This window comes from Mycobacterium sp. GA-2829 (assembly GCF_001499965.1).
Taxonomy (GTDB): Bacteria; Actinomycetota; Actinomycetes; order Mycobacteriales; family Mycobacteriaceae; genus Mycobacterium.
On record NZ_LQIT01000067.1, the window covers coordinates 57,672 to 113,582 of the forward strand.

Genomic DNA, 55,911 nt, shown 5'->3' on the forward strand with positions numbered 1-55,911 from the left:
GCTTCGTCGGGACCCCACGATCCGCGCCCGTACGGGCGCGGCTGCGGCGGCGCGTCGAGCACCGGCTGGCACACCTGCCACAGCCGGTCCACCTCGTCGGCGCGGGTGAACAGCGTCTGGTCGCCGCGCATCACGTCGAGCAGGAGCCGTTCGTACGCCTCGAGCGGAGTGTCGTCGGAACTCTGTTCGGCCAGTCCGAGATTCAGCTCGAGCGGCATCAGAGCCAGGTCGGGGCCGGGGCGTTTGGCCTGTAGCTCCACCTCGAATTCGGGGGAGTCGGTGAGTTCGAGGACCAGCTGGTTGGGGCGGTGCTCCTCACCGAAGAGTGCGGTCGGCGGGGTGCGAAACGTCAGCGTGACGGTGCGGCGGGTGGCTGCGAGCGCTTTACCGGTGCGCAGGTAGAACGGCACGCCCTGCCAGCGCTCGGTGTCGACGAACGCCTCGAGCGCGACGAACGTCTCGACGGCCGAATCGTCGTCGACCCCGTCTTCGTCCCGGTAGCCGTCGTACTGCCCGAACACCACCCGGTCGGGGTCCAGAGGCCGCATGGCCTCGAACACCTTGGCCTTCTCGTTGCGCAGCGACACCGCGTCGAGGTGGACGGGCGGCTCCATCGCGACGAAGCCCAGCACCTGGCACAGGTGGGTGGAGATCATGTCGCGGAAGCAGCCCGTCGACTCGTAGAAGCCGCCGCGGCCCTCGATGGTGAGTTCCTCGGGCACGTCGATCTGCACGGAGGTGACGTGGCTGCGGTGCCACGCGGGTTCGATGAGGCCGTTCGCGAACCGCACCGCGAGGATGTTCTGCACCGCCTCTTTGCCGAGGAAGTGGTCGATGCGGTACACCTGATCCTCGCTGACCACCTCTTTGAGCGCCGCGTCGAGGTCGCGCGCCGATTGCAGGTCGGTGCCGAAGGGTTTCTCGACGACCAGTCGGGCGCCGTCGGTGAGTCCCTCGCGGCCGAGCATCGTGATCATCGGCTGCATCGCCTTCGGCGGGACGGACAGGTAGATCATGGTGCGGGCGTCGTCGCCGAGCTCCTTCTGCGCGGTGCGCACGGCGTCGGCTAGTTCGGCGCCGTCGTCGCTGTCGGAGGTCTGAAAAGACAAGCGCGACAACAGTGTTGACAGCACGTCGTCGTCGATGTCGGCCACCGAGTCGCGCAGTCCACCGCCGATGCGGTCGCGGAATTCGTCGTCGCTGCCGGGGGAGTGCCGTCCGGATCCGATGATCGCGTACTCCTCGGGCAGCCGGCCCGCGGCGGCAAGCCGGTACAGCCCGGGGAAGAGTTTGCGTTTCGCGAGGTCGCCGGTCGCGCCGAAGAGGACGAAGACGTGGGGCGCGGGGCGCGGTTCGCTCATGGGGCCAAGGTGCCCGGCGGGCGGCGGGTCTCAAACGGGCTATGACGGGAAAGTCAGAAAGTCTGGACGCCTTCGACGGCGACGACCATGCCGTGGCGGGTGCGGTCGTTGGTGATGCGGGTGCCGTCGGCGCTCGCGTCGATGGTCCAGCCGACCGCGGCGTAGCGGCGGTAGTCCAGCGTGACGGCCGGGATGTCGCCGAGGTTGCCGACGACCCATTCGGTCTGTCCGTCGGGCGTCAGGCGCACGCCGTTGGCCGGCAGCCCGTCGACCTCGGGGGCGTTTGTGAACTGCGCTTCGCAGCCGACCTCCGTCGCGGACAGCTGGCAGCGCGTCTTGCCGGACTTGGTCTCGATGAACACGTAGCCGTTCTGCGGGCTGAGCACCTCGGCGGCTTGTGGCGGCGCGGACGTGCCGGAGGGAGCGGGGGTGACGGTGCGCGGCGGTGCCGCCGTCGGGCTGGGGGTGCGCGACGGGCGCGGGGTCGCGATGGTCGGTTCGGTCGGCGAATCGGGGCTGCGCACGGCGGTCCCGGTGGTGTCGGACTGGCAGCCGGCCAGCAGCGCCGCGACGGCGAGCGCACATCCGGCCAGGCGCAGCTTCACCCGGTAAACCCTACGGCGTATGGGGTGCGAGTGACTGAAGTGACGCGCGCATCATCTCGGTGTAGCCGTCGGCGAGGCCCCGCAACTGCTCCCCGTGAGCAGGAACTGACGTAGGTCGACAGCCGGAACATCCCGGGGGCGATCTCGTCGACGGTGGTGTCCATGCGTCAATCGTCCGCCTGCCGGGGTCCGCGGTGGTCGTTGTCGGCGAATCGCCTCGGCCGGGAACAAATCGTGGCCGGCCGACCGTTGGAGGTATCGACAAGTTGAGCGAATCACACTCAAGTCTGGGTTGACAGTCGGGCGTCCGGCGGAGCAGTCTTGAGCCCGGTCCGCTCAGACCCACAAACGTAGTAGTCGGTAACAAGGAGGACAAACCATGGCTCGTGCGGTCGGAATCGACCTCGGGACCACCAACTCCGTCGTCGCGGTTCTGGAGGGTGGCGACCCCGTCGTCGTCGCCAACTCCGAGGGCTCGCGCACGACGCCGTCGGTCGTCGCATTCGCGCGCAACGGCGAAGTGCTGGTCGGCCAGCCCGCCAAGAACCAGGCGGTGACCAACGTCGACCGGACCATCCGGTCCGTCAAGCGCCACATGGGCACGGACTGGACCGTCGAGATCGACGGTAAGCAGTACACCGCGCAGGAGATCAGCGCGCGCACGCTCATGAAGCTGAAGCGCGACGCGGAGAGCTACCTCGGCGAGGACATCACCGACGCGGTGATCACCGTTCCCGCGTACTTCAACGACGCCCAGCGTCAGGCCACCAAGGAAGCCGGCCAGATCGCCGGCCTCAACGTGCTGCGCATCGTCAACGAGCCGACCGCGGCGGCCCTGGCCTACGGCCTCGACAAGGGTGAGAAGGAACAGACCATCCTGGTCTTCGACCTCGGTGGTGGCACCTTCGACGTGTCGCTGCTCGAGATCGGTGAGGGTGTCGTCGAGGTGCGCGCCACCTCCGGTGACAACCACCTCGGTGGCGACGACTGGGATCAGCGCGTCGTCGACTGGCTGGTCGAGAAGTTCAAGGGCACCAGCGGCATCGACCTGACCAAGGACAAGATGGCGATGCAGCGGCTGCGTGAGGCCGCGGAGAAGGCCAAGATCGAACTCTCGAGCTCGCAGAGCACCTCGATCAACCTGCCCTACATCACCGTCGACGCGGACAAGAACCCGCTGTTCCTCGACGAGCAGCTCACCCGCGCCGAGTTCCAGCGCATCACCCAGGATCTGCTCGACCGCACCCGCAAGCCGTTCCAGCAGGTCATCAAGGACGCGAACATCTCGGTCGCCGACATCGACCACGTGGTGCTCGTCGGCGGTTCGACCCGTATGCCCGCGGTGTCCGACCTGGTCAAGGAGATGACCGGCGGTAAGGAGCCCAACAAGGGTGTGAACCCGGACGAGGTCGTCGCCGTCGGCGCCGCCCTGCAGGCCGGTGTGCTCAAGGGTGAGGTCAAGGACGTCCTGCTGCTCGACGTCACCCCGCTGTCGCTGGGCATCGAGACCAAGGGCGGCGTGATGACCAAGCTCATCGAGCGCAACACCACGATCCCGACCAAGCGGTCGGAGACGTTCACCACCGCCGACGACAATCAGCCGTCGGTGCAGATCCAGGTGTTCCAGGGTGAGCGGGAGATCGCCTCGCACAACAAGCTGCTCGGCAGCTTCGAGCTGACCGGTATCCCGCCGGCTCCGCGTGGTGTGCCCCAGATCGAGGTGACCTTCGACATCGACGCCAACGGCATCGTGCACGTCACCGCGAAGGACAAGGGCACCGGCAAGGAGAACACGATCCGCATCCAGGAGGGCTCCGGCCTGTCCAAGGAAGAGATCGACCGGATGATCAAGGACGCCGAGGCGCACGCCGACGAGGACCGCAAGCGTCGCGAGGAAGCCGACGTCCGCAACCAGGCCGAGACGCTGGTCTACCAGACGGAGAAGTTCGTCAAGGAGCAGCGTGAGGCCGAAGGTGGCAGCAAGGTCCCCGAGGACGTGCTGACCAAGGTCGACGGCGCGATCTCCGAGGCCAAGACGGCGCTCGCCGGCACCGACATCGGCGCGATCAAGGCGGCGATGGAAAAGCTCGGCACCGAGAGCCAGGCGCTCGGCCAGGCGATCTACGAGGCCACCCAGGCCGAACAGGCCGCGGGCGGCCCCGCCGACGGTGCGGGCAGTGGTACCAGCAGCGATGACGACGTCGTGGATGCCGAGGTCGTCGACGATGACCGGGAGAACAAGTGAGCGCAAGCGATCCGCAGGAGCCGGTGACCGTCACCGACAAGCGGCGCATCGATCCCGTGACCGGTGAGGTCCGCGATCCGGCGAAGGCGTCGGCCCCCACGGGGCCGGCGCCGGAGCAGGCGCCGGCCGCAGACCAGTCCTCAGCGCAGGCGAGCGACACCGACGAGGTGGCCGAGCTCAAGAGCACCCTGCAGCGCGTGAAGGCCGAGTACGACAACTACCGCAAGCGCACGCTGCGCGATCAGCAGTTGATCGCCGATCGCGCCAAGGTATCGGTCGTCAGTCAATTGCTCGGTGTGCTCGACGATCTCGACCGTGCCCGCAGTCACGGTGACCTGGAGTCCGGTCCGCTCAAGGCGGTGGCCGACAAGCTCTCCGGCGCACTCGAACAGCTCGGGCTGACCGCGTTCGGCGACGAGGGCGACGAGTTCGACCCCGCGCTGCACGAGGCCGTCCAGCACGAGGGCGACGGCACCCATCCCGTGGTGGGGACCGTCATGCGCCGCGGCTACAAGGTCGGCGAGCAGGTGGTCCGGCACGCGATGGTCGGCGTCGTCGACACCGTTCCCGCGGACGGCGATACGCCCGACACGGCCGAGAACGCCGACGGCGCAGCCCAACAGGCAGCAGAATCAGACAACTAGACAACGAGAGAAAGGTGAGGAGGTGACGCGGCATGGCCCAACGCGAGTGGGTGGAGAAGGACTTCTACAAAGAACTCGGCGTCTCCTCTGACGCCAGCGCGGACGAGATCAAGAAGGCCTATCGGAAACTGGCCCGCGATCTGCACCCCGACACCAACCCGGACCCCAGTGCCGCCGAGCGGTTCAAGGCGGTGTCCGAGGCGCACAGTGTGCTGTCGGACCCCGCCAAGCGCAAGGAGTACGACGAGACCCGCCGGCTGTTCGCCGGCGGTGGTTTCGGGCGCGGCCGCTTCAACGGCGGCACTGGGGGATTCGGGGGTTTCGGCGGCGGCGACGGTGGGGTCGAGTTCAACCTCAACGATCTGTTCGACGCCGCCGGGCAGACCGGGGGCGCCAACATCGGCGACCTGTTCGGTGGTCTGTTCGGGCGGGGCGCCTCACCGCGGCCCAGCCGGCCGCGGCGCGGCAACGACCTCGAGACCGAGACCGAACTCTCGTTCCTGGAGGCCACCAAGGGCGTGGCGATGCCGTTGCGGCTGACCAGCCCGGCGCCGTGTACGAACTGCCACGGCAGCGGTGCCCGGCCGGGAACCAGCCCGAAGGTGTGTCCGAACTGCAACGGCGCGGGTGTGGTCAACCGCAACCAGGGCGCGTTCGGGTTCTCCGAACCGTGCACCGAGTGCAAGGGCAGCGGCTCGATCATCGAGCACCCCTGCGGGGAGTGCAAAGGCACCGGTGTCACCACCAGGACGCGCACCATCAACGTGCGCATCCCACCGGGTGTCGAGGACGGGCAACGGATCCGGCTGGCCGGTCAGGGCGAGGCCGGTCTGCGCGGGGCGCCCTCGGGCGACCTGTACGTGACCGTGCACGTACGCCCCGACAAGGTCTTCGGCCGCGACGGGGACGACCTCACCGTCGCGGTCCCCGTCAGCTTCCACGAACTGGCGCTCGGCACAACGCTTTCCGTGCCCACTCTGGAGGGGAAGGTCGGCGTGCGGGTGCCCAAGGGCACCTCCGACGGGCGGATCCTGCGGGTGCGCGGGCGCGGTGTGCCCAAACGCGGTGGCGGACATGGTGATCTGCTGGTCACCGTCAAGGTCGCGGTGCCGCCGAACCTCGAAGGTGAGGCCGCCGAGGCGCTCGAGGCCTACGCGAAGGCTGAGCGCGCAAGCGGATTCGATCCGCGGGCCGGCTGGGCGGGGGCGTGACGATGGCGGCCAAACGTAACGAGGAAGCACGCACCTTCCTGATCTCGGTGGCCGCGGAGCTGGCCGGTATGCATGCGCAGACCCTGCGCACGTACGACCGGCTCGGCCTGGTCAGCCCGCAGCGCACCTCCGGCGGCGGCAGGCGCTACTCCGAACGCGACGTCGACCTGCTCCGCGAGGTGCAGCGGCTGTCGCAGGACGAGGGCGTCAACCTCGCCGGAATCAAACGGATCATCGAACTGACCAACCAGGTCGAGGCGCTGCAGGCCCGCGTCAAGGAACTGGTCCGCGAAGTCGAGGACCTGCGCGCCAACCAGCGCCGCGACCTCGCGGTGCCCACCAAGAGCACCGCGCTGGTGGTGTGGCAGCCGCGGCGCGGCCGCGACCGCTAGACGACGCTGATCGAGAACCGGCTCGTCGCGGGTGCGCCGGGTTCGGCGACCCGGTAGGTCTCGCGGCGCAGCGCATCGGTCGGCGCGGCCATCGGCTCGACGGCCACCAGGTCGTCGGCGCCCGGGGCGAACAGCTGCGCGGCCGGATAGCCGGTGTGGAATCGCATCTCGATGCGGCGGTCACCGCCGGACAGCGTGAACACCGCACCGTCGGCGACCTCGTCGAACCCGTCGTCGAGTTCGGTGTCGCCCAGCATCTGGCCGCCGCCCGCCCATGGCGCTGTGGCTCCGGTCGGGATGCCCCAGTCGTCCACCGGCAGGTGGCGCATCGGCGGCGTCTGCAACTCCCACTGTGCCCGCGGCACATCCTGCAACTGCAGATACGGGTGGAACCCGTAGCAGAGTGGGACCGCCGTGGTGGCCGTCGCCGTCACCGTGGTGTCCACGGTCAGCGTGCGGTCGGCCAGCGTCACCGACAGCCGCAGGACGTGCGGGAACGGGAACGTCGCGAGCAGCCGCGGTCTGTCGGCCCAGTTCACCTCGGCGACAAGGGTGTTGGCGGTCTTCTCGACCACCACCCAGCCCGGGTAGGCGCCGAGCACGCCGTGGATCGGCACCCCGTGCTCGTCGGTGCGTACCCCCGCGACCCCCGGCGTGAGCGTCACGATGCCGCCCTCGATCGGGTACTTGTTCGTGCTCAGCCGGTTGGCCCACGGGTAGAGGATCGGGATCCCCATCGTCTTGCCGCTGGTGATGTAGGCCTGCACCCCGCGGCGCTGGCCGAGGAACTCGATCTCGCCGTCGGCCAGCGAGGTGCAGATCATCCCGGCGCTCGGCACGTACGTCGCGGTCACCGAGGACGAGGGGTCGTGCAGGGTGACTGGGAGGTGTTCGGCCACGCCGCCAGTGTGGCACGGCTCAGGTGGTGAGCGGGTCGTGCTGTATGCGCTCCGGCGGCGCCCCGCGGGCGATCAGCGCCGCCTTGGTGGCCTCGGTCATCGCCGCGCTGCCGCAGATCAGGATCTGCCGGTCACCCCAGTTGCCGTACCGCGTGACCACCTCCGGGAGCCGCCCGGTCTGCCGGACGTGCAGGCCACGGGGTGGTGTGGGGTCGGGGTAGTCGGCGGCCCACGGCGGGTCGGTGGCGTACTCCGACACCGGCGTCACCGACAGCCAGGGGTTGGTCGAGGCGATCTGCCACAGCGTCACGAGGTCGTACAGATCGCACGGGAACCGCCCACCGAAGAACAGGTGCACCCGCGGGTTCACCCCGAACCGCGTCATGTCCATGATCAGCGTCCGCAGCGGCGCGAGCCCGGTGCTGCCCGCGACCATCAGCACGTCGCCGCAGTCGCGGTCGACTTCCAGGCTGCCGTGCGGATTGGACATGCGCCACCGGTCCCCGACGCGGGTCTCGTTGACGATCGCGGTGCTGACCATGCCGCCGGGCACCGAGCGGATGTGGAATTCGATACCGCCGCCGGGTTCGGTGGGGATGGCCGGGCTCAGGTATCGCCAGCGCCGCGGCCACTGCGGCACCTGCACGGTGACGTACTGGCCCGGGTGATAGGCCAGCGGCCGGTCCAGTTGCAGTCGCACCACCGAGACGTCCCGGGTGGCGCGGATGTGCTCGACGACGGTGCCGTCGCAGTACGGCGGGCCGTCCTCGGCCTCGGCCGCCCCGCGCATCACCCCGGTGGCCAGCGCGACGGCGTCGCGAGCCACCTCGTCGAGCCGCTGCGACCACTGCTCGTCGAGCCCGTTGCGCAGCGCTGCGTACAGCGCCTCACCCATGGAGTCGTAATGACGTTGGGCGACACCGTATTTGCGGTGGTCCCGACCGAGCTGGGCGAGGAACGCCACCGGCTCCTCGGCGCGCTGGGCGATCAGCTCCCCGAACAGCCAGGTCATCGCCTCGGCGAACACGGTGCGCTGGCGCGCCATGTCCGGCGGGAAGAGGTCGCGCACGGACAGGTCGGCGGCGAACCAGCGGGTGTAGAAGTCGGCGATCAGACGGTCGGAGCCCCGACGGGGATCGACCGCGTCGCGCAGTACGGCCAGCGCGTCACGGTCGTCGAGTCCCACGTCGTGCGAGTGTAAGTCAGCCGGCTGTGCGCGCCCGTTCCCGCAGCGCAGCCACCGCGACGAGCGCCGCACCCGCCACCGCCCAACAGACCGCGACCACGATCGCCGAGGTCGCCCCGGCCCCGCCGAAGTACGCCGTCGACCGCAGCAGCGTGGCCGTCGCACCCTGGGGCAGCCACTGCCCGACCTCGCCCCAGCCGCTCGGCAGCATCTCCGGCGCGCTGTTCAGCCCCGACAACGGATTGCCCAGCAGTAGCGCCAGCGCCGCGCCGCACGCCAGGCCGACGCGGCCGAACAGTGAACCCAGCCCGAGGATGGGCAACCCGCAGGCGAGCAGCCCGAGTGTCAGACCCGCCGTCACACCCCAGAAGTTCTGGTCGAACGAGCCGAGGACGTAGTACAGGAGCGCGGTGATCGTCCACGCAGCGACAACGCTGAAGACGACGGCCGTGGCCAGCCGGGTCCAGACCTCGCGGCGCAGCGCGAACACCAGCGCGACGGCCGGCAGGATGCCGGCCAGGGTGATCGGCAGCGCCGAGGCGGCCAGTCCGGTGCCGCGCGGGTCGGCCGCGGGCAGCGGTGCGACGTCCTCGACGGCGGGTGCCCGACCCGTCTGCGCGGCCATCCCCGTGCCGAGCTGGGTCAGCGCCTGCGCAACGGCCGGACTGCCACCCGAGGCGATGAGCAGGCGTGGTCCGTCGGGGCCGAGGGAGAGGCCGCCGTAGACGTGGCGGTCAGCGATGGCCTCGCGCAGCTGCTGTTCGCCCGGGTAGTAGGTGACCGCGAACGCGCCCGGCGCCCGCTCGTCGAGCATCGCCGCGACCTGCCCGTTGGCGGCCTGCGGTCCGGCGACGCCGATCGGGACGTCGTGCGGCCCGGATTTGGCCGCGGGCAGCGCGAACGCGAGCGCGACGATCGCGATCACCGCGCACAGTGCGACGACGATGCCTGCGGCACGGGCGGCCGGCGGCGGTTCGTGGCGGGTGGCCGCGTGAGGGGATGACGTCGTTGTCATGGCCCGCTCCTTTTCACTCGGTGTTGAAATCTTCCGGCACGAGCGTATGCCTGCCGCGGGTTTTATTCAATAGCAGTTGAAAATGATACTGTCGTCGTATGCCCTCACCTGCGAAGACGACCCGCCGCCGTGGCCGCCGCCAGGGGGAGCCGGTGTCCCGGGAGGCCGTGCTCGCTGCCGCCAAGAAACGGTTCGCGGTCGACGGCTATGAACGCACCACGCTGCGCGCCATCGCCGACGACGCGCACGTCGACCCGTCGATGGTGCTGTACCTGTTCGGTTCGAAGCTCGACCTGTTCCGCGAGTCGCTGCGGCTGATCCTCGACCCGGAGCGGCTCGTCGAGGCGTTGTCGGCGGCGGGCGACGACGTGGGCACCCGGATGGTGCGGGTGTATCTGCAGATCTGGGAGTCGCCGGAGACCGGACCGAGCATGGTCGTGATGCTGCAGTCGGCCACCTCCAACAGCGAGGCGCACGAGGCGTTCCGCAGTTTCATGCAGACCTACGTGCTCACCGCGGTCTCCGGGGTGCTCGGCGGCGACGACACCGCGCGACTGCGCGCGATGCTGGCCGCCACCACCCTCGTCGGCACCGCGATGCTGCGTTACGTGATGAAGATCCCGCCGCTGGCCACGCTGCCCGGCGACCAGCTGGTCACGCTGCTCGCCCCGACCATCACGCGCTACCTGACCGCCGACGCCGAGGAACTCGGGCTGCCCGGCTAGAGGGCGTGAATCCCCTTGTACAGCACCAGGAGTCCGATCACGACGAGGATCACGGCCATCAGCGTGGCGTGATTGCGCTCCATCCAGTCCTTGAGCCGCGCGAGGGGTTCGTCGAGGCGCCCACCGGACACCACGTAGGCCAGGATCGGCAGCGCCACAGTCGAACCCGCGACCACCGCGAAGTACACCACCGCCAGCCATACCGCATCACCGAGGCCGGCCGACCCGATCGCCAAACCCGCTGCCACGCAGAGGAACAACACCTTCGGGTTGGCGACGGTCAGCACGGCGGCGGTGCCCGCGGCCTTGACGGGCGTCAGCGTCGTCATGCTGCGCAACCACTTCGGCTGGTGTGCGGAGGCATGCCTGCGCACGAACCGCACGATGCCGAAGACGACGAGTGCGGCGCCGATCACGATGCGCAGCCACGACGCCCAACTCGGCGGCTTCTCGAACCCGCCGATCGCGCCGGACACCGTCACGAAGATCGCCGTCAGCGCAGCAAGACCGATCAGCCACCCCGCCACGAACGCCAACCCGGTCGGTCGCGGCCGCGGCGTCTGCAGCATCAGCACCGCCGGAATGATCGACAACGGCGACAGCGCGATCACCAGGGCCAGCGGAATCAACTCGGCCAGCACCGAACCCCAACTACCCGTCATGGGCGGAAAGGTAGCGCGTCAGGAGCCGTCGAAGTGGTTGCAGCCCAGCGTGTCGACGAAGGTGGGGCCCAGCAGGGCCAGTTCGTTGCGGTAGTCCTCGGCCCATCCGCTGAACGGGTGGAACGCCAGGTGCTCATTGCGGAACCGGTCGTCCTCGGACACCTCGGTGGTGCAGAACGACGGGATCACCAGATCGACGACGGGGGAGTTGCGTTCGACCTCGGCGAGCACCAGGGGTGCGTTGGCGGCGAGGAACCGGTCGATCACCCAGCCGTCCTCGCCCAACCACACCGAGGACCGGACCTTGAGCACCACGTGCTCGGCGCGCGAGACGATCTGCCCGGCGACGAGGGGATCGAGGTCGCGTTCGGCCTCGTAGCGGGTCCCGCCTGCGGCAGGGCCCTTGGCGGTCATGGTGCCGATCGCCTCGTCGCCCAGCGCGGCGACGAGTTCGGCGGGGGAGGCGTCCAGTTCGGCCGGCGCCGGGCCCTGCAGGCGGACCCGGACCGCGTAGCCGTCGGCGGCGAACAGGTAGGCCTGGGCGATCAGGACCGGGCTCGGGTCGGAGGCGGCCACCGCGGGCATATCGCCGACGAGGAACTTCCGTTCGTACTCGAAGTCGCCGAACTCGGACATACTGCACGCTAACCCGATTGCGTTCGTTCCGGGGGCGACGGCGCGTTCGTGTCGGCCGGCGAGTTCCGCGCTTGCTTCGCAGACGATCCACGCGCGTGGATCAGCGGTAGCGAGCGGCCAACTCGGCCGCGGAAGCGCCCGCTTCGTCGGGCGTCGGCAACCGCAGTCGGTGCCGCAGCAGATCGTCGACCGACGCCCGGTCCTGACCCTGGGCGCGGAACATCGTGGAGAACAGTTCGTAGGCCCCGGCGCCCGCGCGCTGTGCCGCCACTTGTGCAACGGCCACGATCTCTGCGGCGAGTTCGGTCTTGGTCAGTGCACGCACCGCGGGCGTCAGGTCGATGCGTTGGCATTCGCCGCCCAGCAGGGCGGTGACCGTGATGGTTCCGGACGGATTGGCCGCGACGAACGCCAGATCCTGCGCGGGGTCGTCGCTGTCGTCCGTGCCGGTCGGGTTGAAGGCGTCCAGGGCGTCGAGTTCGTGGCCCGCGTCCTCGTCGAAGTGCGGGGTGAACGCGTCGAGGGCGGCAAGTTCGTCGTCGTCGAATTCTCGCTCGTCCGTCATGGTGCAGGTCGCATTCCGCCGTCGAGTTCGTCACTGGATTCGGAATCGGTCGTGGCGTACTGCGCGATGGCGGTGTGCAGGCTCGATTGCAGCGATGTCGACACGAACTCCATTGCCGCGCACGCATCCGCACGCGCCTTCTCGGCCTTGGCGGCCGCGCCGGAAGCGGGTGCGCATATGTTGCCGTGGCTGGTCGCCACAGAGGCCGCCACCCCTTGAGTCACCGGAGCGGCCGAAGCGATCTGACTCGCTGCGCCGCCCTGCTTGTCCGCAAGGTCCTGGAGATGCATTGGGTCGAGACGCAATTCGTCGAACGGCGAACTCATCGAAGTCGTCCCCTCACATGTTGACCGGGTAGCAGCCCCGGCTCACGGCCTCGTAGATGCTTGTTGCGTCATCGATGGTCTTGGCGGCCCGTTCCGAGGCTGCGCGCATCTCCTTCATGTACCAGAAGCACGTGGGCAGGGAGACTCCGACGACCGACATCTCGATCTCGAGGGATATCACCTTGCCCACTCGCGGAATGGCTTTGGCTGCGATCGCGGGGATGATCGCGTTGCCCATCATCGTCGCCGCGTTGTTGAGGATGCGTCGAGTGTTCTCCACCGTTCCGGCCTCGGCCGACAGCGCATTACTCACGTCGATGTCTGCGTCAACCATCATCCGAGCGCGCGCCAGTTGTTCGGCATTCGCCTCCGCATAAGCGTCCGAGGCTGCGCCCTGCCAGCGGGCGTCGGGTGACGCTGTCTTGAGGGTTTCGATCGCTTCGTTGAAGAGCTGGTAACCCTTGTCATAGCCCTCGCCCCGGTCCGGTGGTGTCGTCCATCCACACAGCACCTGCATGCCCAGCACCGTCTTCAGGCCCGCGGCGATGATCGGCGTCTGCTTGGCCTTTGGAAGGAAGAACTCCGCGACGCTGGCAACTTCGGCGGCGTCGGCGGCGAGATTCCAGAGCGCGTCCGGACCGGAAGACTCCACGGCCTCGGCAACGGTCACGATGTTGGTCAACATCTCACCGGCCTCACCGATAGGGCCGAAGGGGTCGAATTTCCGCATCGTGCCGCCGACCTTCTCCAGCACGTCGCCGAAGTCGTCGAAGATCCCCACAGCCCTCCGTTCTGATTTGCCGAAATCAACGTACCAGCGCGGTCAGCATCGACAATGCGCCAATTTGATGCTTGCTCGGACCTCGGCGATCGATAGGATCAACTCTTCGCCGAAACGGCGTCAAAGGTGGAACGGAGGTTGGCCATCGAGAACGAATCGGTACCTAGCCCGGGTCCGGGATGGTTCACCGATCCGTGGGATCCCCGGCAGCTGAGGTACTTCGACGGACACCAGTGGACGGATGGCGTCGCGCCCACAACTCCGACGGCGGGGTTTCCGATCGGAGAGCCGGTTCTGGTGTTGCGCGCCATCCCGTGCGGCCGCGACGTCGACGTCTCGTGCGCGCTGGAAACGGCAACCGGCCATCAGGTGGGCCTGATCCGTCCGCGCGGGAACCGGTTATCCGGCATCGACCGCGAGATCGCCGATCTCGGGTACGAAGTCGTCGGCGCGACGGGCGCAGGAGTCCTGTTCTTCACGCGGTTGGGCGGTTTGGCCCGCAAGCACAGCATCGTGGTCAGCGACCCGGCAGGTCGAACCCTCGGTCGCATCCGCCAGACGAGCTCGGTCTGGCGGCAGATTCGCACACCGCGTCTCGCCGTCACGCTCGAGGCCGGTGATCGGGAACTGGCCACGACAGAGATCTGTATCGATCCTCGCGATCGCTTCGCAGCGGTCTGCCAGCCCATCCACTCGACTGCCGGCCCGGCGATCGCCACCGTGGAACGGCGCTGGCGATATGCCGGGACGAGTAACGACTTCTTCGATTACACCCTCACGTGCACGCAGCCCACCGGCCACCCATTGCCCGAACTGCTGCTGGCCACGGCCTTCGCACACTGTTTGTACGACCGCCTCGCCGTCGGTGGGCCACTGGAGACCTACCAGAGTTTCGGCCGGGGTGGTACGTGGCACGACGCTCGCTGAACGGTTCTTCGCCGCTAGCCGCACGTGCCGAAAAAAGTTAAAGTTGAGCGGAACAGACTCAACCTTGACCACGTTGTGTATGGCGAGAACCATTCCAACCAGAGGATCGGAGGTGTCGTGGACTCATTCAACCCGACGACCAAGACCCAGGCGGCGCTGACTTCGGCGTTGCAGGCGGCCAGCGCCGCAGGCAACCCGCAGATCGTGCCCGCCCATCTATTGATGGCACTGCTGACACAGAATGACGGCATTGCCGCACCCCTCCTGGAGGCCGTCGGCGTCGAACCCGCGACGATTCGCACCGAGACGCAACGCCTCCTCGACCGGCTGCCCAGCGCCACCGGCGCCAGCGCGCAACCGCAGTTGAGCCGTGAATCGCTGGCCGCGGTCACCGCCGCCCAGCAGCTCGCGACCGAGATGGACGACGAATACGTCTCCACCGAGCACCTGATGGTCGGCTTGGCCAGCAACGACACCGACGTCGCCAAGCTGCTGACCGGCCACGGCGCATCGCCGCAGGCGCTTCGTGAGGCATTCGTCAAGGTCCGCGGCAGCGCCCGGGTCACCAGCCCGGACCCCGAGGGCAGCTACCAGGCGCTGGAGAAGTACTCCACCGACCTGACCGCCCGCGCCCGCGAAGGCAAGCTCGACCCGGTGATCGGCCGGGACACCGAGATCCGCCGCGTGGTGCAGGTGCTGTCCCGTCGCACCAAGAACAACCCGGTGCTGATCGGTGAGCCGGGCGTCGGCAAGACCGCGATCGTCGAGGGCCTGGCCCAGCGCATCGTCGCGGGTGACGTGCCGGAGAGCCTGCGCGACAAGACCGTCGTCTCGCTCGACCTGGGCTCGATGGTGGCCGGCTCGAAGTACCGCGGTGAATTCGAGGAGCGGCTCAAGGCCGTCCTCGACGACATCAAGAATTCGGCCGGGCAGATCATCACGTTCATCGACGAGCTGCACACCATCGTCGGCGCCGGCGCCACCGGCGACTCCTCGATGGACGCCGGCAACATGATCAAGCCCATGCTCGCCCGCGGTGAGCTGCGGCTGGTCGGTGCGACCACGCTCGACGAGTACCGCAAGTACATCGAGAAGGACGCCGCGCTGGAGCGCCGCTTCCAGCAGGTCTACGTCGGCGAACCGTCGGTGGAGGACACCGTCGGCATCCTGCGCGGCCTCAAGGAGCGTTACGAGGTGCACCACGGTGTGCGCATCACCGACTCCGCGCTGGTCTCGGCCGCCACGTTGTCCGACCGCTACATCACCGCCCGCTTCCTGCCGGACAAGGCCATCGACCTGGTCGACGAGGCCGCGTCCCGGCTGCGCATGGAGATCGACTCCCGGCCCGTCGAGATCGACGAGGTCGAGCGGCTGGTCCGTCGCCTCGAGATCGAGGAGATGGCGCTGGCCAAGGAGGAGGACGACGCGTCCAAGGAGCGGTTGGAGAAGTTGCGCGGTGAGCTCGCCGACCACAAGGAGAAGTTGGCGGAGCTCACGACCAGGTGGCAGAACGAGAAGAACGCCATCGACATCGTCCGCGAGCTCAAGGAGCAGCTCGAGACGCTGCGCGGGGAGGCCGACCGGGCCGAACGCGACGGCAACCTCGAAAAGGCCGCCGAACTGCGCTACGGCCGCATCCCCGAGGTCGAGAAGAAACTCGACGCCGCGGTGCCGCAGGCCGAGGCGCGGGAGGACGTCATGCTCAAGGAGGAGGTCGGCCCCGACGACATCGCCGAGGTGGTGTCCGCGTGGACCGGTATCCCCGCGGGCCGCATGCTCGAGGGCGAGACCGCCAAACTGCTGCGCATGGAGGACGAACTCGGCAAGCGGGTCGTCGGCCAGAAGAAGGCCGTGCAAGCGGTCTCGGATGCGGTGCGGCGCTCACGCGCCGGCGTGGCCGACCCGAACCGGCCGACGGGATCGTTCATGTTCCTGGGTCCGACCGGCGTCGGTAAGACCGAGCTGGCCAAGGCGCTGGCGGAATTCCTGTTCGACGACGAGCGCGCGATGGTCCGCATCGACATGAGCGAGTACGGCGAGAAGCACTCGGTGGCTCGGCTGGTCGGCGCCCCTCCCGGCTACATCGGCTACGACCAGGGCGGTCAGCTGACCGAGGCGGTCCGCCGCCGCCCGTACACGGTGATCCTGTTCGACGAGATCGAGAAGGCCCACCCGGACGTGTTCGACGTGCTGTTGCAGGTGCTCGACGAGGGCCGGTTGACCGACGGTCAGGGCCGCACGGTCGACTTCCGCAACACCATCCTCATCCTGACGTCCAACCTGGGCGCCGGCGGTACCGAGGAGATGGTGATGGCGGCGGTGCGCTCGGCGTTCAAGCCCGAGTTCATCAACCGGCTCGACGACGTGATCATCTTCGACGGGCTCAACCCGGAGGAGCTGGTGTCGATCGTCGACATCCAGCTGCAGCAGCTGTCCAAGCGGCTGGCGCAGCGCCGGCTCACACTCGAGGTGTCGCTGCCTGCGAAGAAGTGGCTCGCCCAGCGCGGGTTCGACCCGCTCTACGGCGCCCGGCCGCTGCGCAGGCTGATCCAGCAGGCCATCGGTGACCAGCTGGCGAAGATGCTGCTGGCCGGCGACGTGCACGACGGCGACATCGTGCCGGTCAACCTCAGCCCGGACGGCGAATCGCTGGTCCTGGGCTAGCCACCCCCACCCGAGATCAGGGTTGTGCACGCCGAAACGGCCATCGGCGTGACATAACCCTGATCTCGGCGTGCGGAAATAAGGTTGTGACCAACTTGAGTTCGGGCGAACGCGGTACCAGCAAGTAGGCTAGGTCCGATGGTCCCGCTCTGGTTCACGCTGTCTGCGCTCTGCTTCGTGGGTGCAGCCGTGCTTCTCTACGTCGACATCGATCGTCGACGCGGGCTCGGCCGACGCCGGAAGTCGTGGGCCAAGTCGCACGGCTTCGACTACGAACACGAATCCGCCGACATCCTCAAACGCTGGAAACGCGGCGTGATGTCCACGGTCGGTGACATCACCGCCAAGAACGTCGTGCTCGGCCAGATCCGCGGCGAGGCGGTGTTCATCTTCGACCTCGACGACGTGGCCACCGTGATCGCGCTGCACCGCAAGGTCGGCACCAACGTGGTGGTGGACATGCGGCTCAAGGGCATCAAGGAGCCCCGCGAGAACGACATCTGGCTGCTCGGAGCCATCGGGCCCCGGATGGTGTATTCCACCAACCTCGACGCCGCCCGCCGCGCCTGCGACCGCCGCATGGTCACGTTCGCCCACACCGCGCCCGACTGCGCCGAGATCATGTGGAACGAACAGCACTGGACGCTGATCAGCATGCCGGTCACCAGCACCCGCGCCCAGTGGGACGAGGGTCTGCGCACCGTGCGGCAGTTCAACGATCTGCTGCGCGTGCTGCCGCCGATCCCGCAGACCGACTCCGTCCAGGCCGTCGCCCGGCGCAGCGGTTCCCCGAGCCGCCCGCTCGTCCCGGCGCCGCCGCGCCAGCCTGAAGGCGCCCAGCTCCAGGGTCGGCCCGGCCCTGGCCGTCCCTACGCCCAGCGTCCGGATGCCGGCCGCCCCGACGGTCCGCCCGCGGCCCGCCCGGACGCCGCGCCGCGCACCCCGCCTGCGCGCAACGGGCACAGCTCGCCCAACTTCCAGCGCTGAGACCGCCCACTCGATGCCACGCCCCGTCGCTCTGATCACCGGACCGACCTCCGGCCTCGGTGCCGGCTTCGCGCGCCGCTACGCCGCCGACGGCCATGACCTCGTTCTGGTCGCCCGCGACGTCGCCCGCCTCGACGAGCTCGCCGACGAACTACGCATTCACGGCGGCGCCGTGGAGGTGCTACCGGCCGACCTCGCCGACGCCGACGACCGTGCCAGGGTCGCCACCAGGCTCTCCGAGGGCGTGGACGTGCTGGTCAACAACGCCGGGTTCGGCACGGCCGGGGAGTTCTGGACCGCCGACTATCCGCTGCTGCAGTGCCAGCTCGACGTCAACGTCACCGCCGTCATGCAGCTCACCCACGCCGCGCTGCCCGCGATGCTCGACAAGCACGCCGGCACCGTGATCAACGTCGCGAGCGTTTCCGGTCTCCTGCCGGGCCGCGGATCGACGTACTCGGCGTCCAAGGCGTGGGTGATCTCGTTCTCCGAGGGGCTGGCCAACGGTCTCGGCGGCACGGGTGTCGGCGTGCACGCGCTGTGCCCCGGCTTCGTCCGCACCGAATTCCACGCACGGGCCGGCATCGAGATGTCGGGCACCCCGGCGTGGATGTGGCTGCAGGTCGACGACGTCGTCGGGGACTGCCTCGCCGACGTCGCCAAGGGCAAGGTCGTCATCGTGCCCAGCGTGCAGTACAAGGCCATGACCACCGTCAGCCGGCTGGTGCCGCGCTCCCTGGTCCGGGTGATGACCAGGACCGTGGGCCGCGGCCGCGGCCGCACCTGATCGCCGGTGCGCGCGTTCGTCGCCGTCTGCGTGACGGTTCTCCTCGTCGCGGTCTCGGGCTGTTCGAAGACCGAGGCCGCCACCGACGTCTACGCGGCACCGACGGCGAAAGTCGGTGAATCGCTAGCCGTTTCGGGCTGGAACATCAGCGTGTCCAACATGCGTTTCGAAGGCGACCACGTGCTCGTCGACGTCGACGCCGCGCACTCCGGGGACGGCACCCCGGTGCCGCCGGAGTCGTTGCGGTTCGGGCTCTACGGTGCGCTCGTGCACCCGATCGAGGCCAACGGGATCGGCGGCTGTCAGAACGTCGACTCGCTGTCCATCACCCCGATGTCGGCGCCCAGCCCCGACCGTCTCACCGGCACCGTCTGCCTGGGCCCGCAGCGCGACCAGAGCCAGGTGCGCGGCGTCTACGCGTACTCGCCACAGGACCGGATGCCCGGCACCACGGTCGCCTATGCCGCGGCGTTTCCGGTCGGATTGCTGCCTACCAGCGACGAGACCGGCCTGACGCTCAAATCCACCAGCCTCGACGCGTTCCGCGCCGACGGCGCCCAACTGAACCAGAACGCGCTCGGCGATCCGGAGGCGTTCACCGGCAACGGCTACATGTTGCTCGGACTCGAGATCACTGGGCTGGCAAGCCGATACCGCGACGAATCGGCCCAGCGGGGCGGCCCGCTGATGGTGGTCGTCGCGCCGACGATGCCCGGCAAGGGGCTCAGCTACGCCTGTTCGGCGTACGGGGCGTCGATGCTGGTGCTGCCCGACGCCTCGCGGGACGCGGTCAACGTGCGCGGATCCCTGTGCACCCAGGGCGAGATCAACCAGGCGCTGCTGTTCGCGTCGGTGTCGGTGATCGGCACCCACGCCGCGCTGTGGACCCGCGATGGATGACCGCAAGGGTCCGACCGAATGGGGTGAGGGGCCCGGCGTCGGGCCCTGGGTGGGGGAGCTGCCCGACGATCCGCGCTACGACCCGGACCTGTTGCGCGACGGCGACACCCGCAACGTCGTCGACGCCTACCGGTACTGGACGCGCGAGGCGATCATCGCCGACATCGACCGCCGCAGGCATCCGCTGCACATCGCGATCGAGAACTTCGGCAACGACGCCAACATCGGCGCTGTGGTCCGCACGGCCAACGCGTTCGCCGTCGACACCGTCCACATCGTCGGTCGACGGCGCTGGAACCGCCGCGGCGCCATGGTCACCGACCGGTACCAGCGGCTGCGCCACCACGACACCACCGCCGAGCTGCTGGCCTTCGCCGCTGACGCGGATCTGGTCGCGGTCGCGGTCGACAACGTGCCCGGTGCCGTGCCGCTGGAGACGACCGCACTGCCGCGGAACTGCCTGCTGATCTTCGGGCAGGAGGGTCCCGGGATCACCGACGACGCGAAAACCTCAGCGCGGCTGACGGTCTCAATCGCGGCCTTCGGCTCGACACGCAGCATCAACGCGGGCGTCGCCGCCGGTATCGCCATGCACACCTGGATCGTCCAGCACGCCGACCTCGGCCAGGCGTGGTAGCCGGTCCCGCAGCAGGACCCACACCGTCGCCGCGGAGACGAGCATGAGCACCGCACCCACCCCGGAGGCGATCGCCAGCCCGCTGCTGAACGAGGCGCGCGCCGCGTCGAGCAGTGCGTTCGCCTGTCCGGCGGGCAGTGTGGTCGCCACTTCGCTTGCCGCGGCGAGGGATTCGCGGGCCTCGGTGGCGACACGGGGAGTGACGCCTGCGGGCACGGTCATGGTGCGGTACACCCCGGCCAAGATCGAACCGAGCACCGCGATGCCCAGCGCCGTGCCGAGTTCGTAGGCGGTCTCCGAGACGGCGGCCGCCGCGCCGGCGCGATCGCGCGGGACGATCGAGAGGATGACGTCGCTGGCGACGGTGAACGCCAGGCCCAGCCCCACACCGACGACGAACAGTGCGACGCCAAGGTGCAGGTACGGCGACCCCGGATGGATCGTGGTCAGCGTGGCCATCGCGACGCCGACGAGCGCGAGACCCGTCGTCAGCACCGACCGCTTCGTGAAGCGGCGCACCGCGAACCCGGCCAGCACACCGAAGACCGTCGCGGTCACGGCGGCGGGCAGCTCGGCGAGCCCGGCGCCCAGCGGGCTGTACCCCTGCACCAGCTGGAAGTACTGGGAAAGGAAGAACACCAGACCCGAAAGGCCCAGCACCGACAGTAGATTCGCGCCGACCACGCCCGAGTAGGCGCGGTTGGCGAACAGCCGGACGTCGATCACCGGGCTCGGCAGCCGCAACTGCCTGCGCACGAACGCCGTCAACGCCGCGGCGCCGACGACGAACGCGACGAGGGCGCCGAGTTCCGGACCGTGCGCGGCGGTCTCCTTGATCGCGTAGACGACGCCGAGGATGCCGGCCATCGACAGCGCGACGCTCGGCAGGTCCCACGGTCCGGGTGCGGGGTTGCGCTGCTCGGGTAGCAGCGTCACCCCGCCGACGATCAGCACGGCCATCACCGGCGCGTTGATCAGGAACACCGAACCCCACCAGAAGTGTTCGAGCAGCACGCCGCCCACCATCGGGCCGAGCGCCGCGCCCGCCGAGAACGTCGACGCCCAGATGCCCACGGCCAGCGAGCGTTCACGCTCGTCGGCGAAGATGCCGCGGATCAGGGCGAGGGTGGCGGGTGCCAGCGTGGCGCCTGCGACACCGAGCAGGGCGCGGGCGCCGATCAGCGCCTCGGCGGTCGGCGCGTACGCGGTCACGACCGAGACGACACCGAAAAGCGTTGCCCCGCAGACCAGGAGCTTGCGGTGACCGATGCGGTCGCCGAGGCTGCCCATCGTGATGAGCAGGCTGGCGAGGACGAACGAGTAGAGGTCGCCGATCCACAGCATCTGGGTGCCGGTGGTGTGGAGGTCGGCGCTGATGAACGGGGTCGCCAGCGCCAGGACGGTGCCGTCGATGCCGATGACCAGAACGGCCAGGGTGAGGACGCCGAGCGCGAGCCAGCGGCGGGTCATGAGGTCTGTACTCCAGTCAGAAGAAGTTCGGTGATCATGTGCTCGAAATCGCGGCTCGCGGCCCGGCCGACCTGAATGCACCAGCCCGCGCCGCCCACGAGGCTGTAGAGCGCTTCGGTGAGCCAGGCCGCGGTCAGGTCGGGGCGGAACTCCCCGGCGCGCTGACCGCGCTCGAACAGCGCGGTGATCGCGGCGTCGGCCTCGGCCCAGCCCTGCATCGACTGGTCGCCGTCGACGTCCTGGCTCTGGCTGTACAGCAGCGCCAGGTAGGGCGACACCGGACGGCAGGCGGCGACGAGCCGGCGCAGCGCCTCGGATGCGGAGCCTTCGTCCAGCCGGGCGGCCGCGACCGCGGTGCGCATCTCGGAGATCGCCAGCTCGTCGAGGGCGGCCAGCAGGGCCGGTTTGCCGGCGAAGTGCCGGTGCAGGGTGGCCCGGCTGACGCCGGCGGCGGCGGCGATCTCGTCCACGGTCGCGTTCGGGCGGCGGCCGAGGAAGTCGGCAGCCGCACGCAGCACGCTCTCGCGATCCGTGGCCATGAAACGATAGTATCTCAAGTGAGACAGAAACGTCTCATCCCCCTCGTCGGGGACGGTTTCCGGGACGCCGCCGGTGAGGCAGGATCGACGCATGGATCAGCTGTGGGCCAACAGGGCGGCCAGCGCCGAAGCGGCGATCACCCAGCGGCACCTGCGGCGGCTGTGGGGACTGCCCGGCACCCAGCTCGGCGTGGTGGCCTGGCCCGCGGGTACCCCGCACAAGCAGTTCCGCACCTGGCACTACTGGTGGCAGGCCCATTTGCTGGACTGCCTGGTCGACGCCCAGGTCCGCGCCCCCGACCCGGCACGCAGGCAGCGCATCGTCCGGCAGATCCGCACCCACCGGCTACGCAACGTCGGCCGCTGGGTCAACGACTACTACGACGACATGGCCTGGCTCGCCTTGGCGCTCGAACGCGCCGACCGGCTCGCCGGGGTGGCCAAACCGCGGGCGCTGCACACGCTGAGCGAACAGTTGGTCAACGCCTGGGTGCCCGAGGACGGCGGCGGCATCCCGTGGCGCAAGCAGGATCAGTTCTTCAACGCGCCCGCCAACGGCCCGGCGGGGATCTTCCTCGCCCGCCACGGGGACCGGCTGCGGCGGGCGCAGCAGATGGCCGACTGGATCGAGGAGACGCTGCTCGACCCGGACTCCCACCTGATCTTCGACGGCATCAAGGCCGGCTCGCTGGTGCGGGCGCAGTACACCTACTGTCAGGGCGTCGTGCTGGGGCTCGAGGTCGAACTCGCCGCGCGCACCGGCGAGGGCGAGCACGCCATGCGGGTGGAGCGGCTGGTGGCGGCGGTCGCCGAGCACATGGCCGCCGACGGAGTCCTCAAGGGCGCGGGCGGCGGTGACGGCGGCCTGTTTCACGGCATCCTCGCCCGCTATCTCGCGCTGGTCGCGACCAGCCTGCCCGGCGACACCGCCGACGACATCGCGACCCGCGACACCGCGCGCCGGCTGGTCCTCGATTCGGCCGAGGCGGCGTGGACCAACCGGCAGACCGTCGGGGTGGACGGGGCCGGGCTGCCGCTGTTCGGCGCGTTCTGGGAGCGCACCGCCGACCTGCCCACCGCCGCCGGTCGTGAGGCCGCATTCGTCGAAGGCGCCGTCAACGCCTCGGAGATTCCCGAACGCGATCTGTCCGTGCAGCTTTCGGGCTGGATGCTCATGGAGGCCGCTTATGCGGTGAGCGAACACGCCACCGACGCCGGTCCCACCGCACCGTGACCGAGGTGTCCGCGCGGCCCGTCGGCGCGCTGCCCAGCCGGTTCAGCCGCGACCCGAAGGCCTCGCGGTCGAGCGGCAGCCGGGCCGCCGCGCTGCTGCTCGCCGCCACCGTCCTCGCGATCGTCTGGGCGAATTCGCCGTGGGCGCACACCTATTCGGAGTTCTGGGATACCGACGTCGCGTTGAGCTTCGGCGAGTACCGGGCCGAGATGTCGGTCAAACACCTCGTCAACGACGGCCTGATGGCGTTCTTCTTTTTCATCGTCGGGCTCGAGGTGAAGAGCGAGTTCGTGATCGGCGAATTGACCGACCGGGCGCGGGCCGCGGTGCCCGTCGTCGCGGCGATTGCCGGGCTGATCGTGCCCGCCGTCATCTTCCTGGCGTTCAACCCGTCGGGGGAGAACGCGCAGGCGTGGGGGGTGGTGATCTCCACCGACACCGCGTTCCTGGTCGGCGCGCTCGCGGTGGTCAAACCGAAGTTCCCGGCGCGCCTGCGGATCTTCCTGCTCACCCTGGCGGTGGTCGACGACGTCGGTGCGCTCGCGGCGATCGCACTGTTCTACACCGACGACCTCCGGTTGCCGCCGTTGGGCGTCGCGGTCGTGCTCATCGTCGCGTTGGCGTGCGTGCGCCGGCTGCCCGCGCTGCGCGGACCCGCCTACGCCGTCCTCGGTTTCGCGTTGTGGATCGCGCTGTACCTGGCGCACGTGCACCCGACGCTCGCGGGCGTCGCCGTCGCCGTCCTCATCCCGGTGTTCACCCCGGAGCGCCGACGCGTCGAGCAGACCGTCGATCTGGTCCGCGCCTTCCGCCAGTCGCCGAACCCGCACTACGCCCGCGCGGTCACCCGCGGTCTGCGCGAGTCCATCTCGATCAACGAGCGGTTGCAGACCGCCGTCGGGCCGTACGTGTCGTTCGTCGTGCTGCCGATCTTCGCGCTGGCCAACGCCGGCGTGCGGTTGACCGGGGAGACCCTCGGCACCGCGATGACCTCGCCGCTGACCTGGGGTGTGGTGGCCGGTCTCGTGGTCGGCAAGTTCGTCGGCATCACCGGCGCCACCGCGCTGATGAGTGTGACGGGATGGGGTCAGCTGGCGCCTGGACTGTCGCTGCGCCGGGTGGCCGGCGGGGCGGCGCTGTCCGGGATCGGGTTCACCATCTCGCTGTTCATCGTCGACGTCGCGATCACCGACCCGGCCCGGCAGGATCAGGCCCGCGTCGGTGTCCTGATCGCCTCGGTGCTGGCGTTCACGCTCGGCTGGGCGCTGTTCCGGATCACCGACGCGATCAGCCCGCCGGAGCCGGTCGGCCTCACCCTCGTGCGCCCGGTCGACGCCGAGCGCGACCACGTCCGCGGCCACCCGAACGCCCCGCTGGTCCTCGTCGAGTACGGCGACTTCGAATGCCCCTTCTGCAGCCGCGCGACCGGCGCCATCGACGAGGTGCGCGCGCACTTCGGCGACGACCTGCTGTACGTGTGGCGGCACTTCCCGCTGGCACGGGCGCATCCGCGGTCGTTCGACGCCGCCCGGGCCTGCGAGGGCGCCGCGATGCAGGGCCGGTTCTTCGACATGGCCCGCCAGTTGTTCGCCCACCAGGACGATCTGGAGTGGTCGGACATGTACCGCTACGCCGTCGCGATCGGACTGGACATCGAACGGTTCGACCAGGACGTGCGGGTGCACGCGTCGAAGGTGCTCAACCGGGTCCGCGACGACGCGCAGGACGCCGAATCGATGGACCTCAACTCCACACCCACGTTCTTCGTCAACGGGAAACGCCACCGCGGGCCGTGGGATGCGGCCAGCCTGATCCGGGCGTTGGAGGCCGGCCGACCCCCGCGCTGACCCGGTTCAACTCCACAGCGTCACATGCACTTTCGGCTTGAACCTGGTTACCCCGACCCCCGTGCCGCGGATCATCGCCTGCGTGCACCGCGGCGTGGTGATGAACCGCAGTAGTTCCGAGGCCGCGGGCTGCCGTGCGGCGGGTGTCAACGTCGCGGCGAACCACTCGCCCGTCGCGGGCAGTCCGGTGCCCTTGAGCTGACAGAGTCGCCCCGCGGACAATTCCTTCGCCACTGCGAATCCGATGGCCAGCGTCACCCCGCCGGTTCGGCGCACCTCTTCCAGTGCGGCGGCGTCACTCTGGAAGATGCGCTGGTGGGATTCCGGCACCGCCAGGGCGCGCAGGGCGGTGGCGATCTCCCCGTCGGCGCTGCCCGCCGACGGGCCCAGTAGCCAGTGTTGTTCGCGCAGCTGCGCGTCCGTCGGAACGCCCTGGGCCAGAACGCTTTCGGATCCGGTTACGGCGACGATCTGATATCGCAGGAACGGCCGGACGACGACCGCGGGGCCGGGATCGGCCGGTGCCGGCCCCAGGGTCACGTCCACCGCCCGAGATGCGATCAGGTCGCGGAACCGGCCGGCGGGATGGACCGACAGTTCCACCGACAGGTCGTCGGCTCGCGACGAGAACAGGTCGATCAGTCCGGGTGCCGCGTGTTCGGCGAACGCGCTCGACGCCGCGATCCGCAGCAGCCGCCTGCCGTGGGCGGCCTCGGTCACCTCGATCGCGGTCTGTTGTTGCAGGCCCAGGATCTCGATGGCCCGGCTCGCCAGCCGCAGCCCGCCCGGGGTGAACGCCAGCCCGGCCGCGGTGCGGCTGAACAGCGGATCGGACAACTCCTTGCGCAGCTGCGCGACGTGCATGGAGATCCCGGCGTCGGACATCCCGAGTTCCTCGGCGGCAGCGTGCACCGACCCCAGCCGTACCACGGCGGAGTAGGCCCGGAGTTGAGCCGGTGTCACGATGTGCAGCCTACGGCGGGCATACATTGGCAACGTGCGAGATGTGCTGAGCGATCTGTCGGCGGTGTGGCGTGGCGGCGGCACAGCCGGGTTGGCGACGGTGGTGCGGACGTTCCGGTCGGCGCCGCGGCAACCCGGGGCGGCGATGGTCGTCGCCCCCGACGGCACGGTCAGCGGTTCGGTGTCGGGCGGGTGCGTCGAAGGCGCGGTGTACGAACTCGCCGGCGAGGTGGTGGCCTCCGGCACCCCGGTGCTGCAGCGGTACGGCGTGAGTGACGACGACGCGTTCGCGGTCGGGCTGACCTGCGGCGGCATCCTCGACGTGTTCGTCGAGGCGGTGTCGGAGGCGACGTTCCCGGACCTCGGCGCGGTCGTCGACGACATCGACGCCCACCGGCCGGTCGCGGTGGCGACGGTCATCGCCCATCCCGACCCGGCATGGATCGGGCGCCGGATGGTGGTCCGTCCGGACACCCACGACGCCGCCGTGTCCGGCACGCTGGGCTCCCCGCGCGCCGACGCCGCGGTCACCGACGACGCGCGCGGCCTGCTCGCGGCCGGCCGCAGCGACGTGCTCACCTACGGCCCCGACGGTCAGCGCCGCGGCGACGGGATGGAGGTGTTCGTCGCCGGGTATGCGCCGCGACCCCGGATGCTGGTGTTCGGCGCCATCGACTTCGCGGCCGCGGTCGCCCAGCAGGGCACCTTCCTCGGGTACCGGGTCACGGTTTGCGACGCGCGGCCGGTGTTCGCGACCGCCGCGCGGTTCCCCACCGCCGACGAGGTCGTCGTCGACTGGCCGCACCGCTACCTGCGCGCCCAGGTCGACGCCGGCGCCGTCGACGGGCGCACCGTGGTCTGCGTCCTCACCCATGACCCCAAATTCGACGTGCCGCTGCTGGAGGTGGCGCTGCGTCTGCCCGAGGTCGGCTACATCGGCGCCATGGGGTCACGCCGCACCCACGAGGACCGGATCGTCCGATTGCGCGACGCCGGTCTCACCGACGCCGAGCTGGCGCGGTTGTCCAGCCCGATCGGCCTCGACCTCGGAGCGCGGACGCCGGAGGAGACCGCGGTGTCGATCGCCGCGGAAATCATCGCCGGGCGGTGGGGCGGCTCGGGGCGCCGGCTCAGCGAGACCGGTGGTCGGATACACCATGACCAGGCTGAACAGAGCGAGTTAAGCGATTCCTTAACCCGCTATTGACGCCCGCGTCGGCCGGTCCGAGACTGGAGGCTCGTCGGCGAATGTGAGGTCGATCACATGCAGGTGCCCGGGCCCTTCGAATACGAACGCGCGACCAGTGTCGACCACGCGATCGGACTGCTCGACCGCCTCGGCGACGGGGCGATGATCGTCGCAGGCGGCCACAGCCTGCTGCCGATGATGAAACTGCGCATCGCCAACCCCGAATACCTGGTCGACATCAACGACCTCACCGGCGAGCTCGGCTACATCGTGCGAGACCGGGGTCAGGTGCGCATCGGCGCGATGACCCGGCACCGGGAAGTGCTGGACTCCGCCGACCTGGCTGCGGTGTGTCCGATCTTCGCCGACGCCGAACGCGTGATCGCCGACCCGGTGGTGCGCAACCGCGGCACTCTCGGCGGCTCGCTGTGCCAGGCCGATCCCGCCGAGGATCTGACCACCGTGTGCACGGTGCTCGACGCGGTGTGTGTGGCCCGCGGACCCGGCGGACGGCGTGAGATCCCCATCGACGACTTCCTGACCGGACCCTACGAAACGGCGTTGACGCACAACGAGATCCTGCTCGAGGTGCGCATCCCACTGCGCCCGGACAGCTCCAGCGCCTACGCGAAAGTCGAACGCCGCGTCGGGGATTGGGCTGTCACCGCGGCCGGGGCGGCGGTCACACTCGACGGCGACGCGATCGCCTCCGCGCGGGTCGGTCTGACCGCGGTCAACCCCGACCCGGCGGCGCTGGCCGAGGTCGGGCGGTCGCTGGTGGGCCGGCCCGCCACCGATGCGACGTTCGCCGAAGCGGGTCGCGGTGCCGCCGCGGCCTGCGAGCCCGTCTCCGACGTCCGGGGCAGCGCGGACTACAAGCGACACCTGGCGGCGGAGTTGACGGTGCGGACGCTGCGCACCGCTGTGCAGCGGGTCCGGGAAAGGAGCTGACATGCAGGTGACCATGTCCGTGAACGGCGAATCGGTGACCGCGGATGTCGAGCCGCGGCTGCTGCTCGTGCATTTCCTCCGGGACCACCTGCGGCTCACCGGAACTCACTGGGGCTGCGACACCAGCAACTGCGGCACCTGCGTGGTCGAGGTCGATGGTGAGCCGGTCAAGTCCTGCACCATGCTCGCGGTGATGGCCGGCGGACACACCGTGCGGACCGTGGAGGGCCTCGAGGTCGACGGCCGGCTCGACCCGGTGCAGGAGGGGTTCATGCAGTGCCACGGCCTGCAGTGCGGCTTCTGCACGCCCGGGATGATGATCACGGCGCGTGCCCTGCTGGACCGCAACCCCGATCCGAGTGAGGACGAGATCCGCGAGGCGATCTCCGGGCAGATCTGCCGCTGCACCGGTTACACCACGATCGTGCGTTCGGTGCAGTGGGCGGCCCGGCACCGCGACGGCAGAACCGTCGAACCCGGGCCCGACGCCGACGATTTCGCACCGCAGGCACAGACCGACGACACTCGCGGCCCGGCCGCCGGTGAGCACCTCATCGAGACGGGAAGCGCGTCATGACCGCACTCGAGGAACGACCGGTCGACAACGACCAGAAGCCGTGCGGTCACGGGCGGATGCTCCGCAAGGAGGATCCGCGCTTCATCCGTGGCCGCGGCAACTACGTCGACGACGTGCAGCTACCCGGCATGCTGCACCTGGCGATCCTGCGCTCGCCGTACGCCCACGCCCGCATCAACAGCATCGATGTGTCTGCCGCACAGGCGCATCCGAAGGTCAAAGCCGTCGTCACCGGCGCCGACCTGGCCGCCAAGGGGCTGGCGTGGATGCCGACGCTGTCCAACGACGTGCAGGCGGTGCTGGCCACCGACAAGGTGCGGTTCCAGGGGCAGGAGGTCGCGTTCGTCGTCGCCGAGGACCGCTACTCCGCCCGCGACGGTGTCGAACTCATCGACGTCGACTACGAACCGCTCGACCCGGTCATCGACGCGCGCCGCGCCCTCGACCCCGACGCCGAGGTCATTCGCACCGATCTCGACGGTAAGACCGACAACCACTGCTTCGACTGGGAGACCGGCGACGCAGCGGCCACCGAGGCGGCGTTCGCCAGGGCCGACGTGGTGGTCAAGCAGGAAATCGTCTATCCCCGAGTGCATCCCGCGCCGATGGAGACCTGCGGTGCGGTGGCCGACCTCGACCCGGTCAGCGGTAAGCTCACCCTCTGGTCGACCACACAGGCGCCGCACGCCCACCGCACGCTCTACGCGCTGGTCGCCGGGCTGCCCGAACACAAGATCCGGGTCATCTCACCCGACATCGGCGGGGGGTTCGGCAACAAGGTGCCGATCTACCCGGGGTACGTGTGCGCGATCGTCGGATCCCTGCTGCTCGGCAAGCCGGTCAAATGGATGGAGGACCGCAGCGAGAACCTCACCAGCACCGGCTTTGCGCGCGACTACATCATGCTGGGCGAGATCGCGGCCACTCGCGACGGCAAGATCCTGGCGATCCGGTCGCACGTACTGGCCGACCACGGCGCGTTCAACGGTACCGCGGCCCCGTCGAAGTATCCGGCCGGGTTCTACGGCGTGTTCACCGGCAGCTACGACATCGAGGCCGCCTACTGCCACATGACCGCGGTGTACACCAACAAGGCCCCCGGCGGGGTGGCGTACGCGTGTTCGTTCCGGATCACCGAGGCGGTGTACTTCGTCGAGCGGCTGGTGGACTGCCTGGCGGACGAGCTGAAGATGGACCCCGCCGAGCTGCGCCTGCGGAACCTGTTGCAGCCCCGCCAGTTTCCGTACACGTCGAAGACGGGCTGGGTGTACGACTCCGGCGACTACGAGACCACCATGCGCAAGGCCATGGCGATGATCGGCTACGACGAACTGCGTGCCGAGCAGAAGGCCAAACGCGAACGCGGCGAGCTGATGGGCATCGGCATGGCGTTCTTCACCGAGGCCGTCGGCGCGGGCCCGCGCAAGGACATGGACATCCTGGGCCTGGGTATGGCCGACGGCTGTGAACTGCGGGTGCATCCGACCGGTAAGGCCGTCGTGCGGCTGTCGGTGCAGACGCAGGGCCAGGGGCACGAGACGACGTTCGCGCAGATCATCGCCGAGGAGCTCGGCATCCCGCCCGACGACATCGACGTCGTGCACGGCGACACCGATCAGACGCCGTTCGGGCTCGGCACCTACGGCAGCCGGTCGACACCGGTGTCCGGGGCGGCCGCGGCGCTGGTGGCCCGCAAGGTCCGCGACAAGGCCAAGATCATCGCGTCGGGCATGCTCGAGGCGTCGGTCGCGGATCTGGAGTGGGACAAGGGGTCGTTCCGCGTGAAGGGCGACCCGTCGGCCTCGGTCACGATCTCCGACATCGCGATGCGCGCGCACGGCGCCGGCGACCTCCCCGAGGGTCTCGAGGGCGGCCTCGACGCCCAGATCTGTTACAACCCGTCCAATCTCACCTACCCCTACGGTGCGTACTTCTGTGTCGTGGACATCGATCCGGGTACCGCGGTGGTCAAGGTGCGCCGGTTCCTGGCGGTCGACGACTGCGGCACCCGGATCAACCCGATGATCATCGAGGGGCAGGTGCACGGCGGCATCGTCGACGGGATCGGGATGGCGCTGATGGAGATGATCGCCTTCGACGAGGACGGCAACTGCCTCGGCGGCTCGCTGATGGACTACCTGATCCCGACCGCGATGGAGGTGCCGGACCTCGAGACCGGCTTCACCGTCACCCCGTCCCCGCACCACCCGATCGGCGCCAAGGGCATCGGCGAGTCCGCCACGGTCGGGTCCCCGCCGGCGGTGGTCAACGCGGTGGTGGATGCGTTGGCGCCGTTCGGGGTCCGCCACGCCGACATGCCGCTGACCCCGTCGCGGGTGTGGGAGGCCATGCAGGGCCGGCCGACCCCGCCGATCTGATCAGGAGCCGGGTATGCGATCCGCCACCACGATGCACGACCGCGCACAGCAGCTGCTGCGCACCAGGACCCCGTTCGTCCATGCCACGGTGGTGCGCGCCCAGCCACCGGCGTCCGCGCACGCCGGGGACGAGGCGATCCTGCTGCCCGACGGCACGATCGAGGGTTTCGTCGGCGGCGAGTGCGCGCAGAACTCGGTGCGCAACGCCGCGCTGGGCGCCCTGCAGACGAAACAGAGTGTGCTGCTGCGGGTGCTACCCGACGGCAACGTCGGTTTCCCCGACGCGCCGGGTGCCTGCGTCGTGGTCAACCCGTGCCTGTCCGGCGGCGCGCTGGAGATCTTCCTCGTCCCGCAGGTACCCCCGCCGCTGATCCGGATCTGCGGCGCGACGCCGATCGCCGCCGCGCTGGCCGATCTGTGCGATCTGCTCGGCTACGAGGTGGCGCGGGACGGGCCGTTGAGCGACACCGCCGCGGTGGTGATCGCCGGCCACGGCGGCCCGGAGGCCGAGATGGTGCGCGCCGCACTCGACGCCGGCGTCGGGTACGTGGGACTGGTGGCCAGCCGGGTACGCGGTGCCGCGGTGCTCGACGGGCTCGACCTCACCGAACCGGAACGGGCGCGGGTGCACACTCCCGTGGGCCTGCCGATCGGGGCCCGCACCCCGGCGGAGATCGCGGTGTCCATCGCGGCCGAGGTCATCGCGACGCTTCGGAGTGAACCTGCGCCGGACACAAGCGTTTCCGCTGCCGCGCCGGCCGAGCACCATTGTGCGGCGCATGGCCACTGAGCGGGTCTTCGACGACGTCGACGACGTCATCGCCCGCTTCGACGAGCGCGACTACCTGCTGGACGCCGGCACCGCGACGGCGGTCTATCTCGCGGTGACGCTGGCCCGCCCGCTGCTACTCGAGGGTGAGCCCGGGGTGGGCAAGACGACGGCGGCGAAAACCCTTGCCGCCGTTCTGGGTGCGCCGTTGATCCGGCTGCAGTGTTACGAGGGGCTGACCGCGGGCGAGGCGCTATACGACTGGAACCATCAACGTCAGCTGTTGAGCATCCGCCTGGCCGAGGCCCGCGGGGAGGACATCGCCGAAACCGACCTGTACACCGAACGCTACCTGCTCGACCGGCCCATTCTGCGCTGTGTGCGCCACCGCGGCCCCACCCCGCCGGTCCTGCTGATCGACGAAATCGACCGCGCCGACGACGAATTCGAGGCGCTGCTGTTGGAGTTTCTCGGCGAGGCCGCCGTCACGGTGCCGGAGATCGGGACCTTCACCGCGCAGCGGCCGCCGATTGCGGTGCTCACCTCCAACCGCAGCCGCGACCTGCACGACGCCTTGCGTCGACGCTGCTTCTACCACTGGATCGACTATCCCCATCCCGAACGTGCCGTGGCGATTCTGCGTCGAACCGTGCCTGGCGCCACCACCGCGCTGGTCGAACAGGCCACCGACTTCGTCGGTGCGGCAAGGACTCTCGACCTCGACAAACCTCCCGGCATCGCGGAGACGATCGACTGGGTGGCCGCCCTGGCCACTCTCGGGGTGGCCGACCTGGCGGCATGCGGAGACCGGGGGCTCGCCGGGCTCAGCGCACTGGCCAAGACCCCCGACGACAGCGCCGCGCTGCACGACGCGCTGGCCGAGCACAGCTGGAATTGACGTCAGGAAGGACGCCGATGAAGATCGCCAACGAGTTCACCGTGCACGCGCCCATCGAGCGGGCGTGGGAGGTGCTCACCGACCTGGAACGAGTGATCCCTTTGATGCCCGGGGCGTCGCTGACCGGCCGCGACGGTGACGAGGTAGCCGGCAAGGTGAAGGTGAAGGTCGGGCCGGTCACCAGCGAGTTCAGCGGTAAGGTGCACTTCGTCGAGCAGGACCCGGGACTGCACCGCGCCGTCATCGACGGACGGGGCAAGGAGGCGCGCGGCACCGGGAACGCCGCGGCGACGGTGACTGCGCAACTGCGCGAGATCGGTGAGGGCACCCACGTCACCGTCGACACCGACCTCAAGATCGTCGGCAAGCTCGCACAGTTCGGCAGCGGGATGCTGCAGCAGGTGTCGGAGAAACTGCTTGGCGAGTTCGTCGAGTCGTTGGAGGCCGAACTCACCGCGGAGCCGGTCGGGGCAGTGGCGCCGCCGGTGACACAGCCGGCCGAGGAGGCCGCTCCCATCGACCTGCTGGCGGTGGCCGGAGGTACGGCGATCACCAAGTACGTGCCCGTCGCGGTCGCCGCGATGGTGTCGGTGCTGCTGCTCGTGGTGCTGCGCCGACGCCGCGGATGAGCCGGCCCCTGCTGCTGCCCGGTGTCGATCTCGCGGCCCTGGCGGTGGCACTGGTGGCCCGGCTGCGTGGCGGCGGGGTGGCGGTGTCGGCCGGTGGCCCTGCCGATTTCGTGTCCGCGATGACGGAGTTGGCGCCACGCGACCGGGACACGCTGTACTGGGCGGCGCGGCTGACCCTGGTGAACCGTGCCGACGATCTCGAGACGTTCGATCGCGTCTTCGCCGCCGTGTTCGCCGATGCCGTGCTCGGGGTGGATCCGCTGTCGCTGCACCGCAGTCCGGGCGAACCGGTGGCGTCGGGCCCGGCGACGCGCGCCGGCGCGGGGCCACCACTCGAGGCGGAGGGCCTACCGTGGCTCACCCGACCGGCGGGGCTGACGGCGGCTTCGGAGGCGCAGAGCACCCTGACATTGCCGGAGCTGCTACCCAGTCGGATCATCGCGAGCGCCGACGAACCGTTCGACCGGTTCGACGCCGAGGATCTGCGGCTGCTCGGCCGCTGGCTCGAACAGACCGCGCCGCACTGGCCGCGCCGTCACACGCTGCGTCGCGAGCCGCACCGGCACGGTCGGCGCGTCGACCTGCGGGCCACGATCCGCGAGTCCCGTCGCACCGGCTGGGAGACGGCGCGTCTGACCCGCACCCGCCGTTGCGCGCGGGAGCGGCGCATCGTGCTCGTATGCGATGTCAGCCGGTCGATGCAGCCCTACGCCGCGGTGTATCTGCACCTGTTGCGGGCGGCCGCGATGCGCGGTGGTCGCATGCGGCCCGAGGTGTTCGTGTTCTCGACCTCCCTGACCCGGCTCACGCCGATGCTCGCCCACCGATCCCCGGAGACGGCGCTGGCGCGGGTGAACGCGACGGTCACCGACCGCTACGGCGGGACGCATGTCGGTGCCAACCTGGCCGCACTGCTCTCGGGTGCGCATGGAGCGGCGCTGCGCGGTGCGGTCGTCGTGATCGCCTCCGACGGGTGGGACAGCGACCCGCCCGAGGTCCTCGACCACGCCATGGCGCGGTTGCGCCGTCGGGCGCATCGGGTGGTGTGGCTGAACCCGCGCGCCGCCCAGCCCGGGTTCCGCCCGCTCGCCGGGGCGATGGCCGCCGCGCTGCCGTACTGCGATCTAGTTCTGCCGGCGCAGTCACTGCGCGGGATGCGGGAGCTGTTCGCGGCGTTGACTGAACTGTGACACCCCGATCTGCGATGCTGAGCGCCATGGATCAGTTCCGGCGCGACGGCCTGGTGTTCGATGTGCGTGACGAGGGACCCGCCGACGGTCCCGTGGTGGTGCTGCTGCACGGCTTCCCGCAGCGCAACAGCAGTTGGGGCTCGATCATCGAGCGGCTCACCGCGCAGGGCTACCGCTGCCTGGCGCCCAACCAGCGGGGGTACTCGCCCGGCGCGCGGCCGCGGCGGCGCCGCGACTACCGCATCCCGGAGCTGGTCGCCGACGTCGGCGCGCTGATCGACGCGAGTGGCGCCGACCGGGTGCACGTCGTCGGCCACGACTGGGGCGCCGCGGTGGCCTGGGGAGTCGCCGCGGAGTATCCCGAGCGCCTCGCCACGGTGGTGCCGGTGTCGGTGCCGCATCCGGCGGCGTTCCTCAAGGCGATCGCGACCAGCAAGCAGGGCCTGGCGTCCTGGTACATGTACTTCTTCCAGCTGCCGTTCGTGCCCGAACTGCTGCTGACCCGACGCGATGGTGCCTTGGCGAAGGCGGCGCTGACCCGGATGGGGCAGAGTGCCGCGGCGGCCGACCGCGATGTCGCGGCGATGCGGGAACCGGGCGCACTGACCGCGGGCATCAACTGGTATCGCGGGATGCCGCTGATGGATCCGCGCGCGACCGGTGGCAAGGTCAAGGTGCCGACGATGTTCGTGTGGAGCGACAACGATCCGGCGTTGCTGGCCAAGGGCGCCTACGACACCGCGCGGTACGTGGCGGGGGAGTACCGGTTCGAGGTGATGACCGGTGCGTCGCATTGGATTCCCGAGGAGCGGCCCGACGAGCTCGCGGCGTTGCTGCTGGAGTGGTTCGCAGCACACCCGACGGTGTGAGATCCGCGGGGCCGGGTTAGGTTGAGGCGGTGACGGATTCCGGCAAGCCCAGCATCGCGTTCCCTTCTCGTATCGGTGTCTGGTGGGCCAGTGAGACCTGGTCGATCACCGACGCGCAGGACGTCGCCCGCGAGGTCGAGGCGCTCGGCTTCGGCTCGCTGTTCATCCCGGAGGTGGCGGGCAAGGAGGTCCTGACGCAGTCGGCGGCGTTCCTGGCCGCCACCGACCGGCTGGTGGTCGGCACCGGGATCGCGAACATCCACGTTCGGCTGCCCTCGGCCGCCGAGACCGGGGGGCGCACCCTCAATGCGCTGCACCCCGAGCGGTTCGTGCTCGGGCTCGGCGTCAGCCACGCCCCGCTGGTCGAACACGCGATGGGCAAGACGTACGCCAAACCGCTGGCCACGATGCGGGACTACCTCGAGAAGATGGCGTCGGTGTCCGACGCGATCGAGCCCGGTGCGCCGCGGCCGACGCGGCTGCTGGCCGCGCTCGGCCCGAAGATGATCGAGCTGTCGGGCACCCACGCCGACGGTGCGCATCCCTATCTCGTCACGCCGGGGCAGACCCGCACCACCCGCGAGATCCTCGGGCCGGACAAGTGGATCGTCTCGGAGCAGGCGGTGGCGATCGGCGGCGACGACGCCGACCGGTTGCGCCGCGCGCACCAGCACCTCGACGTGTACAGCGGGCTGCCGAACTACCGGAATTCGTGGCTGCGCCAGGGCTTCGACGAATCGGATCTGGTGCGCGGCGGATCGGACCGGTTGGCCCGGGCAATCGTCGGTATGGGTTCGGTCGACGAGGCCGCCGCGTCGGTGACCGCGCATCTGGACGCCGGCGCCGACCATGTGGTGCTGCAGGTGCTCGGCGACAACCCGATGGCCGATCCGCGGCCCGCGCTGCGCGAGCTGGCCGACGCGCTGGGGCTCAAGAGTTAGACAGCCCCGCCTTCACGGCACGGGTCGCCGCGTCGCCGATGATCTCGTCTTCGCCGGCGAACAGTCCGTCGAGCGCGAGCTTCGCGACCACACCGGGATCGGTCTTCTGGTCGGCCGGGATATAGGGGACCATGTCGGTGTCCATGTAACCGACGTGCAGCGCGGCGACGTGAATCCCTCTCGGCCCCAACTCGGTTCGTACCGCATCGGTCATCGCCCACCCGGCGGCCTTCGCGGCGGCGTACGCACCGCTGGTCGGCGGATGCGCCCAGGACAGGATCGAGAGGACGTTGAGGATGTTGCCGCCGCCGTTGCGTTCGACGATCGGGGCGAACGCCCGGATGACCTGCAGGGTGCCGAAGTAGTGGGTCTCCATCTCCAGGCGGATGTCGGCGAGGTCGCCGTCGAGGAGCGTCGACCGGGTCGAGACGCCTGCGTTGTTGATCACGACGTTGACGTCACTCGCGAATTCGGCGGCGCGGCTGATGGATTCGGGATCGGTGATGTCGAGTTGCACCGGGATGGCTCCGGGTAGGTCGACGGTCTCGGGACGGCGGGCGCCGGCGTAGACCTTGGCGCCACGGGCGAGCAGTTGTTCGGCGAAGCGGCGGCCCAGTCCGCGGTTGGCCCCGCTGACCAGGGCGACGACGTTCTCGGTGTTCACGATGTGCTCCTTGGGTTGTGTCTCAATGGTTTTCAGCGGCCGGGCAGGCGATCGGTGATCTCCTGCAGGATCCAGCCGTTACCGTCCGGGTCGGAGAACGACGCGAACGACGAATAACTGCGGCGCTGCGGGTCGGGCCCGGGTATCCGGGCCGCGGGGTCCGCATGGTTGAACACGCCCGTCGGATCGTGGAAGACCTCACTCACCTCGACGCCGCGTTCGGCGATTTCGGTGCGGGCGGCCTCGATGTCCTCGACCACCAAGTACAACCCCTGGGACGAACCGGGTGTCGCGGTACTGACACCTTCGCCGAAGATCACCGACGCGGCCGATCCGGGTGGCGTCAGCTGCACGACCCGATAACCCTCTGCCACAGGGAAATCCGCGTCCAGCCGCCAGCCGAGCGTTTGATAGAAGTCCTTCGCCTTGTCAACATCGGAGACCGGCAGTACGACGACTTCGAGTTTCATGTCCATGACAGTTCCTACGATTCTGCCGGTCCGCACCGGCGTGCTCGGGGGAACGCCGGAGGTGGCGGCGTTCATTCCCGGGCCGTTCGTCGCGGGTCGTCGGTAGTCTCACCAGGCAGCACTCGACGATCGGAGGCCGCCCATGACCACCGTCCCGATCACCGCGGACCGGCACCCGTTCGCCGTGGGCGTCGTCGGCGGCCCGACCGTCGTGATCGACTACGGCCGAACACGTTTCGTCACGGACCCGACGTTCGACGAACCGCACGACTTCGGGACCATGGCCAAGCTCGAACCGCCCGCAGTGCCTGCCTCCGCGCTCGGTGCGGTCGACGCGGTGCTGCTCAGCCACGACGATCACCACGACAACCTCGACACCTCCGGACGGCAGTGGGCGACCACGGCGACGCCGTTGATCGTCACCGGTCCCGGCGCCGCCTCCCGCCTCGGCACTCCTGCCATGGGTCTCGAGACCTGGGCGAGCACCGAGCTCCCGCGTTCGGACGCCGCCGGAACGGTCACCGTCACCGCGGTCCCCGCCGTCCACGGTCCGCTCGACGGCACTCGCGATGCGTCCGGACACGTCAACGCCGAGGTCACCGGGTTCGTCCTGCAGGCGTCCGGGCTCCCGACGGTGTACGTCAGCGGGGACAACGCCTCCCTGCTCCCCGTCGTGCAGATCGCGCGGCGGTTCCCTGACCTCGACGTCGCGGTGCTGTTCGCCGGCGCGTCGCGGCTGCCGAGCAAGAACCGCGGCAGGCCGTTGACGCTGACCGGTCCCCGCGCAGCGGATGTCATTGCCGCACTTGGTGTTTCACGGGTGGTAATCGCCCACATCGCGGGCTGGTCGATCTATAGCGAGACCATCACCGACGTGCGGACCGCATTCGACGAGGCGGGGTTGGCCGACCGCATCGTGTCCGGCGCCGCCGGGGCGTGGTCGATCTGCGAGGAAGGGTGAACCTCCCAGCAGAGAGGGAACCGGTCGTAGTGATCCGGACGCCGGCGGGGGCCGCGGCTGTTCCTGGGAGCATCATCCCCATGAGAGGAGCGCCGAGATGACCACACCGCTGACCGACCTGGGTGTCCGGCTACCCGTGATCGCCGCCCCGATGGCGGGGGGCGCCACCACCACCGCGATGGTGATCGCCGCGGCGGGCGCGGGCAGCCTGGGGCTGCTGGCCGCCGGTTACAAGAAACCCGATGCGCTGCAGGCCGAGATCGCGACGGTGCGGGCTGCGTCGGTGCCGTTCGGCGTCAACGTGTTCGCCCCGAACCCGGTGCCGATCGACGCCGAGGACTACCGCCGGTACGCCGCGGCCCTGCAGCCCGACGCCGACCGCTACGGCCTCACGCTGCCCGGCGAACCGATCGACGACGACGACGCATTCGCCGCGAAGATCGACCTGCTGCGCGCTGACCCCGTGCCAATCGTGAGCTTCACCTTCGGCCTCCCCGACATCGACGTCATCCGCGGCCTGCAGCGGGCCGGCACGACCGTCGTGCAGACCGTCACCTCCGCTGATGAAGCCGAGGCCGCCGCCGCGGCCGGCGTCGACATGCTCGCCGTGCAGGCCTCGGTCGCGGGCGGGCACTCGGGCACGTTCACCCCTGACCGCATGCCCACCCCACTTACGCTGACCGAACTCGTCGGCCAGATCGCGACCACCACGCGGCTCCCGGTCATCGCGGCCGGGGGACTGGCCACCGCGGCCGACGTCGCCGCCGTCCTGCATTCCGGCGCCGTCGCCGCGGCCGTCGGCACCGTGCTGCTGCGCGCCGAGGAGAGCGGCGCCTCGGCCACCCACAAAGCCGCGCTGGCCGACCCGTCGCGCACCGGGACCGTCCTCACCCGCGCCTTCACCGGACGGCCCGCGCGCGGACTGCGCAACGGGTTCATCGACCGGTTCGAGGCGTCGGCGCCGCTCGGTTATCCCGCCATCCATCACCTGACCAGCCCGCTGCGCAAGGCCGCGGCCGCCGCCGGGGAGGCCGATCTGGTGCACCTGTGGGCGGGCACCGGCTACCGGCACGCCGCCGAACAGCCGACGGCGGCGATCCTGACCGGACTGGCGTCCTAGGCCGGGTCGACCGGCGGGGCGGCGATGCCTGCGCGCTTGGCGGCGCGGCGCCGCTTGTAGTACTCGATGAACATCGGCGCCACGGACGCCAGCACGATCGCGATGAAGATCGGTTCGAGCAGCTTCTGGATGATCTCGAACTGGCCGAGCCAGTAACCGAGCAGCGTGAGCCCGACACCCCACACCACCGCGCCGAGGATGTTGAACAGCGCGAACACGGGGTAGCTCATCCGAGCGGCGCCCGCGGTCAGCGGGGCCAGTGTGCGCACGATCGGGACGAACCGCGCGATCACGATCGCGAACGGGCCGCGGGTCTCGAAGAACAGATGCGCCTCGTCGAGATACTTCTGCTTGAGGAACCGGGCGTCCGGTTTGAACATCGCGGTCCCGACGTTGCGGCCGAGCCAGTAGCCGACCTGGCCACCCAGGATGGCGGCGATCGGGATGAACACCAGCAGCTGCCACAGCTGGAAGTTGATCGTCTCCCCGCCCTGTTCGGCGATCGAGGCCGTGCCCGCGGCCAGCATGCCCGCCACGAACAGCAGCGAATCGCCCGGCAGGATCGGGAACAGCACCCCGGATTCGACGAAGATCACGACCAGCAGCCCGACCAGCGCCCAGGTGCCGAAGTATCCGAGCAACGTCATCGGATCCAAAAAGTCCGGCATGAGGGCCAAGTGGGTGGTCGTCATGGGTACCCAAGATACCGGGCGGAAATTGCAGCTAGCCGGTACGCAATCACGCGACGGCGTCCCATGATCGTCATTACTGTCTGATCATGCCTACGCACAGAGCCGTCCACGTCGCCGCCGCGGGTGAGCCGCTGACCCTCGTCGATGTCGACACCTCAGCCCCGCAGCCCGGTCACGTGCGCATCGACGTCGCCGCCTGCGGCGTGTGCGGCACCGACCACGCGTTCGTCAACGGCGCCTTCCCCGGCCTGAGCTGGCCGCTGACACCCGGCCACGAGATCGCCGGCACGGTCGCCGAGGTCGGTGACGGTGTCGAGGGCTTCGCGGCAGGCGACCGGGTGGCGGTCGGCTGGTTCGGCGGCAACTGCAACCGCTGCGACCCGTGCCGCAAGGGCTACTTCATGCAGTGCGTCAACCTGCAGGTGCCCGGCCTGAGCTATCCCGGCGGTTACGCCGAATCCGTCATCGCGCCGGCCACGGCGCTCGCCCGCATCCCCGAGGGGTTGTCGTTCGCCGAGGCGGCGCCGATGGGGTGTGCGGGGGTGACCACGTTCAACGGGCTGCGGGCCACCCGGGCGAAGGCCGGTGACCTGGTCGCGGTGCTCGGGATCGGCGGGCTCGGCCACCTCGGCGTGCAGTGGGCGCGGGCGATGGGCTTCGAGACCGTCGCGATCGCCCGCGGCGAGGGCAAGGCCGAGGACGCCAAGGCGCTCGGCGCCCACCACTACATCGACTCCACTGCCTCCGACGTCGCGCAGGCGCTGCAGGATCTGGGCGGTGCCCGGGTCGTGCTCGCCACCGCCGCCAACTCCAAGGCGATGGCCGATACGGTCGGCGGGCTGGGACCGCAGGGCGAACTGGTCGTCGTCGGCGTGACGTTCGACCCGCTGCCGATCAGCCCGGGCCAGCTGATCAGCCCCGGGCTCAGCGTCACAGGCCACCCGTCGGGCACATCCCGCGACGTCGAGGAGACCATGCACTTCGCGGTGCAGGCGGGCGTGCGGGCCAAGATCGAGGAAAAGCCGCTCGCCGAGGCCGCCGAGGCCTACGCCGCGATGGACGAGGGCCGCGCCCGGTACCGCATGGTCCTCACGATGTGATCAGGCGGCGATAGGGGGATACTTCCTGCTATGCCCATCGCCACCCCCGAGGTCTACGCCGAGATGCTCGACCGTGCCAAGCACCACGCGTTCGCATTCCCCGCCATCAACTGCACGTCATCGGAGACCGTCAACGCCGCGATCAAGGGATTCGCCGACGCCGGCAGTGACGGGATCATCCAATTCTCCACCGGCGGAGCTGAATTCGCGTCCGGGCTGGGTGTCAAGGAGATGGTGACCGGAGCCGTCGCGCTGGCCGAGTTCGCTCATGTGATCGCCGCGAAGTACCCGGTCACCGTCGCCCTGCACACCGACCACTGCCCCAAGGACAAACTCGACACCTACGTCCGGCCCCTGCTGGACATCTCCGCCGAGCGCGTGCGCGCGGGGCGTGATCCGCTGTTCCAGTCGCACATGTGGGACGGGTCCGCGGTGCCGATCGACGAGAACCTCACCATCGCGCGCGAACTGCTCGAACAGGCGGCCGCCGCCAAGATCGTGCTCGAGGTCGAGATCGGTGTGGTCGGCGGTGAGGAGGACGGCGTCGAGGCCGAGATCAACGACAAGCTCTACACCACCGCCGAGGACTTCGAGAAGACCGTCGACGCGCTCGGCGCCGGCGAGCGGGGCCGCTACCTGTTGGCCGCAACCTTCGGCAACGTCCACGGCGTCTACAAACCGGGCAACGTGAAGTTGCGCCCCGAGGTGCTCGCCGAAGGGCAGAAGGTCGCCGCCACGAAGCTCGGATTGGATTCCGACGCACAACCTTTCGACTTCGTGTTCCACGGCGGCTCGGGGTCGCTGAAGTCGGAGATCGAGGATGCGCTGCGCTACGGCGTGGTGAAGATGAACGTCGACACCGACACCCAGTACGCGTTCACCCGCCCCATCGCGGCGCACATGTTCACCAACTACGACGGGGTGCTCAAGGTCGACGGTGAGGTCGGCAACAAGAAGGTCTACGACCCGCGCAGCTATCTGAAGAAGGCCGAGGCGGGGATGACCGAACGCGTCATCGAGGCGTGCCGGGACCTGCACAGCGAGGGCCGGTCGGTCAGCGCCTGACCTGCGCACACACCCGTCGCCGAGACGACGGTTGATGACGGAAATCGGCCGAATTCCGTCAACAAGCGTAGTTTCGGCGCGCGCGGAAACTAGGACGGGGCCTGGCAGATCTTCCACTGGTCGTCGCGGAACTCCAGGTCGAAGCTGCGGGTGGAGCGGGTCTGCGGCGCGTAGGCCATGAACGCGGTGACGTTGGCCTCGGCGTGGTCGCCGTTGATCACCACCTGATCGATGCTGGCCACCACCGGGTACTGCTTGGCCGCCGCGACCCGCTCGTGGGTCTCCGCCCAGGCCTTGTCGTCGTAGTTGACGTAGCTGTCGCGTTTGGCGCCGCAGGTGATGCTGCGCAGCGTGGCCAGGTCACCGTTCTGGATCGCGACGTCGAACTGCTCGATCGTCGCCCGCACCCGGTCTTCCTGCGACGCCGCGGACTCGGAGTCGCGGGTCAGCAGGATCGTGCCGAGGATCGCGATCGCCACCAGGGCCGCGATCACCAGCACCACCGCCACCACCCAGCCCCAGCTGCGCCGCGCCGGCTGCGGCGGTTTGGGCGCGTCGCCCCGCGGCGGGATGACCTGCGGGCTGGCCGGCTTCTGCCCGAACGGATCGGGGTCGGACCGCGGGAACACCTCGGTCGCCGGATCCGGCGGCGGGTCGATCTTCTGCGTCGACCCGGCGTCGAAGCTCGACGGCGCGGTGAAGCGGCGCTCGGGATCGGCGGAATCGCCCTGGTTCGCGTCGGCCGGCCGCGACGCGAAGACCTCGGTCGCGGGGTCGTGGTCGGCGGTCGGCGAAGGCCGCGTCACGTCGTCGGGACCGCTTCGCTCCCCGGGGCCCCCCGCTGCCGACGGTACGGTCGGCTCGTCACCCTGTTCGGGTCCTCGTGGGTTCGACATCCCTGCTGCGTTCCTCCTCCGATGACGCTACCGATGGAGCTTATCGACCGGATCGAGCCGATGACCGCACGCCGCGACCGGCACGGCACAATGAGTCGCATGACGCGTATGGGTGACCTTCTCGGACCGGACCCGGTGTTGCTGCCCGGGGACCCCGAAGCCGAAGCCGAGCTCGACGCGAACGAAAACCCGTCGATCGTCGCGGCGGCGCACCCGTCGGCGTCGGTCGCCTGGGCCGCACTCGCCGAGGAGGCGCTGGCCGACGAACAGGCCGTCGCCGCCTACGCCTATGCCCGCACCGGTTACCACCGCGGCCTCGACCAGCTGCGTCGCAACGGGTGGAAGGGTTTCGGTCCGGTGCCCTACCGGCACGAACCCAACCGCGGCTTCCTGCGGTGTGTGGCGGCGCTGGCCCGCGCGGCCGACACCATCGGGGAGACCGACGAGTACCAGCGTTGCCTGGACCTGCTCGACGACTGCGATCCCGCGGCGCGCGGCGAGCTCGGCCTGAGCTGAGGCTCGGCGGCTTCGTCGCCTCTGTCGCCGAGATCGACATGAGGGTCGTCAGCCGGCCGGTTTGACGACCCTGGTGTAGAACTCGGCGGGCGTTACCAGTCGTTGCTCTCGCAGTTGCCGCAGTCCGCGGCGCCCGACGGCGGTTCGACCTGCACCGTCGCGTGGTCCAGTCCGCGGGCGGACAGCACCGCACGCGCGTCGTCGAGGACCCGCGCCGAGTCGCGGTTCGACGTCAAATGGGCGGTGACGACGTCTTTGCCGGGGACCAGCGTCCACACGTGCAGATCGTGCACCTCGGTGACGCCCTCCACCGCGCACAGCGCCGACTTGAGCTCGTCCACGTCGATGTGGGTGGGGGAGGACTCCGAGAGGATCCGCAGCGCCGCCCGGGCCAGCGAGATCGCCCGCGGCAGCACCCACAGCGCGACGAACACCGCGACCACCACGTCGGCGTAGGGCCAGCTGGTCGTCACGGTGACGACGCCCGCGATCAGCACGCCGATACTGCCGACGGTGTCGGCCACCACCTCCATGTAGGCGCCCTTGACCGCCAGGCTCTGCTCGGAGTGCGACCGCAGCAGGAGGACGACGACGGCGTTGGCGGCCAGCCCGGCCAGCGCGACCACGATCATCGGCACGCCGGGCACCTCCGGCGCGTCGCCGAGCCGCTCGAAGGCCTCGAACAGGATGAACACCGCCATCGCGAGCAGCAGCGCGGCGTTGGCGACCGCGGTGAACACCTCGGCGCGATGCCAGCCGTAGGTGCGGGCGGGTGACGCGCTGCCGTGGCGGGCCAGCAGGACCGCGGTCAACCCCATGAACATCGCGACGAGGTCGGTGAGCATGTGCCCGGCGTCGGCGAGCAGTGCGATCGAGTCGATCGACAGCGCCGTGACCACTTCGACGACGAAGAACGCGGTGAGTATGCCCGCGGCGATGAGCATCCTGCTGACACGGGCATCCGAACCGTGGTGGTGATCGTGTCCGGCGCCCATGCCAGCAATCTATGCGTGAAGTCGCATATATCGCAAGGGTGGCGCGTCGCGCGAGCAGACACAGATTCGCGTGATTCACGCCGGAAGCACGCGAATCTGTGTCTGCTCGCGTGCTGTTACAGCCAGGCGGACCAGAAGCGGGTGAGCTGGCCGCCGATCGACACCAGCGGACTCGGCACCCCGGACAGTTCGGTCAGCCAGTACACCGCGCCGAAGAACCACTGGTTGAGCGCCGGCGCGAGCAGCAGGATCAGCAGGATGAAGAAGCCCCACTGTTTGACCGGGTCGAGCGCTCGCTGAGTGTCGGGGCTCAGGTGGGGTTCCAGGGCGCCGTAGCCGTCGAGGCCGGGGACCGGCAGCATGTTCAGCACGAACGCGGTGACCTGCAGGAACCCCAGGAACGCCAGCCCGGCCCAGAACACGCCGTGCGCCGGGTCGTACAGCAGCCGGGTCACCGCGAGCAGCACGATCGCGAGCAGCAGGTTCGCCGACGGCCCCGCCAAGCTGACCAAGGTCTTCTGCCGCGGCGTCATCCACGACGTGCGCAGGTAGACCGCACCGCCGGGTAGGCCGATTCCGCCGAGCGCGATGAACAGCACCGGCAGCCCCAGCGACAGCATCGGGTGGGAGTACTTGAGCGGATTGAGCGTCAGGTAGCCGCGGATCTCGACGTCGCGGTCACCGAACCGCCACGCGGTGTAGGCGTGGCCGAACTCGTGCAGCGACAGCGACACCAGCCAGCCCGCGATGACGAACGTGAAGACGCCGGCGTACGCCAGCGGCTGCACGGCGTCGGCGGCGAGCCACGCCACCGCTCCGCCCGCGGCGGTGACGGCCAGCGCGGCCAGGAAGACGGGGCTCGGCCGCACCGACTGGCGCAGCGGGCGGATGCTCACGTATCGACGGTACCGGTCGCGCTGACCTCAACCCGCCGAGCGGACCTCCGGTTGCGTGGTCGTGGACAGCACCGCGGTCACCTCGCCGCGGGCCTCTTCGATGTGGGCGGCCATGGCCGCGGCCGCACCGTCGGGGTCCTTCGCGCGGATCGCCTCGATCACCGCGGCGTGACCGCGGATCGTCGATTCGAAGATGACCGCGAAGTCCTGACGGTCGAGCCGTGAGAAGGCCGCGGCGCGGGCGTCCTCGATGACCTGGCTGAGCATGCCGTTGCCGCTCAACCGGGCGACCGCGAGATGGAACTCCGAATCCGCGCGCCGGAAGGTGTGGACGTCGGTGCTCGCGCGCAGCGCCTCCTGGCAGGAGTCCAGCCACTGCAGGCCGTCGGGGTCGCCGCGTTCGGCGGCCAACCGCGCGGCCATGGATTCGACGGCCAGCCTCAGTTCGAAGACCTCGCCGAGCCGGCGGACGTAGTCGTCCTCCATGTCGTCGCCCAGCCGGGTGGCGGCGGGCGCCACGACGGTTCCTGCGCTGCCCCGCTTGGTGATCAGCAGCCGCTCACCCTGCAGGACGCGCAACGCCTCGCGCACCGTCACCCGTGAGACGCCGAGCCCCTCGGCCAGTGCGCGTTCGGCGGGCAGCCGGTCACCCGGCAAGAGCACCCCCAGCGCGACGGCGCGGCGCACCCGTTCGACGACTGCGGCGTAGGCCGGCGGGGCGTCGAGCGGACGCAACAGGAAGTCCTCGGACATCATTTCGAGCGTAACGCAGCGTGGGCCCTATGTCCGGTGGTATGAAAACAGGACCATGAACGAGACCACGCCGTTGATCGGTATCTGCGGGGTGAATCTGACTGCGCGCTGGGGCGGTTCGGACCAGCCCGCCGTCGCCACCGTCCACACGTGTCTGCAGGCCGCCTACCGCGCGGGCGCGCAACCGCTGATCCTGCCTGCGCTGGCCGACGCAGACCCCGACCTGCTGCTCCACACCGTCGACGCGATCGTCCTCGCGGGCGCCGCCGACGACGCCCCGCTCGACGGGTTCGAACGCGAGATCGCCGACGCCGCACTGCAGGAACGTGTTCCGGTGCTCGGACTGGGGCGCGGGTTCCAGATCCTCAACGTCGCGGCGGGCGGCACCCTGCACGCGCCGTCGTCGCGCCCCGCCGAACCGGCATCCCACACCGTCGACGTGGTCGTCGACAGCCTGCTCGGCCGATGCGGACTGGCCGGGGTGCGAGAAGTGCACGCGCACCGCTCGCCCGCGGTGGCCCGAGTCGGTCAGGGCGCCCGGGTGACCGCCGTATCGGTGCCCGACGGCGCCGCCGAGGCCGTCGAGTGGCCGGACCACCCGTTCGCCTTCGGGGTGCGATGGGAGCTCGAGGACTCGCCGCTGCGGAACCTGTTCGGAGCGTTGACATCCGCCGCCACGGCACCGCTGTTCGACGACACGCCGGATCCGGTGACCCGGTGACGAGAGGATCGACCATGGACACCATCGCACCGTTCGGCAACCATCTGCCCGTGCGCATCACCTTCGGCGAGGGCACCGCTCACCGCCTGCCCGACCTGCTCGCCGAGGCCGGCGCCCAGCGGGTGCTGGTGATGACCGATCAGGACGTCGAACTCCACAACCCCGCTGCCGCAGCCGTTCTCGCCACGCTGTTCTCCGCGGGCCTGACGGTCAGCCGACTGGACAAGGCGCCCGGTGAACCGACCATCGCGATGGTCGACGCCGCCACCGCGCGGATGACGTCCGACTCGGTCGACGCGATCGTCGCGCTCGGCGGTGGTTCGGTCATCGACACCGCCAAGGCCGCCCGGCTGTGCCACCAAATCGGTTCGGGCTTCGGCGAATTCCTCGGCTCCGAGCGCACCTATCCGGTGCCCGAGATCGCGCTGATCGCCGTGCCCACGACCGCGGGCACCGGATCCGAGGTGTCCGGCGGTTCGGTGGTCTCCGATCCGCAGAGCGGGCGCAAGGCCGGGATCGCCCACCCGAACCTGCGGGCGCAGTACGCGGTGGTCGATCCGGTGCTGACCTGGAGCATGCCGCCCGCGATGACCGCCAACACCGGCATCGACGCGCTCGCCCAGGCGATGGCCGCGGTGATCGCCAAGGTGTGCACCCCGATCGGCGACGCCATCGCGTTGGAAGCCGTTCGGCTGATGGGCAATTCGCTGCTGAGGGCCTACCGTGACGGGTCCGATGCGGCCGCCCGCGCCGACATGGCGTGTGGCAGCATGATGGCGGGATTGGCGATGAACATCTCCGACTGCGCGGCCGAACACTCCCTCGGCCAGGCCATCGGCGGGATCACCGCCGCGCCGCACGGGCTCACCATCGGCCTGGTGCTGGCCGAGACGCTCGAGCGCGAACGCCACTACGTGCCCGACCGGATGGAACGCATCGCGCACGCCTGGGGGCTGCCCGCCGACGGCACCACCGACGGCAGCCGACTGGTGACCGCGGTCCGCCGGCTGCTCGACGAGCTGGAGTTCCCGGTGCTGCGCGATCTCGGCCTTGGCGCCGAACACCTCGACCGCCTCACCGATCTCGCGCTGGCGGACTACTTCATCACGATGTCGCCGCAGCCGTGGGACCGCGTGGAGGTCTACGACGCCTTCGCCGCCGCACTCGGCACGTCCGCCCGCCGCCTCACCGCCACCGCAGGATAGGAACGCATGTCTGCACAACAGGATTCGAAGAACCTCGACGTGGTGATCGTCGGGGCGGGGTTCGCCGGTCTCTACATGCTGCACCGCGTCCGCGCGCTGGGGCTCACCGCGCACATCGTCGAACGCGGTGAGGACGTCGGCGGTACCTGGTACTGGAACCGCTATCCCGGGGCGCGCTGCGACATCGAGAGCGTCGACTACTCGTACTCGTTCGACGAGGAGCTCACCCGCGCGTGGCGGTGGACCGAGCGCTACGCCGCACAACCCGAGATCCTCTCCTACATCGGCCATGTCGCCGACCGCTTCGGCCTGCGTGACGGCATCACGTTCGGCACCACCGTGGAGCGAGCCGACTGGGACGACGAGGCCGGGCGGTGGACCCTGCGTTGTGACACCGGGCTGACCGTGCACGCCACCTTCTGCGTCATGGCGACCGGCTGCCTGTCGGTGGCCAAACAGCCCGAGTTCCCAGGGCTCTCGCAGTTCGGCGGGCAGTGGTACCACACCGGACGGTGGCCGCACGTGCCGGTGGACTTCACCGGAAGGCGGGTCGCGGTGATCGGCACCGGCTCGTCGGGCATCCAGGCCATCCCGCGCATCGCCGAGGCGGCAGAGCAGCTCTACGTGCTGCAGCGCACCCCGAACTACAGCATGCCCGCGCAGAACCGGCCGCTGTCGGACGACGAGTTCGACGCGGCGATCGCGGATTACCCGACCCGACGGCAGATCTGCCGACTCTCCGACGCCGGTGTGCCGCATCCGCCGCCGACGCAGGCCACCTTCGACGTCACCCCCGAGGAGCGGGAACGGCGCTTCGAGGAGGGCTGGCAACGCGGCGGGATCAACGCGCTGTCCGCGGCGTTCACCGACTTCTTCACCGACGAGGAGGCCAACCGGATCGCACAGGAGTTCGCGCGCAACAAGATCCGCGACATCGTCACGGACCCCGAGACCGCGGAGCTGCTCTGCCCCCAGCACCACATCGGCACCAAACGCACGTGTGTGGACACCGGCTACTTCCAGACCTACAACCGCGACAACGTCGAACTGGTGAGCAGCCGCGCCGAACCGATCGACCAGATCACCGAGACAGGGATCCGGCTCGTCGGCGGCCGCCACCTCGACGTCGACACGATCGTGTTCGCGATCGGATTCGACGCCATCACCGGCGCATTGGCCGACATCGACATCCACGGGGTGGACGGTTCCGCGCTGCGCGACGAATGGGCCGACGGGTCGAGGACGCTGCTCGGTCTGCAGGTGGCCGGTTTCCCGAACCTGTTCACGGTCACCGGCCCCGGCAGCCCGTCGGTGCTGAGCAACATGCTGATCTCCATCGAGCAGCACGTCGACTGGATCGCCGACTGCCTGCTGCATCTGCGCAAACTCGGCCACGACCGCATCGAGGCCACCCGCGACGCCCAGGACCGGTGGATGGACCACGTCGCCGACCTGGCCGCCGAAACCCTCTACCCGCAAGCGAATTCGTGGTACGTCGGCGCCAACATCCCGGGTAAGCCACGCACCTTCATGCCCTACGTCGCCGGATGCGGCGAATACCGGCGGGAGTGCGAGGAGGTGGTCGCCGGCGGCTACTCCGGCTTCCTGCTCGGACGGCCCAGCACGGTGAGCGGAGGAGCCAACGCATGATCGACGCACCCACCGCCCCGACCCCGTCGGAGGTCCTGGCCCGGCTGCACGCCGAGGACGTCACCACGGTCATCATCGGCGGCACCGACACCCACGGGGTGATGCGCGGCAAACGGGTCCCGATCGCGCAGCTGCCCAGGATGCTCGAACACGGGATGCCGATGTGCGACGTGTTCTGGGTGATGCACGTCGACGAATCCGACCTCGTCGCGCGGCCGGACGGCTACCGCGGCTACTTTCCCACCGAACGCGAGGGTTACCCGGACATCCTCGCCGTGCCGGATCTGAAGACGCTGCGAATCGTCCCGTGGCACAGCGGGACCGCCCTACTGCTGTGCGACTGGGTGCTGCCGCACGACCACCGGCCGGTGCCGATAGCGCCGCGGTCGGTGCTGCGCCGCGTCGTCGAACGTGCCGACGCGATGGGCTACGAACCGCTCAGCGCACTGGAGTTGGAGTTCTACCTGCTGCGCGAGAAGGCGGGCACCACCCACCACAAACGCGCTGACGAACTCGTGCCGCTGCAGGAGGCGCCGAGCACCTACGGCGTCGTGATGGGTTCGCTGCAGGAGGACATCGGCGCGCTGATCCGCCGCCACATGCTCGATTACGGTCTGCCGGTCGAGGCGTGCAATCCCGAGACCGGCCCCGGCCAGTTCGAGATCACGCTGCGCTACGGGCACAGCCTGAAAGCCGCCGACGACGCGTTCCTGTTCAAGTCGGCGGTCAAGGAGGTGGCCGCGCAGAACGATCTGCTCGCGACGTTCATGGCGAAACCGGTGACCGGTTGGGCGGGCAACAGCTGCCACGCGCACCTGAGCCTGCGCGACCTCACCGGAGGCGGCGTGTTCTACGACGAGAATGCCCCAGACCAGCTGTCCACCGCGATGCGCCACTTCGCCGGCGGGATCCTGCACACCATGCGGGAGTTCACCGCGCTGATGGCGCCCACCCCGAACTCCTACCGCCGCTACGTGCCGTACTCGTGGGCCGGGACCACCGCCACGTGGGGCATCGAGAACCGGTCGGTGGGGCTGCGCGTCATCCGTGAGGGTGAACACGGCACCCGCGTCGAGCACCGTCAGCCCGGCGGCGACGCCAACCCGTATCTGGTCACCGCCGCCGCGCTCGCGGGCGGACTGCACGGACTGCTCAACGAGACCGATCCCGGCGACATGTCGGCCACCGATGTCTACGGCCAGCCGGCCGGTCAGGTGCCCGCGCTGCCGACCACCCTCACCGAGGCGGTAAACCTGTTGGCCGACAGTGCGATCGCCAGAGAGTGGTTCGGCGACGACTTCGTCGACCACTACGTGCAGATGAAGCGCGCCGAGATCGCGGCGCAGGCGGTGGCGGTCACCGACTGGGAGGTCGCCCGCTACCTCGAGGCGATGTAGACGACATCAGCTGACCCGCAACCACCCCTCGGTGTGGCGGTAGAACGTCGACCGTTTCACCTCGCGCGGGCCCTCCACCCCGTCGCGGACCACCCGCGCGCCCGTCGTCCCCAACTGCGCGGCGCGCCCCGCCACCCAGCGGTGCGGGCGGCCCCGCCCCGTGAGCACCGCCGCGCGCAGCCCCGGCATCTCGTCGGTCGGCTCGATGCGCACCCCCGCGGCCTCCCCGGTGAACAGCGTCGTGTCGTCGACGATGGCCTCACCGAGCAGCGGTGCGCCCCGCCACTCCGCGGATCCCACGATCGCGATCCCGGCGTCGTCGCGGATCAGCGGCACCCGCCGCGCCGTCCCCGACAACGCGGTGCGCGCCGCGAACAGCCCCCGCGCGGCGGCCAGCTCGACGCCGAGCCGTTCGGTGCGCATCAGCCGGGTCAGCACGGTTGCCAGGTCGGCGTCGGCGCCCACGACGACGAGCCGGCGCGCACCGGCCGACGCCGCGTCGACATCGGCCGTCCCCGTCACCTCGACGGTGTCCAGACCGGTCAGGGCGCGCGGGATGCGGCGGTCCCCGAACCGGAGGACCACCACGTCTGCGGACCCGTCTCTGGCACTCAAAACAACTCCTCCCGACCTGCTGGGATAGGGTGTGTCACCGGCTGCACCACAATTCAAGCGGGAGATTAAGCCATGCCGGCAATCGTGCTCATCGGAGCCCAGTGGGGTGACGAGGGCAAAGGAAAGGCCACCGATCTACTCGGCGGCCGCGTGCAATGGGTCGTTCGGTACCAGGGCGGCAACAACGCCGGCCACACCGTCGTGCTCCCGACCGGCGAGAACTTCGCCCTGCACCTCATCCCATCGGGCATCCTCACCCCCGGCGTCACCAACGTCATCGGCAACGGCGTCGTCGTCGATCCCGGGGTGCTGCTGACCGAGCTCAAGGGCCTCGAGGACCGCGGCGTCGACACCGAACGCCTGCTGATCTCGGCCGATGCGCACCTGCTGATGCCGTACCACGTCGCGATCGACAAGGTCGTCGAGCGGTGGGCGGGCAGCAAGAAGATCGGCACCACCGGCCGCGGGATCGGCCCCTGCTACCAGGACAAGATCGCCCGCATCGGCATCCGGGTGGCCGACGTGCTCGACCCGGCGCAGCTGGCGGAGAAGATCGAGGCCGCGCTGGAGTTCAAGAACCAGGTGCTGGTCAAGATCTACAACCGCAAGGCGCTCGACGCCGACGAGGTGGTCGACAACCTGCTCGAGCAGGCCGAGGGGTTCAAACACCGCATCGCCGACGCCCGGTTGCTGCTCAACGCCGCGCTCGAGAACGGCGAGACGGTTCTGCTGGAGGGGTCGCAGGGCACGCTGCTCGACGTGGACCACGGCACCTATCCGTTCGTCACCTCGTCGAACCCGACCGCGGGTGGCGCGGCCGTCGGATCCGGCATCGGGCCCACCCGCATCACCACGGTCCTCGGCATCCTCAAGGCCTACACGACCCGCGTCGGCTCCGGTCCGTTCCCGACCGAGCTGTTCGACGAGCACGGCGCCTATCTCGCCAAGACCGGTGGTGAGGTCGGTGTGACCACCGGCCGCGCCCGCCGCTGCGGCTGGTTCGACGCGGTGATCGCGCGGTACGCCACCCGCGTCAACGGCATCACCGACTACTTCCTGACCAAACTCGACGTGCTGTCCAGCCTGGAGACCGTGCCGGTCTGCGTCGGCTACACCATCGACGGCAAGCGCACCGACGATATGCCGATGACCCAGAGCGACATCGCCCGCGCCGAACCGGTCTACGAGGAACTGCCCGGCTGGTGGGAGGACATCAGCGCGTGCCGCACCTTCGACGAGCTGCCCGCCCGCGCGCGTGACTACGTGCTGCGGTTGGAAGAGCTTGCCGGAGCGCATGTCTCGTGCATCGGCGTGGGTCCGGGGCGCGATCAGACGATCGTGCGGCGCGACATCCTGGCCACTTCGTGAGCGCCGACTACGGGCTGGATCCGCGGCGCACCGACCCGGAGTACAACAAGCACGGCGGGTTCCCGGTGTTCGAGGCCGCCGAACCCGGACCGGGCTTCGAGAGGTTCCTGACCGCGATGCGCAAGGCGCAGGACCTCGCCGTCTCGGCGAATCCGGAGCCGGACACCTGGGACGCGGCGGCCGACCGTGTCGAGGAACTCATCGCACTGCTCGAACCGCACCGCGCCGGCGAGGGGGTCGGACCGGCCAACCGGGTGCCGACGCTGCCCGGTGCGGGCAGCCTGCTCATGCCACCGTGGCTGGTCACCAGGTTCGAGGCGGACGGCGTCGAACTCGAGGTCACGTTCAGCCGCTACCACGTGGGCGGCAACTCCGCGGTGCACGGCGGGGTGCTGCCGCTGCTGTTCGACTCGATGTTCGGCATGGTGATCCACGCGACCGGCCGCCCCATCAGCCGCACCGCGTTCCTGCATGTCGAGTACCGCGCCGTGACGCCGATCGACACCGTGCTGACCGCCCGCGGGTGGCTGCGCGAGGCCGAGGGCCGCAAGGCGTTCGTGAACGCCGAACTGCGGGACGCCGACGAGAAACTGCTCGCCGAGGCGAACGGCCTGATGATCCGGTTGCTGCCCGGCCAACCCTGAGTCGGTGCGACGATGACCGCGTGGCCGGACCTCAACCGCACCGGATGTCGACACCGCGGGCCGCAGCGCTGGCAGGCGTCGTGTTCGCGCTGCTGTTCGGCGCGGCGCTGATCCTCATCCGCCTGTCCCTGTCCGAGGGTGCCGAACCAGGATCCCAGTGGCTCGACGGCGGCAGTCACCGGTTGCGGGTGGCGGCGATGCTCATGCCGTTCGCGGGCATCGCGTTCCTGTGGTTCATCGGCGTGATCCGGGACGGTTTCGGCGCCTACGAGGACCGCTTCTTCGCGACCGTATTCCTCGGCAGTGGGCTGCTGTTCCTCGCGACGATGTTCGTCGCGTCCGGCGTCGGTGCCGGGCTGGAGGCGATGGGCGAGCACATCAACGCCTCGGCGGCCCGCTCGGACGTGGCGACGTTCGGGCAAATGGTGTTGCTGGCCGCGTCGAAGACCTACGCCTTGCGGATGGCGTCGGTGTTCATGCTGTCGCTGGGCACGATCTGGTTGCGCACCGGGCTGATGCCGCGGCCGCTGGTCTACGGCACCTATCTCGTCGCGCTGGCACTCATGGTCGCCGCCGAGGTCAGCATGTGGCTGGTGCTGGCGTTCCCGGCCTGGGTGCTGGTGATCAGCGTGCTTCTGCTCACCCGGACGGTGGGTCTGGTGCCACCTTCAGCGCCTGCGCCGGACACAATCTGACCGCCTCGCGGGCGTGGTCCTGCTCGCCGTCGGGCACCGGATCGGCCAACAGCACGACGATGCCGTCGTCGTCCTGGTCGAACACCTCCGGTGCGCTCATCACGCAGTTCCCCGCGCTGATGCAGGCGTCGCGGTCCACGTCGATCCTCATCGCGTCCTCACCATCCCACCAGCAGTGACCGTAGCCCGTAGATGAAGTGAAACGACCGGAACGAGACATCCTCGAACGGTTCGGCCAGCTCCAGGGTGGGGAACCGGCGCAGCAGCGCGGGTAACGCGATCCGCAACTCCATGCGGGCCAGCGGGGCCCCGAGGCAGTGGTGCACGCCGTGCCCGAACGCGAGGTGACCGGGGGCGCCGCGGCGGATGTCGAGGACGTCGGGGTCGGCGATGAAGTCGGGGTCGCGGTTGGCCGACGGCAGCGAGACGAACACCAGCCGTTCCGCGGGGATCGTCACCCCGGCGATCTCCACCTCGGTGGTGGTGATCCGCGGGATCCCGCTGTGCACGATCGACAGCCAGCGCAGCAGTTCCTCGACCGCGGGGGCCACGGCGGCGGGATCGTCGCGCACCGTTGCGAGCTGATCGGGGTGGCGCAGCAGGGCCAGCACGCCGAGGCCGAGCATGTTCGACGTCGTCTCGTGCCCGGCGAGCAGCAGCAGACCCGCGATGCCCGCCAGTTCGTCGTCGGTCAGCTCGTCGCCGTGGTCGCGCACCAGCATGCCGAGGATGTCGTCACCCGGGGTGCGGCGCGCCCGCTGCACCAGCGTGTCCATGTAGTCGCGGCTCTGACGCACCATCTCCATGCGCTCGGGGATCGGCAGCGAGAAGTCGAGTTGACGGGCGCTGCGCCGCTGGAAATCTTCTCGGTCGGCGTACGGCACACCGA

At 69.7% G+C, this 55,911-nt stretch carries 58 protein-coding genes (2 of these 58 running past the window's edge); 35 read left to right on the forward strand and 23 right to left on the reverse strand.

Features of this window, described 5'->3' with window-relative positions; translation table 11 throughout:
• Both zwf and AU194_RS27835 read right to left on the reverse strand, forming a co-directional pair.
• Positions 1–1,361, reverse strand: partial view of a glucose-6-phosphate dehydrogenase gene (gene zwf / locus AU194_RS27830; protein WP_059092486.1) — the 5' portion only. Its footprint begins 43 nt before the window's first position; 1,361 of the gene's 1,404 nt are visible here — the first part of the coding sequence; the start codon lies at positions 1,359–1,361; its stop codon lies off the left edge, out of view.
• A gap of 53 nt (positions 1,362–1,414) precedes the next feature.
• The gene (locus AU194_RS27835) at positions 1,415–1,966 is read right to left on the reverse strand and encodes a hypothetical protein (RefSeq protein ID WP_059092487.1); all 552 of its coding nucleotides are present in this window, start codon (positions 1,964–1,966) and stop codon (positions 1,415–1,417) included.
• A gap of 379 nt (positions 1,967–2,345) precedes the next feature.
• On the opposite strand from AU194_RS27835, the gene dnaK reads away from it, so the two are divergent.
• Genes dnaK through AU194_RS27855 form a run of 4 tightly spaced genes read left to right on the forward strand, consistent with a single transcriptional unit; the run spans position 2,346 to position 6,458 of the window.
• Positions 2,346–4,211 (forward strand): molecular chaperone DnaK, encoded by a 1,866-nt coding sequence (gene dnaK, locus AU194_RS27840; protein ID WP_059092488.1) that lies wholly within the window; start codon positions 2,346–2,348, stop codon positions 4,209–4,211.
• Positions 4,208–4,855, forward strand: coding sequence for a nucleotide exchange factor GrpE (gene grpE, locus AU194_RS27845; RefSeq protein WP_059092489.1), 648 nt, complete (start codon positions 4,208–4,210; stop codon positions 4,853–4,855). Before dnaK ends, grpE begins: the two co-directional genes overlap by 4 nt.
• A gap of 32 nt (positions 4,856–4,887) precedes the next feature.
• On the forward strand, positions 4,888–6,066 hold the full coding sequence (dnaJ, locus tag AU194_RS27850; protein ID WP_059092490.1) for a molecular chaperone DnaJ: 1,179 nt from the start codon (positions 4,888–4,890) through the stop codon (positions 6,064–6,066).
• Between the two features lie 2 nt (positions 6,067–6,068).
• Entirely contained in the window at positions 6,069–6,458 is a 390-nt protein-coding gene (locus tag AU194_RS27855; RefSeq protein ID WP_059092491.1) for a heat shock protein transcriptional repressor HspR, read from the forward strand.
• Here AU194_RS27855 and AU194_RS27860 read toward each other — a convergent pair.
• Genes AU194_RS27860 through AU194_RS27870 form a run of 3 tightly spaced genes read right to left on the reverse strand, consistent with a single transcriptional unit; the run spans position 6,455 to position 9,558 of the window.
• Positions 6,455–7,357 carry an aldose 1-epimerase gene (locus AU194_RS27860; protein ID WP_059092492.1) on the reverse strand — a complete coding sequence of 301 codons (903 nt, stop codon included), beginning with the start codon at positions 7,355–7,357 and terminating at the stop codon, positions 6,455–6,457. The two genes, AU194_RS27855 and AU194_RS27860, sit on opposite strands and share 4 nt — an antisense overlap.
• A gap of 19 nt (positions 7,358–7,376) precedes the next feature.
• The gene (locus AU194_RS27865) at positions 7,377–8,543 is read right to left on the reverse strand and encodes an FAD-binding oxidoreductase (protein ID WP_059092606.1); all 1,167 of its coding nucleotides are present in this window, start codon (positions 8,541–8,543) and stop codon (positions 7,377–7,379) included.
• 16 nt (positions 8,544–8,559) lie between these two features.
• Complete coding sequence (locus tag AU194_RS27870; protein WP_059092493.1) at positions 8,560–9,558, reverse strand: hypothetical protein; 999 nt, start codon at positions 9,556–9,558, stop codon at positions 8,560–8,562.
• A gap of 98 nt (positions 9,559–9,656) precedes the next feature.
• On the opposite strand from AU194_RS27870, the gene AU194_RS27875 reads away from it, so the two are divergent.
• Positions 9,657–10,283, forward strand: coding sequence for a TetR family transcriptional regulator (locus tag AU194_RS27875; protein ID WP_197417767.1), 627 nt, complete (start codon positions 9,657–9,659; stop codon positions 10,281–10,283).
• On the opposite strand, the gene AU194_RS27880 is transcribed toward AU194_RS27875, so the two are convergent.
• The 5 genes from AU194_RS27880 to AU194_RS27900 form a co-directional block, all read right to left on the reverse strand.
• Positions 10,280–10,945: a GAP family protein gene (locus tag AU194_RS27880; RefSeq protein ID WP_059092495.1), complete on the reverse strand. Its 666-nt coding sequence runs from the start codon at positions 10,943–10,945 to the stop codon at positions 10,280–10,282. The two genes, AU194_RS27875 and AU194_RS27880, sit on opposite strands and share 4 nt — an antisense overlap.
• 18 nt (positions 10,946–10,963) lie before the next feature.
• Positions 10,964–11,581: a hypothetical protein gene (locus tag AU194_RS27885; RefSeq protein WP_059092496.1), complete on the reverse strand. Its 618-nt coding sequence runs from the start codon at positions 11,579–11,581 to the stop codon at positions 10,964–10,966.
• Positions 11,582–11,681: 100 nt separating this feature from the next.
• Positions 11,682–12,146, reverse strand: coding sequence for a hypothetical protein (locus AU194_RS27890; RefSeq protein ID WP_059092497.1), 465 nt, complete (start codon positions 12,144–12,146; stop codon positions 11,682–11,684).
• Positions 12,143–12,472: a type VII secretion target gene (locus AU194_RS27895; RefSeq protein WP_059092498.1), complete on the reverse strand. Its 330-nt coding sequence runs from the start codon at positions 12,470–12,472 to the stop codon at positions 12,143–12,145. The genes AU194_RS27890 and AU194_RS27895 overlap by 4 nt, the downstream gene beginning before the upstream one ends.
• Positions 12,473–12,485: 13 nt before the next feature.
• Positions 12,486–13,253 carry an EspA/EspE family type VII secretion system effector gene (locus tag AU194_RS27900; RefSeq protein WP_059092499.1) on the reverse strand — a complete coding sequence of 256 codons (768 nt, stop codon included), beginning with the start codon at positions 13,251–13,253 and terminating at the stop codon, positions 12,486–12,488.
• Between the two features lie 138 nt (positions 13,254–13,391).
• Between AU194_RS27900 and AU194_RS27905 the strand changes: the two genes are divergently transcribed.
• The 6 genes from AU194_RS27905 to AU194_RS31515 all read left to right on the forward strand — a co-directional run bounded on the left by AU194_RS27905 (position 13,392) and on the right by AU194_RS31515 (position 20,155).
• Positions 13,392–14,180, forward strand: a complete 789-nt coding sequence (locus AU194_RS27905) for a DUF2510 domain-containing protein (RefSeq protein WP_231743601.1) — start codon at positions 13,392–13,394, stop codon at positions 14,178–14,180.
• A 117-nt stretch (positions 14,181–14,297) separates the two neighbouring features.
• Positions 14,298–16,844, forward strand: a complete 2,547-nt coding sequence (gene clpB / locus AU194_RS27910; RefSeq protein ID WP_059092608.1) for an ATP-dependent chaperone ClpB — start codon at positions 14,298–14,300, stop codon at positions 16,842–16,844.
• 138 nt (positions 16,845–16,982) lie between these two features.
• On the forward strand, positions 16,983–17,831 hold the full coding sequence (gene ttfA / locus AU194_RS27915) for a trehalose monomycolate transport factor TtfA (protein WP_059092500.1): 849 nt from the start codon (positions 16,983–16,985) through the stop codon (positions 17,829–17,831).
• A gap of 13 nt (positions 17,832–17,844) precedes the next feature.
• Positions 17,845–18,618, forward strand: a complete 774-nt coding sequence (locus AU194_RS27920) for an SDR family oxidoreductase (protein ID WP_059092501.1) — start codon at positions 17,845–17,847, stop codon at positions 18,616–18,618.
• Positions 18,619–18,624: 6 nt separating this feature from the next.
• Positions 18,625–19,518 carry a hypothetical protein gene (locus AU194_RS27925; RefSeq protein ID WP_059092502.1) on the forward strand — a complete coding sequence of 298 codons (894 nt, stop codon included), beginning with the start codon at positions 18,625–18,627 and terminating at the stop codon, positions 19,516–19,518.
• Positions 19,511–20,155 carry a TrmH family RNA methyltransferase gene (locus tag AU194_RS31515; RefSeq protein ID WP_082698881.1) on the forward strand — a complete coding sequence of 215 codons (645 nt, stop codon included), beginning with the start codon at positions 19,511–19,513 and terminating at the stop codon, positions 20,153–20,155. Before AU194_RS27925 ends, AU194_RS31515 begins: the two co-directional genes overlap by 8 nt.
• On the opposite strand, the gene AU194_RS27940 is transcribed toward AU194_RS31515, so the two are convergent.
• Both AU194_RS27940 and AU194_RS27945 read right to left on the reverse strand, forming a co-directional pair.
• Entirely contained in the window at positions 20,048–21,625 is a 1,578-nt protein-coding gene (locus AU194_RS27940; protein ID WP_059092505.1) for an MFS transporter, read from the reverse strand. The two genes, AU194_RS31515 and AU194_RS27940, sit on opposite strands and share 108 nt — an antisense overlap.
• A complete protein-coding gene (locus AU194_RS27945) occupies positions 21,622–22,164 on the reverse strand; it encodes a TetR/AcrR family transcriptional regulator (RefSeq protein ID WP_059092506.1) in 543 nt (180 codons plus the stop codon). The genes AU194_RS27940 and AU194_RS27945 overlap by 4 nt, the downstream gene beginning before the upstream one ends.
• A gap of 91 nt (positions 22,165–22,255) precedes the next feature.
• Here AU194_RS27945 and AU194_RS27950 point away from each other — a divergent pair, with 91 nt between their 5' ends.
• A complete protein-coding gene (locus tag AU194_RS27950; RefSeq protein WP_059092507.1) occupies positions 22,256–23,398 on the forward strand; it encodes a glycoside hydrolase family 76 protein in 1,143 nt (380 codons plus the stop codon).
• Complete coding sequence (nhaA, locus tag AU194_RS27955) at positions 23,395–25,245, forward strand: Na+/H+ antiporter NhaA (RefSeq protein WP_059092508.1); 1,851 nt, start codon at positions 23,395–23,397, stop codon at positions 25,243–25,245. The genes AU194_RS27950 and nhaA overlap by 4 nt, the downstream gene beginning before the upstream one ends.
• A gap of 6 nt (positions 25,246–25,251) precedes the next feature.
• On the opposite strand, the gene AU194_RS27960 is transcribed toward nhaA, so the two are convergent.
• Positions 25,252–26,208, reverse strand: a complete 957-nt coding sequence (locus AU194_RS27960) for a LysR family transcriptional regulator (protein ID WP_059092609.1) — start codon at positions 26,206–26,208, stop codon at positions 25,252–25,254.
• Between the two features lie 34 nt (positions 26,209–26,242).
• Here AU194_RS27960 and AU194_RS27965 point away from each other — a divergent pair, with 34 nt between their 5' ends.
• The 10 genes from AU194_RS27965 to AU194_RS28010 are packed head-to-tail and all read left to right on the forward strand — an operon-like array spanning position 26,243 to position 36,599.
• The gene (locus tag AU194_RS27965; protein ID WP_059092509.1) at positions 26,243–27,415 is read left to right on the forward strand and encodes an XdhC family protein; all 1,173 of its coding nucleotides are present in this window, start codon (positions 26,243–26,245) and stop codon (positions 27,413–27,415) included.
• A gap of 57 nt (positions 27,416–27,472) precedes the next feature.
• On the forward strand, positions 27,473–28,348 hold the full coding sequence (locus tag AU194_RS27970) for a xanthine dehydrogenase family protein subunit M (protein WP_059092510.1): 876 nt from the start codon (positions 27,473–27,475) through the stop codon (positions 28,346–28,348).
• 1 nt (position 28,349) lies between these two features.
• Positions 28,350–28,925, forward strand: coding sequence for a (2Fe-2S)-binding protein (locus tag AU194_RS27975; RefSeq protein ID WP_059092511.1), 576 nt, complete (start codon positions 28,350–28,352; stop codon positions 28,923–28,925).
• Positions 28,922–31,303, forward strand: a complete 2,382-nt coding sequence (locus AU194_RS27980) for an aerobic carbon-monoxide dehydrogenase large subunit (protein ID WP_059092512.1) — start codon at positions 28,922–28,924, stop codon at positions 31,301–31,303. The genes AU194_RS27975 and AU194_RS27980 overlap by 4 nt, the downstream gene beginning before the upstream one ends.
• Positions 31,304–31,316: 13 nt before the next feature.
• Positions 31,317–32,093 (forward strand): XdhC family protein, encoded by a 777-nt coding sequence (locus AU194_RS27985; protein ID WP_082698883.1) that lies wholly within the window; start codon positions 31,317–31,319, stop codon positions 32,091–32,093.
• Positions 32,083–32,970, forward strand: a complete 888-nt coding sequence (locus AU194_RS27990) for a MoxR family ATPase (RefSeq protein WP_059092610.1) — start codon at positions 32,083–32,085, stop codon at positions 32,968–32,970. The genes AU194_RS27985 and AU194_RS27990 overlap by 11 nt, the downstream gene beginning before the upstream one ends.
• 17 nt (positions 32,971–32,987) lie before the next feature.
• Positions 32,988–33,599: an SRPBCC family protein gene (locus AU194_RS27995; protein ID WP_059092513.1), complete on the forward strand. Its 612-nt coding sequence runs from the start codon at positions 32,988–32,990 to the stop codon at positions 33,597–33,599.
• Positions 33,596–34,789, forward strand: a complete 1,194-nt coding sequence (locus AU194_RS28000) for a VWA domain-containing protein (protein WP_059092514.1) — start codon at positions 33,596–33,598, stop codon at positions 34,787–34,789. Before AU194_RS27995 ends, AU194_RS28000 begins: the two co-directional genes overlap by 4 nt.
• 26 nt (positions 34,790–34,815) lie before the next feature.
• Positions 34,816–35,658, forward strand: coding sequence for an alpha/beta fold hydrolase (locus AU194_RS28005; RefSeq protein ID WP_059092611.1), 843 nt, complete (start codon positions 34,816–34,818; stop codon positions 35,656–35,658).
• Between the two features lie 29 nt (positions 35,659–35,687).
• Entirely contained in the window at positions 35,688–36,599 is a 912-nt protein-coding gene (locus AU194_RS28010; protein WP_059092515.1) for an LLM class F420-dependent oxidoreductase, read from the forward strand.
• Here the strand turns inward: AU194_RS28010 and AU194_RS28015 are convergent.
• The gene (locus tag AU194_RS28015; protein ID WP_059092516.1) at positions 36,589–37,263 is read right to left on the reverse strand and encodes an SDR family oxidoreductase; all 675 of its coding nucleotides are present in this window, start codon (positions 37,261–37,263) and stop codon (positions 36,589–36,591) included. The genes AU194_RS28010 and AU194_RS28015 overlap by 11 nt on opposite strands.
• Before the next feature lie 32 nt (positions 37,264–37,295).
• The gene (locus AU194_RS28020; RefSeq protein ID WP_369804250.1) at positions 37,296–37,733 is read right to left on the reverse strand and encodes a VOC family protein; all 438 of its coding nucleotides are present in this window, start codon (positions 37,731–37,733) and stop codon (positions 37,296–37,298) included.
• Positions 37,734–37,875: 142 nt separating this feature from the next.
• On the opposite strand from AU194_RS28020, the gene AU194_RS28025 reads away from it, so the two are divergent.
• The gene (locus AU194_RS28025) at positions 37,876–38,694 is read left to right on the forward strand and encodes an MBL fold metallo-hydrolase (protein ID WP_059092518.1); all 819 of its coding nucleotides are present in this window, start codon (positions 37,876–37,878) and stop codon (positions 38,692–38,694) included.
• A gap of 97 nt (positions 38,695–38,791) precedes the next feature.
• Positions 38,792–39,814 (forward strand): nitronate monooxygenase family protein, encoded by a 1,023-nt coding sequence (locus tag AU194_RS28030; RefSeq protein WP_059092519.1) that lies wholly within the window; start codon positions 38,792–38,794, stop codon positions 39,812–39,814.
• Here AU194_RS28030 and AU194_RS28035 read toward each other — a convergent pair.
• Positions 39,811–40,506 (reverse strand): DedA family protein, encoded by a 696-nt coding sequence (locus AU194_RS28035; RefSeq protein ID WP_059092520.1) that lies wholly within the window; start codon positions 40,504–40,506, stop codon positions 39,811–39,813. The two genes, AU194_RS28030 and AU194_RS28035, sit on opposite strands and share 4 nt — an antisense overlap.
• Positions 40,507–40,592: 86 nt before the next feature.
• Between AU194_RS28035 and AU194_RS28040 the strand changes: the two genes are divergently transcribed.
• Both AU194_RS28040 and fbaA read left to right on the forward strand, forming a co-directional pair.
• A complete protein-coding gene (locus AU194_RS28040; RefSeq protein WP_059092521.1) occupies positions 40,593–41,606 on the forward strand; it encodes an alcohol dehydrogenase catalytic domain-containing protein in 1,014 nt (337 codons plus the stop codon).
• 30 nt (positions 41,607–41,636) lie between these two features.
• Positions 41,637–42,671: a class II fructose-bisphosphate aldolase gene (gene fbaA / locus AU194_RS28045; protein ID WP_059092522.1), complete on the forward strand. Its 1,035-nt coding sequence runs from the start codon at positions 41,637–41,639 to the stop codon at positions 42,669–42,671.
• Positions 42,672–42,760: 89 nt separating this feature from the next.
• Here fbaA and AU194_RS28050 read toward each other — a convergent pair whose 3' ends face one another.
• Positions 42,761–43,567 carry a hypothetical protein gene (locus AU194_RS28050; RefSeq protein ID WP_059092523.1) on the reverse strand — a complete coding sequence of 269 codons (807 nt, stop codon included), beginning with the start codon at positions 43,565–43,567 and terminating at the stop codon, positions 42,761–42,763.
• 99 nt (positions 43,568–43,666) lie between these two features.
• Here AU194_RS28050 and AU194_RS28055 point away from each other — a divergent pair, with 99 nt between their 5' ends.
• A complete protein-coding gene (locus AU194_RS28055) occupies positions 43,667–44,083 on the forward strand; it encodes a DUF3151 domain-containing protein (RefSeq protein ID WP_059092612.1) in 417 nt (138 codons plus the stop codon).
• Between the two features lie 92 nt (positions 44,084–44,175).
• On the opposite strand, the gene AU194_RS28060 is transcribed toward AU194_RS28055, so the two are convergent.
• The 3 genes from AU194_RS28060 to AU194_RS28070 form a co-directional block, all read right to left on the reverse strand.
• On the reverse strand, positions 44,176–45,078 hold the full coding sequence (locus tag AU194_RS28060) for a cation diffusion facilitator family transporter (RefSeq protein WP_059092524.1): 903 nt from the start codon (positions 45,076–45,078) through the stop codon (positions 44,176–44,178).
• Between the two features lie 116 nt (positions 45,079–45,194).
• Positions 45,195–45,974, reverse strand: a complete 780-nt coding sequence (locus AU194_RS28065) for a site-2 protease family protein (RefSeq protein WP_059092525.1) — start codon at positions 45,972–45,974, stop codon at positions 45,195–45,197.
• A 27-nt stretch (positions 45,975–46,001) separates the two neighbouring features.
• The gene (locus AU194_RS28070) at positions 46,002–46,727 is read right to left on the reverse strand and encodes a FadR/GntR family transcriptional regulator (protein WP_059092613.1); all 726 of its coding nucleotides are present in this window, start codon (positions 46,725–46,727) and stop codon (positions 46,002–46,004) included.
• A gap of 55 nt (positions 46,728–46,782) precedes the next feature.
• Between AU194_RS28070 and AU194_RS28075 the strand changes: the two genes are divergently transcribed.
• The 4 genes from AU194_RS28075 to AU194_RS28090 are packed head-to-tail and all read left to right on the forward strand — an operon-like array spanning position 46,783 to position 51,700.
• Positions 46,783–47,448, forward strand: coding sequence for a gamma-glutamyl-gamma-aminobutyrate hydrolase family protein (locus AU194_RS28075; protein WP_059092526.1), 666 nt, complete (start codon positions 46,783–46,785; stop codon positions 47,446–47,448).
• A gap of 14 nt (positions 47,449–47,462) precedes the next feature.
• Positions 47,463–48,653, forward strand: a complete 1,191-nt coding sequence (locus AU194_RS28080; RefSeq protein WP_059092527.1) for an iron-containing alcohol dehydrogenase family protein — start codon at positions 47,463–47,465, stop codon at positions 48,651–48,653.
• 6 nt (positions 48,654–48,659) lie between these two features.
• Positions 48,660–50,303 carry an NAD(P)/FAD-dependent oxidoreductase gene (locus tag AU194_RS28085; protein WP_059092528.1) on the forward strand — a complete coding sequence of 548 codons (1,644 nt, stop codon included), beginning with the start codon at positions 48,660–48,662 and terminating at the stop codon, positions 50,301–50,303.
• On the forward strand, positions 50,300–51,700 hold the full coding sequence (locus tag AU194_RS28090) for a glutamine synthetase family protein (RefSeq protein WP_059092529.1): 1,401 nt from the start codon (positions 50,300–50,302) through the stop codon (positions 51,698–51,700). The genes AU194_RS28085 and AU194_RS28090 overlap by 4 nt, the downstream gene beginning before the upstream one ends.
• 6 nt (positions 51,701–51,706) lie before the next feature.
• On the opposite strand, the gene AU194_RS28095 is transcribed toward AU194_RS28090, so the two are convergent.
• Positions 51,707–52,315, reverse strand: a complete 609-nt coding sequence (locus AU194_RS28095) for a hypothetical protein (protein WP_059092530.1) — start codon at positions 52,313–52,315, stop codon at positions 51,707–51,709.
• Positions 52,316–52,387: 72 nt separating this feature from the next.
• Between AU194_RS28095 and AU194_RS28100 the strand changes: the two genes are divergently transcribed.
• From AU194_RS28100 to AU194_RS28110, 3 genes are read left to right on the forward strand one after another with little or no spacing between them, the layout of a single operon-like run.
• Positions 52,388–53,683 (forward strand): adenylosuccinate synthase, encoded by a 1,296-nt coding sequence (locus AU194_RS28100; RefSeq protein WP_059092531.1) that lies wholly within the window; start codon positions 52,388–52,390, stop codon positions 53,681–53,683.
• Positions 53,680–54,327 (forward strand): PaaI family thioesterase, encoded by a 648-nt coding sequence (locus tag AU194_RS28105; RefSeq protein WP_059092532.1) that lies wholly within the window; start codon positions 53,680–53,682, stop codon positions 54,325–54,327. Before AU194_RS28100 ends, AU194_RS28105 begins: the two co-directional genes overlap by 4 nt.
• A 44-nt stretch (positions 54,328–54,371) precedes the next feature.
• Complete coding sequence (locus tag AU194_RS28110; protein ID WP_059092533.1) at positions 54,372–55,022, forward strand: hypothetical protein; 651 nt, start codon at positions 54,372–54,374, stop codon at positions 55,020–55,022.
• Here AU194_RS28110 and AU194_RS28115 read toward each other — a convergent pair.
• Both AU194_RS28115 and AU194_RS28120 read right to left on the reverse strand, forming a co-directional pair.
• The gene (locus AU194_RS28115; protein WP_059092534.1) at positions 54,967–55,173 is read right to left on the reverse strand and encodes a ferredoxin; all 207 of its coding nucleotides are present in this window, start codon (positions 55,171–55,173) and stop codon (positions 54,967–54,969) included. The two genes, AU194_RS28110 and AU194_RS28115, sit on opposite strands and share 56 nt — an antisense overlap.
• Before the next feature lie 7 nt (positions 55,174–55,180).
• Positions 55,181–55,911 carry the 3' portion of a cytochrome P450 gene (locus AU194_RS28120; protein WP_059092535.1) on the reverse strand. 475 nt of this gene lie beyond the right edge of the window, so 731 of the gene's 1,206 nt are visible here — the last part of the coding sequence; its start codon lies off the right edge, out of view — the gene reads right to left on this strand; its stop codon occupies positions 55,181–55,183.

Excerpts from the sequence above, each read along its gene's own strand:
- dnaK (WP_059092488.1), top strand. The coding sequence starts at position 2,346 with ATGGCTCGTGCGGTCGGAATCGACCTCGGGACCACCAACTCCGTCGTC.
- dnaJ (WP_059092490.1), top strand. The coding sequence starts at position 4,888 with ATGGCCCAACGCGAGTGGGTGGAGAAGGACTTCTACAAAGAACTCGGC.
- AU194_RS27855 (WP_059092491.1), top strand. The coding sequence starts at position 6,069 with ATGGCGGCCAAACGTAACGAGGAAGCACGCACCTTCCTGATCTCGGTG.
- AU194_RS27870 (WP_059092493.1), bottom strand. The coding sequence starts at position 9,558 with ATGACAACGACGTCATCCCCTCACGCGGCCACCCGCCACGAACCGCCG.
- AU194_RS27875 (WP_197417767.1), top strand. The coding sequence starts at position 9,657 with ATGCCCTCACCTGCGAAGACGACCCGCCGCCGTGGCCGCCGCCAGGGG.
- AU194_RS27880 (WP_059092495.1), bottom strand. The coding sequence starts at position 10,945 with ATGACGGGTAGTTGGGGTTCGGTGCTGGCCGAGTTGATTCCGCTGGCC.
- AU194_RS27885 (WP_059092496.1), bottom strand. The coding sequence starts at position 11,581 with ATGTCCGAGTTCGGCGACTTCGAGTACGAACGGAAGTTCCTCGTCGGC.
- AU194_RS27890 (WP_059092497.1), bottom strand. The coding sequence starts at position 12,146 with ATGACGGACGAGCGAGAATTCGACGACGACGAACTTGCCGCCCTCGAC.
- AU194_RS27895 (WP_059092498.1), bottom strand. The coding sequence starts at position 12,472 with ATGAGTTCGCCGTTCGACGAATTGCGTCTCGACCCAATGCATCTCCAG.
- ttfA (WP_059092500.1), top strand. The coding sequence starts at position 16,983 with ATGGTCCCGCTCTGGTTCACGCTGTCTGCGCTCTGCTTCGTGGGTGCA.
- AU194_RS27920 (WP_059092501.1), top strand. The coding sequence starts at position 17,845 with ATGCCACGCCCCGTCGCTCTGATCACCGGACCGACCTCCGGCCTCGGT.
- AU194_RS31515 (WP_082698881.1), top strand. The coding sequence starts at position 19,511 with ATGGATGACCGCAAGGGTCCGACCGAATGGGGTGAGGGGCCCGGCGTC.
- AU194_RS27940 (WP_059092505.1), bottom strand. The coding sequence starts at position 21,625 with ATGACCCGCCGCTGGCTCGCGCTCGGCGTCCTCACCCTGGCCGTTCTG.
- AU194_RS27945 (WP_059092506.1), bottom strand. The coding sequence starts at position 22,164 with ATGGCCACGGATCGCGAGAGCGTGCTGCGTGCGGCTGCCGACTTCCTC.
- AU194_RS27950 (WP_059092507.1), top strand. The coding sequence starts at position 22,256 with ATGGATCAGCTGTGGGCCAACAGGGCGGCCAGCGCCGAAGCGGCGATC.
- AU194_RS27970 (WP_059092510.1), top strand. The coding sequence starts at position 27,473 with ATGCAGGTGCCCGGGCCCTTCGAATACGAACGCGCGACCAGTGTCGAC.
- AU194_RS27975 (WP_059092511.1), top strand. The coding sequence starts at position 28,350 with ATGCAGGTGACCATGTCCGTGAACGGCGAATCGGTGACCGCGGATGTC.
- AU194_RS27980 (WP_059092512.1), top strand. The coding sequence starts at position 28,922 with ATGACCGCACTCGAGGAACGACCGGTCGACAACGACCAGAAGCCGTGC.
- AU194_RS27985 (WP_082698883.1), top strand. The coding sequence starts at position 31,317 with ATGCGATCCGCCACCACGATGCACGACCGCGCACAGCAGCTGCTGCGC.
- AU194_RS27990 (WP_059092610.1), top strand. The coding sequence starts at position 32,083 with ATGGCCACTGAGCGGGTCTTCGACGACGTCGACGACGTCATCGCCCGC.
- AU194_RS27995 (WP_059092513.1), top strand. The coding sequence starts at position 32,988 with ATGAAGATCGCCAACGAGTTCACCGTGCACGCGCCCATCGAGCGGGCG.
- AU194_RS28000 (WP_059092514.1), top strand. The coding sequence starts at position 33,596 with ATGAGCCGGCCCCTGCTGCTGCCCGGTGTCGATCTCGCGGCCCTGGCG.
- AU194_RS28005 (WP_059092611.1), top strand. The coding sequence starts at position 34,816 with ATGGATCAGTTCCGGCGCGACGGCCTGGTGTTCGATGTGCGTGACGAG.
- AU194_RS28020 (WP_369804250.1), bottom strand. The coding sequence starts at position 37,733 with ATGAAACTCGAAGTCGTCGTACTGCCGGTCTCCGATGTTGACAAGGCG.
- AU194_RS28025 (WP_059092518.1), top strand. The coding sequence starts at position 37,876 with ATGACCACCGTCCCGATCACCGCGGACCGGCACCCGTTCGCCGTGGGC.
- AU194_RS28030 (WP_059092519.1), top strand. The coding sequence starts at position 38,792 with ATGACCACACCGCTGACCGACCTGGGTGTCCGGCTACCCGTGATCGCC.
- AU194_RS28035 (WP_059092520.1), bottom strand. The coding sequence starts at position 40,506 with ATGACGACCACCCACTTGGCCCTCATGCCGGACTTTTTGGATCCGATG.
- AU194_RS28040 (WP_059092521.1), top strand. The coding sequence starts at position 40,593 with ATGCCTACGCACAGAGCCGTCCACGTCGCCGCCGCGGGTGAGCCGCTG.
- fbaA (WP_059092522.1), top strand. The coding sequence starts at position 41,637 with ATGCCCATCGCCACCCCCGAGGTCTACGCCGAGATGCTCGACCGTGCC.
- AU194_RS28050 (WP_059092523.1), bottom strand. The coding sequence starts at position 43,567 with ATGTCGAACCCACGAGGACCCGAACAGGGTGACGAGCCGACCGTACCG.
- AU194_RS28055 (WP_059092612.1), top strand. The coding sequence starts at position 43,667 with ATGACGCGTATGGGTGACCTTCTCGGACCGGACCCGGTGTTGCTGCCC.
- AU194_RS28060 (WP_059092524.1), bottom strand. The coding sequence starts at position 45,078 with ATGGGCGCCGGACACGATCACCACCACGGTTCGGATGCCCGTGTCAGC.
- AU194_RS28070 (WP_059092613.1), bottom strand. The coding sequence starts at position 46,727 with ATGTCCGAGGACTTCCTGTTGCGTCCGCTCGACGCCCCGCCGGCCTAC.
- AU194_RS28075 (WP_059092526.1), top strand. The coding sequence starts at position 46,783 with ATGAACGAGACCACGCCGTTGATCGGTATCTGCGGGGTGAATCTGACT.
- AU194_RS28080 (WP_059092527.1), top strand. The coding sequence starts at position 47,463 with ATGGACACCATCGCACCGTTCGGCAACCATCTGCCCGTGCGCATCACC.
- AU194_RS28085 (WP_059092528.1), top strand. The coding sequence starts at position 48,660 with ATGTCTGCACAACAGGATTCGAAGAACCTCGACGTGGTGATCGTCGGG.
- AU194_RS28090 (WP_059092529.1), top strand. The coding sequence starts at position 50,300 with ATGATCGACGCACCCACCGCCCCGACCCCGTCGGAGGTCCTGGCCCGG.
- AU194_RS28100 (WP_059092531.1), top strand. The coding sequence starts at position 52,388 with ATGCCGGCAATCGTGCTCATCGGAGCCCAGTGGGGTGACGAGGGCAAA.
- AU194_RS28110 (WP_059092533.1), top strand. The coding sequence starts at position 54,372 with ATGTCGACACCGCGGGCCGCAGCGCTGGCAGGCGTCGTGTTCGCGCTG.
- AU194_RS28115 (WP_059092534.1), bottom strand. The coding sequence starts at position 55,173 with ATGAGGATCGACGTGGACCGCGACGCCTGCATCAGCGCGGGGAACTGC.